The sequence below is a fragment of the Bradyrhizobium sp. S69 genome (genome assembly GCF_009766005.1).
GTDB lineage: Bacteria > Pseudomonadota > Alphaproteobacteria > Rhizobiales > Xanthobacteraceae > Bradyrhizobium.
In genome coordinates, this window is sequence record NZ_LMUK01000046.1 from 241,677 (window position 1) to 298,392 (window position 56,716).

Consider the following 56,716-nt stretch of genomic DNA (forward strand, 5'->3'; position numbering starts at 1 on the left):
CGGTCAAGCTGGTTACGCCTGTAACAGCGGGGCTTTCTGGCGCCGGCGTCTATGCGGTCACGACCGATTCGGGTGAGTTTTTCCTGCGGATTCCTGCCGCCGGTGTCGACGATCTTTCCTGGATGATTGCGGCACAGCGGCTCGCCGCCGACAGAGGTGTCGCGCCGCAGATCATATCGGTCGATCAGGAGACCGGTGCGGTGGTGTCGGCGAAGGCCGAAGGCGAGCAGCTTGGAATAGCCCTGCGGCAGCCGGATGTTCGCGCGCGCGCGCTTCGGGCGGTCGCCGAAGCGCTGGCGGGCCTGCATGGGATTTCCGCGCCGGATTTCCGTCCGCTCGATACGTCTCTCGGCCAGGCCGTCTGGGAGGAGCAATCGGCAAGAGCGGGATTTCCGGATTGGGCGAGACCGCTGGGGAAGTTCGTTTCGCTTGGATTGGCCGCGCTGGCCAGCGATCCGCGCCGCGTGCTCAGCCACAACGACGCAAACCCCGCGAATCTTCTTTGGGATGGTTCGCAAATCCGTCTGGTTGATTGGGAGCGCGCCGCGCTCGCGCATCCCTATATCGACCTCGCGACACTCTCCAATTTTGTCAATCTGTCGGACGACGATGCGGTCGATCTGCTTGCCATCCAGGAGAACGCCGAGATCACGGCCCAGCAACGCGCCATTTTCGTTGTGCTGCGTAATTTTCTGCGCGTCGTCTACGGCGCGATATTCCTGCGCCTGGCCCCGGATCTGGCGGCAATCGGTTTTCAGGGCCGCGACGAAACGCCGACCCTCAGTGAATGCTTTGTCCTGATGGGAAAGGGCGAACTCAATCCAGCGACGCCGCTCGGCCAGGCCCGGCTTGGCGCGGGGCTTTTCCGTCAGGTTCCGGTTTGAACGCTTGCGATGAGGCCCGCTTCTTCTCCCCTCTCCCTTGCGGGGAGGGGTGGGGGGTCTCCAAGCACGGAGCTTGTGGCCACCCCCCACCCCGACCCTCCCCCGCAAGGGGGGAGGGAGCGCGCTTCCGTTGGCGCGATCGCTCAATCCAGTCTCAGATGTTCCGACGATACTTCGTCACAACCCCGGCAGCGCCGTCACGAATACACTGAGCGAGCCCTCGGCTTCCGCGATCACGCGCAGCGTTTTGGAATCGAAGGCGATGTAGGCGAGCTCGACACGGGTGATCTCGGCCGCGATCCGCACGCCGTCCTCGTTCTTCTGAAAGTCCGATATCGCGGCGGCGACCTTTTTCTGGGCGTTGGCCGCGAACGGCTTCAGATCGAGCACCGCCTTGTCGGCCAGCGTCTGTTGCAGACGCGGCATCACCTCGCGCGCCGCGGCTCCCAATAGCCCGAGGGCTGCTTCGGATTCGACGGCGAGCTGTACGTCGGTCAGCCGCAGCGTCTGCTCCGTCGGATTGAGCACCGGCCGGCCCCAGATCTGTACGGTGGCGTCGGCGCCGAACCCGAACCAGCTCTTTTTTTCCTTGGCGTGCACCAACAGCGAGATCAGCAGCCGGTCGCCGGACGCCGCCACCGTCGCCTGCTTCACGGTGACGTCGACCGCGCCCGAGCCGTCCTCGGGAAAGGTCTTGCCCGCGAATTGCGTTTCCAGGATCTTGTTGATGTCGGTGAACGGCAGATCGATCGGCACGCCGATGTTCACCCCCGCCGGGGTCGGCGGGATGATCGAGATCTTGTCGGGGAACGGGCAGTCGGGCTTGGTCTGCTCGGACGTGATGCGGGTCTCTGCTTCGATGCCGATCGTGGCCGTGACCGCGGATGCATCGACGCGCGGCTGCACCGCGATGGCGCGGGTCGGCCGCAATTCGAGCCAGAGCGGCGGCAGGGTCGAAGAGGCGCCGGTGCCTTGCAGCGGGATCGAGCGGCAAGCCTTGGCCCACTGCACCCGCGCGCTCTGCTCGAAGGTCCGGTCGTTGCGGATCCGCGTCGAGACCGCCTCCATTTGATCGGCGACGTTCTTGTCGATCACCGGCTTGACCTGCGCCGGAACGCTGACGCGCGCGCCGGCGACCGACAGGCTCGAATCGCCGAGGTTGACCTGGGCCTGCAAGTTCGGCTCGAAGTGCCAGGCCGCGGCGAGTTTCGGCCGCGAGGTGATGCTGATGGTGCCCTTGATGTCGGCGTGGGCGTTCAGCTCCTTGATGTTGATGCTGCCGATCTGCTTGGCGGCCTTGTCGCCGAGCAGGCTGCCGAGCGCGTTGCTGACCGCGCCGGTCGCCTTCGACGACAGCGAGCCCGTGACATTCAGGGTTCCGGTCAATGGCGTCGCCAGGGTCAGCACATCCGAAGCGCCACTGGCCGCGATCGGGCCGCGCGAGGCGGTCCAGCCGATATCGGCGTTCTGCAGAATCTGCGGTGCCGGGTTGTCGGCCTTGCCGGTGAAGGTGCGCGGCGCGGCGCGGTCGGCGGCGTCGCGGATCGCGGCAATCGAAATCGAGACCGGCGCCAGCACCGTGGAGCTGCGCGCGGCCGGCGGCAGCGGCGGCAAGGCTGTGATCGGCGCCGCGTTGATCGGCGCGCGCGGCGACAGCCAGTCGAACGCCTTCAGGCTGGCGAAAAAAGACAGCGCGACGACCACGCTGGCAAGCAGGATCGTCCTTAGACGTAACGGCAGACGCATCGTCCCCCCGGACTGATTGAGGGGCGAGTTTACAGGCTGGATTCTATCGGCGCCAGCGCGACTTAGTGGCGATTTAGGTAACACCTGAGGCGGCTTGGCGAAAATTTGCGGCGCGGTCCGGGCCACCGCCACGGTTCTGACACGCCGCGGGCACGATCCCGGATTTAGCCCGGGAGTTTGTTGCTGGTCAGAAACAGCAATGGCGCGGAAGACCCGCGCCATTTACCTCTTGGGCACCTCGACTACTGAGAGCCCTGTGACGCTATTTCGGCCGTCATCCTGAGGTGCGAGCTCTTGCGAGCCTCGAAGGATGGTGTTCAGCGTCGTGCTTGCGGCCCATCCTTCGAGGCTCGCCGAAGGCGGCGAGCACCTCAGGATGACGATCGAGCCTGTCTGCGCGGCCCCGGCGGCAAGTTCCTCAGGATGAGGTTCGTAGCCTCCGTCATCCTGGGACGTTCGTCAGCTTCGCTTGTCGCCGGCATTGTCCGCGCGCCGGTCCGTCATCGGCATCACAATCACCCTGGTGCCGACATTGACTCGCGAATAGAGATCCGAAACGTCGGCGTTGGTGAGGCGGATGCAGCCAGACGATACATGCGTTCCGATGGTCGCCGGCGCGTTGGTGCCATGGATGCGATACACGGTGCCGCCGAGATACATCGCGCGGGCGCCGAGCGGATTGCCGGGGCCACCGGCCATGTAACGCGGCAGATAGGGTTGGCGCGCGATCATTTCCGGGGGCGGGGTCCAGTCCGGCCACTCGGCTTTCTTGGTCACCGACTGCACGCCCGACCAGGTAAAGCCTTCGCGGCCGACGCCAATGCCGTAGCGGATCGCCTGACCGCCACCGAGCACATAATAGAGATAGGTGTTGGGCGTATCGATGACGACGGTGCCGGGCGCCTCGCGGGTCGGGTAGCTCACGATCTGGCGCCTGAGCCGCGCCGGCAGTTCCGCCGCGCTACCCTGATCGTCTTCCGGCGCGGCCTGCACCATCGGCGCCGGCTGCGTCGTGATCAATGGAAACAAAGGCGTCGCCGAAGCGGGCGCGGTAAACGCCAGCGCGCCGATCGCCAATGCGCCGAGCGCCAATAGATGAGAGGTGGCACGGCGGCAATTCAGCTTCGAAATATCCAGCCTGAACATGTGTCGTCCCCTGTTTTGTTTCACGCCTCGATCCGGCGCGTTGTTGGGACGATCGATAGCGGACAGGCGTTTCCAGAGCTTTGCTTCAAAAGCGAAAAACGGCTTCGTCGCGGCAACGAATTGTTTCATGACAGTTTCATGAGGCGACGAGCCCCGAAGGTTAACAAAAATTGGCCTAACACTTCGATGACGTCATACGCCTGAAATATCCATGGCCGAACGTCGGGAGATTAAGAATCAGCTAGCTCGTCAACTATCTCTTAGGCCTCCTCGATGCGGATTTTGATCGCGACCGATGCTTGGCACCCGCAGGTGAACGGCGTGGTGCGCACGTTAACCTCGCTGGCGCGAAGCGCTGCCGGGCTCGGGGTCGACATCGACTTTCTGACCCCGGACGGCTTCCCGTCGATGGGGTTGCCGACCTATCCCGGCCTTCGAGTAGCGCTGCCGAACCGGCGCGAGATCGCCAAACGGATCGAGGCGGCTTCGCCGGACGCCATTCATATCGCGACTGAAGGCCCGATCGGTTGGGCGGTGCGCAGCTATTGCCGTCGCAACAAGCTGGCCTTCACCACCTCCTATACGACGCGCTTTCCGGAATATGTCGAGGTCCGCACCGGCATTCCCGCCAGCGTCGGCTATGCCGTGCTGCGGCACTTTCACGCGGCCGCCGCCATGATCATGGTCGCAACCGACTCGCTCAAGGCCGAACTCGGCGCGCGCGGATTCAAGAAACTCGGCTTCTGGACCCGCGGCGTCGACACCGATCTGTTCAATCCGGATCAGCCGGCCCCGCTCGATTTGCCGAGGCCGATCTTCATGACGATGGGCCGCGTCGCGGTCGAAAAGAACATCGAGGCGTTTCTCTCGCTGGAGCTGCCGGGCACCAAGGTCGTGATCGGCGACGGACCACAGCGCGCGGAACTCGAGCGCAAATATCCGTTAGTCAAATTCCTCGGCGAGAAAAAAGGCCAGGACCTGACCTCGCATCTGGCCGCGGCCGACGTCTTCGTGTTTCCGAGCAAGACCGACACCTTCGGTGTCGTTCAACTCGAAGCGCTCGCCTGCGGCACGCCGGTTGCGGCGTTTCCGGTCACCGGTCCACTCGATGTGATCGCCGACCATCCGATCGGCGCGCTCGACGAGAATTTGCAGAGCGCCTGCCTGCGCGCGCTTCAGATGTCGCGTGAGACGTGTCGTAATTTTGCGATCGAGCGTTCCTGGGAAAACAGTGCGCGTCAGTTCATCGGCAATTTGACCGCGTTGCAGCCAAGCCGTTCGCTGCGGCCCTCCCGCCTGGTCGCGGGCAGAACCGCGGTACGCGGCTAATCATCATCATCACAGCAAGTTGGAACCATCATGGCGGAAACCTTGAAACTGGACGGCACCGATCAACTGGACTTCGACCGCGAGACGGTCGAGCGCGCCTATGATCGCTGGGCTCCCATCTATGACCTCGTGTTCGGCGGCGTGTTCGGCAAGGGCCGGCAGGCGGCCATCGTCGCCACCAACAGCCTTGGCGGCCGCGTGCTCGAGGTCGGCGTCGGCACCGGGATCTCGTTGCCGCAATATGCCGCCAACACCCGCGTGTTCGGCACCGATATTTCGGAAGCGATGTTGCGCAAGGCGCATCAACGGGTGAAAGAGCTCGGGCTGAAAAATGTCGAAGGTCTCGCGGTGATGGACGCCGAGAAGCTCGAATTCCCGGACAATTCGTTCGACGTCGTGATGGCGCAATATGTCGTCACCGCGGTACCGAATCCGGAAGTAGCCCTTGATGAATTCGCCCGGGTGTTGCGGCCCGGTGGCGAGATGATCCTGCTGAGCCGGGTCAGCGCCGACGCCGGCGTGCGCCGCTTCATCGAACAGCGGCTGCAGCCGGTGGTACGTCCGCTCGGCTTCCGCACCGCCGAGTTCGCCTGGTCGCGCTTTGCGAAATGGCAGGCTGGTGCTGCTGGTATCGAACTGGTCGAGCGCCGCCTGGTGCCGCCGCTCGGACACTTCTCGCTGATTCGGTTTCGCAAGGTCGAGATCGCCGCGGCCGCCTGAGGCGGTCGCGAACTTACCAACAGTCCGGCTGCGTCTAGTTATATGTCATTATGATGATGTCACATGCCGGACATCGAATCCCTGTATCGATATCCCGGAAGATGGAGACGAATGATGCTCGATAATTTCAGAGAGGCTCTGCACACGCAGCGCTGGGATGACCACCGCTTTTATCACCACAGCCGCATCAACCAGAGTTTGCACTTTGTCAGCGCCTCGAGCTTTCTCGTTGGTTACGTGATGATGTTCTTCGATCCGGTCGCCGCCGCGCTGCTGGGCTGGTGCGTCTCGATGACCACGCGTCAGGCCGGTCATTTCTTCTTCGAGCCGAAGGGCTACGACCACGTCAACCAGGCTACTCACGAGCACAAGGAAGAGATCAAGGTCGGCTACAATCTGCAGCGCAAGATCGTGCTGATGACGATCTGGGCGCTCTCGCCGCTGGTGCTGTATCTCGACCCGACCATGTTCGGCCTGTTCAAGCCCTGGGTGTCATCGGCCGATTTCATGCGGCAGGTCGCCAAGATCTGGCTCGCGGTCGGCGTCGGCGGGCTGTTGTTCCGCACCATCCATTTGTTCTTCATCCGCGACGTCGAGACCGGCCTGGTCTGGATGACCAAAATCCTGACCGACCCGTTCAGCGATTTCAAACTCTACCACAAGGCGCCGCTGGCGCTGCTGCGGGGCGAGCTGATCGATCCCGGTCTTGAGAAGCACGTCAAGCACGCGTGATTCGCGATCCCGAATACTCGCAACATTCGTCATGCCCGGGCCTGTCCCGGGCATTCCCGTTCTTGACCTCCGGGAGGACGTCATCCCCGGGATGAACGCAATTGCGTTCACCCGTGAGGTGCGAGCTCTTGCGAGCCATCGAAGGATGGCTGCAAGCACGGAGCTGAACATCATCCTTCGAGACGCGGCGAAGACGCCGCTCCTCAGGATGACGCCGAGAAGCGCGAAGACGTGCTTCTCGTTTTCAGTCTGGCCACGACGAAAAGTGACTCAATGTCGATGAATGAAGGCGCGCGCTCAGCGCTTGAACTTCCGGGCGATGATCTCTTTGAGAATCCGCCGCTTGATGGCCTTGTTGGTCAGCGACGCATCGCGCCACCACCAACCGTCTTGCTTCATCCTGGTTGCAGCCGCGGCGAACCGCTTGGTCACCTCGGCGAAATCGGCATCGGTGTAGTTCAGGCTGAAGATCAGGCGCCCGGTTCCGACCCAGCTCAGCGCCAGCCCTTCGGCCCGCAGATAATACTGGAACATCCAATTATAGCGGGACGGCTCGGTGTAATGGACCATCCAGATCGACGACAGATTGCTGAGACGCACCGGCAGATCCTGCGCGGCCAGCATGTCGTTCAATTGCCGCGCCCGTTCGTTCCAGAGCTCATCGAGTCCATTATAGACGGCATTGAAATTGGGGCTGTCGAGCCGGCTCAGGAATTCATCCATCGCCGTCATCACATAGGGATGCGAATTGAAGGTGCCGCGGGCAAAGCAGATATCGGCGGGACGGTCGTCGCGGAAGCGCCGCATCAGATCCTTGCGTCCGCAGACCACGCCGATCGGCAAGCCTCCGGCGAGGCTCTTGCCGTAGGTCACCATGTCGGCCTGAACGCCGAAATATTCCTGGGCGCCGCGGGCGGCGAGCCGGAAGCCGACGAAAACCTCATCGAAAATCAGCACGATGTTGCGCTCGGTGCAGACCTCGCGCAGTTGCTTCAGCCATTGGCCATAGGCGGCGCGATCGAAGCGCGAGCCACGCGAGCTGTCGACCAACGCGGAATCGCCGGGCGCGTTGGCGTTGGGATGCAGCGCCTGCAGCGGATTGACCAGCACGCAGGCGATGTCGTTGCGCGTCCTCAGCACATGGAGCGTACGCTCCGACATGTCGGCCAAGGTATAGGTCTCGTGCGGCGACACCGGATTGCCGATGCCGGGCTGCACGTCGCCCCACCAGCCGTGATAGGCGCCGGCGAAGCGAACCAGATGCGAGCGGCGGGTGTGGTAGCGCGCCAGCCGCACCGCCTGCATCACCGCTTCGGTCCCCGACATGTGGAACGAGACTTCGTCGAGCCCGGAAATCTCGCACAGCCGTTTGACGTTGTCGGTGATGACGGGGTGGTAGGAGCCGAGCACCGGGCCGAGCGCATGCGCCCGCTTTTCGCCCGCGGTGATGCACTCCTTGTAGAAGTCATTGCCGAAGATGTTGACGCCGTAGGAGCCGGTCAGGTCGTAAAAGACATTGCCGTCGAGATCGGTGACGGTGACGCCGGCCGAGGACTCCATGAAGGCGCTGGTGGCAAGATTTTCCCGCACCAGCCGGCTGTACTGGAACGGCACCCGGTAGGTTTCGGTGAATTGCAGGTCGGAAATGCGGCTCGACACTTCAGCGGTCGCCGCGCGGCCCCGGGCGTAGTGCGTGGCGTAGAAGCCGGCGAGCCGGAAGAAGGCGTCCTCGCGCTGCGTGGCGATGTCGCGCGGCGCGCCGTCGGAGCGGAAGAAATCGTTGATATCGAATTCGTAAAGGGGCACCAGGCGGGCCACCATCTTGGACATCTTGGAATGCCCGGTCAGCGAGCGGTGCTTGGCCCGCGACAGCGCCAGCCGCGCCTGCACTTTGGGGAAGGCTGCGGTGACGCCGGCAATCGCGGCGGCGGACAGCGACAGAATCGGAAGGGACGAATCCATGCCGCCAGCGCTAGCGAATCCTGCTGACAGATTCATGACAATCAAGAACCTGATCGCAGGCCTGACCCAGCAGGAAGACCTCAATTTCCTGCTCACCAACCGGATTCCACGGGCGGCGGTGACCCGTTTCATCGGCTGGTTCAGCAAGATCGAGCAGCCTTTGGTCCGCGATCTCTCGATCGCCTGCTGGCGGATGTTTTCCGACCTCGATCTGTCCGAGGCCAAAAAAACCAGCTTCAAGAGCCTGCACGATTGCTTCACCCGCGAATTGCGCCCCGGCCTGCGGCCGGCCGACCCGGACCCTACGATTGTGGCCAGTCCGTCGGATGCCATCGTGGGCGCCCATGGCGCGATCGCCGACACTGAATTGTTTCAGATCAAGGGCGCGCCTTACGCGCTGCTGGATCTGCTGGGCGATCCCGCTCTGGTCGAGGCGCACCGCAACGGGCGCTTCATCACGCTGCGGCTGACCTCGAGCATGTATCATCGCTTCCACGCGCCCTATGACTGCCGGATCGAGCGGGTCACGTTCATCCATGGCGATACCTGGAACGTCAATCCGATCGCGCTCAAACGGGTCGAGCGGTTGTTCTGCAAGAACGAGCGGGCGGTGCTGCAAACCCGGCTCTCGACCGGCGAAGCGCTCACTTTGGTGCCGGTGGCGGCTATCCTGGTCGCCAGCATCCGGCTGCATTTCCTCGATGTGATGCTCAATGCGCAAACCAAAGGGCCGACCGAGTTCCCATGCGATGTCAGCGTCCGCAAGGGAGACGAGCTCGGATGGTTCGAACATGGCTCGACCATCATCGTGCTGGCGCCGGATCATTTTGAATTTTGTGACAACATCGTGGAAGGCGCGCCGATCCGCGCCGGTCAACCGCTGATGCGAAAATCACCGACATAACTGGTGTCGGCGTCACACGTGTTTATATAATCGTGCTCAAATTCGATTCGAAATCGCACATGTGAGACGAGATAATGGCGCGAACGCCTGTTATGGCGGCCGGAGGTATTGTGCTGCGGCGGGAAAAAAATCCCCGCATCGCGGTGGTGCGGCTGCGCAAGCGCAATGAATGGGTGCTTCCGAAGGGCAAGCTCGACGATGGCGAGACGCCGCGCGCGGCGGCCGAACGTGAAGTGCTGGAAGAAACCGGGCACGATGTGTCGGTGCACGAATTCCTGGGCACGCTGGTCTACGAGTCCGGCGGTGGTTTCAAGGTCGTGCATTACTGGCGCATGCAGGCCGATGGCGAACCGGCCCACGAATTGATGCATGACATCAAGGAAGTCGATTGGCTGCCGCTGGACGCCGCGCTGGAACGGCTGTCGCGCGGATCCGAGCGCGCGTTTCTGGCCAATGTGGGCCCGATCGCGTTGCAGGCTGCGGCCACGGCGGAGACCGCACGGCGATCGCGCGCCAAGGCGCCCGCGCCCGAGAAGCGCCGCAGCCGCCGCGCGGCACCGGCGCCAACGCCGGTGATTTCTCCTCCGCCCGAGCTGCCCGCTACAGCTTCGATCGCTCATGAGGTGCTGGGTGCCGCGCCGCCTGATCTCGTCGAAGCCGCACCGGAAGTAGCACAGCTCGTGCAAGATCAAGGCGCGCCCGTCGATAGCACGACGGTGGAAACCGGCGTGCCGGAAATCGAGCCGGCGGAAATCGCGCTTTGGGAATCCGAGGCGTCGGAAGCAGACGCGGCTGCCAATTCGGAGGATTTCCGGATGGTTCCGCAATCGACCGAACAACAGCCGGACATAGCGGCGAACCTGCCGACCGAACCTGAGCAACCGGATTCCGCGAACAGCGGTGTAGCGCGTACCGATCAAGGCGCGCGCGTCAGCCTGGTGCGAAAAGTCCGCGATTGGCTGACCCGCGCGGCGTAATTTGGTTGCGTATTTTCCTGGAAGCGCGCGCGATCTAAAATTCCGACCACGCGTCCGTCATTGCGAGCGAAGCGAAGCAATCCAGTGCCACGCAAAAACTGGATTGCTTCGTCGCTACGCTCCTCGCAATGACGGCGAAACTCAGTTCAAGCTCCCCGGCCTCAGCGCTTCTTCTGCGGTTTCGGCGGCGGTGGCCGTCGCACGGCCGGGCGGTTCGGCGCTGCGGGCCGCTGCAATGCGGGCTGCGGCGCACCTGCTTGTCGCACGGCGGGAGCATTCGGCGGCTGCACGCCCGGTGCGGGCCGTGCGCCCGGCTGTAGCTGTCCCTGACGGTTTTGTCCGTTCGGGGCCTGCGGCGAACCGGGGCGCTGTTGCAGGTTGTTTTGCCGCTGCAATCCTGGTCGAGCCGCCGGATTATTGCGCTGGTTCGGCGCCTGATTGTTGCGCAAATTGTTGCGGGCCGGATTGTTCCTGTTCGGATTGGCCTGCCGCAACGCGCGCTGCTGGGTCACGATCTGGCGGCCGACGCTTTGCGCGGCATGAACCTGGCGCACGATGCCCTGGTCGCGCTGCGCCTGCTGCGGCGAAATCAACAGCGGTGCCGCGCTAAAGCGCCCGCCGGCGCCCGGCCGAATGGTAAAGCCTGACGAGCCCTGGGTCAGGGCGCCCAGCCGGGCGCCGCTGCGGTCGTTGACTTCGATCCGCCCGACCCGGCCGTCGGCGTCGGGATAAAGCTTGATCGCGACATTGTTCGGATTGTTGGCGGCCGCGCCCTCCGGCACTTCGACGAGGCCGGTGGTGCCGCGAATACCGAGCGAGGCGGTCGGCGTCGATATCTTCATATCGCCGGTATGGGCGACCGAGGCCGCGACAAAGGCCACGGTGCCCTTGGCGATATCGAACAAAGCCGCGTTCTGCTTGCCGCCGTCCTCATACAGATAATTATCGACGGTGATGGTGGCGTTGGCGGTGAGGTTGAACGTGGTGGCATCGTTGAAGGTGACGCCAAGCGTGGAATTCGCCGAGGTTTGCAGCACGTCGTTCTGGAAAATGTCGTCCTTCAGCTTGAGCGGCGTCGCGGCGTTGTTGCGGGTGACGGTCGCGCTGCCGGTCAAGGTCGCGACGTTTCCGATCGGCTCGGCGTCAGCCGGTTGTGCCGTCGCGGCCGTTGGCGCGGGGGCCGGTGACGGCGGCTGGGTCGGCGGCAGCGGCGTCGGCGTCTGAACTTGCGCTTGCGCCAGCCGCATCAACCCGTGCGCCGCTTCGGGCATGTCCGGCATCTGCCCGGCTTGCGTCAGGGAAGGCATGGCGTGCGCGTTTGCCGTGCCGGCCAGCAACAGCAACGCGAGCCAGCCTGCGACCGAGAGCCGATGCCTCATTACGATGTCACCTTGAATTTCCGGACGGCATAAAAGCGCAGTCCCGCGATTGAGGACCTCATTGGCTGAATGACAGATGAATGCAGGCGGCGGCGTTATGCAAGCACAAGTCGCGCAAAAGCCATACTTGTTGGATTGGCGTCAAACGGTGCGGCGACGAGATCTCTGCCGGCCCACGTAATAAGCCACCGCAACGACCGGCACAAACAGGCAAAACCACCACCTGCCGACGAAGACCCAGCGTTTCTCGATTTCGTCGGCAGGCTGGCGCGTGCAGGATCCAGGGGCTGATCCTCTGCGCGGGTATCCCGCTCCGGCTTAGCTCACGCGCTTCCATGTCTGGCCGCCGCAGAACATGCCGCCGAAGGCGCAGCCCTGGACCTTCAGGGCGTTGGGGCCCTTCATCGCGATGGTGGAGTCGTAATCGCTGCCGCTGTCCGGATCGTGAATCTGGCCGGTCCATTTCGAGCCCTGTGGCTTCATGCTGATCAGGATCTTCTCGCCGGTCTTCACGGCATAACCGCAGAGGTTCTGACCGCATTCCTCGATGCGAACGTTGCCCTTGTTTTCTTCAGTGGCCCAGATACCGAGCGGCGTGGTCGGGGCCGGCGCGGGGGCCGCGGCAACCGGAGCTGGCGACGGGGCGACGGCTGCGACCGCGATGGGAGCAGCGACCGGCGCGGCAATCGTGTTGGCGACGGCGGCCGGCGCAACTGGAGCGGTGGACGCGATGGCGACCGGCGCGGCCGGCGCGCTGCTCGCCACCGGTGCGACGGGCTGCGGCGCGGGCGCCTTCACCGCCGTTGCGGGCGCGGTGTTCTGCACGGGCGCGGATGTATTCGAATTGTCGGCGACATTATCGTCGTCATCGGCGTGCTTGGACTTGAAGCCGAAATCGGCGCCGGAAAGGCCGGGCGCCGATATCTTGAGGCACGACAGCGAGTCGCAATTCCGCGGCAACTCGACGTGAACATGCTTGCCATTGACGTCGAAGGAAATCGAATTGCCGGCATGGGCGGCGGTGCTCGCCATCAGCAGCGCCGCGAGAACGATGAGCTTCTTCATGTGAGCCTCCAGGCGGTTGGGGCGGCCTGTGAATTGGCAGCCCGTGAATTGGCCTCGACCCTACGGCCGCGCGATGCCGCGTTCCGTGATCCACGTCACAGGGGGAGGGGGTGACTCACATCACATCGCCGATGCCGGATTCGGGCCTAGTTTTCGGAAAATGCCCGGAGACTTCTGATGAGACTGTTTTTCTCTTTCGCCGCCTTGATGATGATCGGTTCGCCGGTTTACGCAGGCGATTCGATTTCCTTCGTGATCGGCGGACATCGCGTTCACATCGAAGCGCCCCGGCATTGCAATTCGGCGTCGTGCGTCTCGGTTTCGATTCCGGGAATCTATGAAAAGCGCGGCCGCGATCGATCTGACGATGACGATCGTAACCTGCCGCCTGCGCCGGTGCAGGCCTCCGTGATTCCGCCGGCCGGCAAGGCAACGCAACCCGTCGTCTGCGCGCCGCCGCCAGCGCCGGTGCGGCCGATCGCTTCCGCGGCACCGATGTCCGCATCGCCGCCGGCATCGCCAAATCCGCCACCGCGGCTTGCGCAACAGGCCGCGATGACGCCGCCACCGCCGCCGGCATTGCCGCCGCCCCCGCCGTCACCGTCACCCTCGCCATCGGAATCCATCGTACACCCGGCCGATGTCGCGCGGCCCGTAGCGGACAGCACCCTGCGAATCTCCAAGGTCTCGCATGAAGTCGACGAGCAGCCCGACGACACGCCGATCGGCGACTGGGAGACTCAGGGACGAAAGGGAATGGTTCGCATCGAGCCATGCGGTCAGGCGTTGTGCGGCTATGTGCTCGATCCGTCGTTGAAGACCAAGGGCGAGACGGTGCTGGTCGACATGAAGTCGAAATCGACATCCGAATGGTCCGGCAGCGTCTATAGCCGTGACAGCGGCAACATTTATTACGGGACGATCGCGATGAAGGGGCCGAATTCGCTGTGGGTCGAAGCGTGCGCGCTGGGCCGCTTCTTCTGTTCCGGCAACATCTGGAGCCGGGCCGACATCAAGCCGCAGCGGCTGATTTCCGATCGGGGGATTTCGTCAGAGCCGCGATCCTAAGGTCGGCGATCGTAAGATAAGCGCGGCCAAAAAAAGCCCGGCGGCTGGAATGACCAGGCCGCCGAGCGTTGTAAACTCGGGATGTGCGAAGCGTCAGATCACGCCCAGCACGATGGCGCCGACAAACGCGAATGCGAGATAGGCGGCAGCTACGCTCAGCTTGCTGGCGAAAGTCACGGCAAACCTCCCTTGGTTCACGTCGCTGGCGGCATCAACGCGTAAACTATCAAGCTGTTCCCGCACAAAAAAAGTCAGCCTTGCTGCTCTATCGCCGCCATGCACCGCACGCGACGATTGGCAACGTGGTTAAAAACTCATGAAATCAACGCGTTGAAGAGTCGTTAAATAAATTGGTTGATGTTGCGCGGATGACGCGCGGAGTTTGTTTGTATCTCGTCGGCTCCTTCGTCCTCGTCTCCCTCGCGGGTTGCGGTCGCGGACTTTATCAGTCCGAGGAGCGCGAACCGTGGCGGGCCGAGGCCGAGATCGCGTGCCTGAAGTCCGGCGCCGTCAAGGAGAGCGCCGATGTGGTCCGGATCGACCCGATTTCGGGCCCCGGCATGTGCGGCGCGGAATTCCCGCTCAAGGTCGCAGCGCTTGGCGAGAACAGCAGCAGCTTCGGTTTTGCTGATGACGATCTGCGGCCGCCCGGCAGCATCGGCAATCAGCCGCGCTGGCCGGTCTCGCAGCCGCCTCCGCCGCAGAGCGCGCCCTATCCGGGCAATACGCCCTATCCTGGCAACACGATGAGCCAGCCCGGCTACCGGACCCCGTCTAACGGCCCGGTTTCATTGACTGCGCCCGGCGTGGCGCGGCAGGACGGTGAAATCGAATTGCCGGAAGAGGGCACGCCAGCACAATCAGGAGGTCAGCCATACGGCCGGCCCTATCCGGACGCGCAGGCCACGCCGCCGCGCGACAATTATCCGGCGCCGTATTCGCAGCGTCCGTATGCGTCACCGCAAACCGAAAGCCAGCCGCGGCTCGGCCCCGGTCCGGTGCAGGGCAGCCCCGTCACGTCGTTCGGACCGGTCGTAGTGAAGCCGACCGCGACCTTGGCCTGTCCGATCGTCTCGGTGCTCGATCATTGGCTGGCCGAAGCCGTGCAGCCGGCCGCAATGCGCTGGTTCGGCGCGCGCGTCGTCGAGATCAAGCAGATCTCCGCCTATTCCTGCCGTGGCATGAACGGCAATTCGAACGCCCATATCTCCGAACACGCGTTCGGCAACGCACTGGATATCGCGGCGTTCACGCTGGCCGACGGCCGGCGCATTTCGGTGGAGACCGGCTGGAAAGGGATGCCGGAAGAGCAGGGCTTTCTGCATGACGTGCAGGCGTCCGCCTGCCGTGAGTTCACCACCGTGCTGGCGCCAGGCTCCAACGTCTATCACTACAACCACATTCACGTCGATCTGATGCGTCGCGCCCGCCGGCCGATCATCTGCCAGCCGGCCGCGATGTCCGGCGAGGAAGTCGCGGCGCGCGCCTCGGGCCGCAATCCCTATGCGTCGTATGGATCTACGGCGCGCGAGCCGTCCGTCACCGGATCGATCGGCAAGGCATCGTCGCCGCGGCACAAGGCGACCGACGAGGACGACGATGATTGAGAAGGGCGAATAGCGAGTAGCGAATAGCCAATAGGGAATGGCGCCTTTCTATTCGCTATTCGCTATTCGCTTCTGTCCCCGATACGCCGCGAGAAACATTCGCGTCGCGCTTTCGACCACTTCCGTCATGCGCTCGACCGAGGGCGGCGGCGCGGCCTGGAAAATCAGCGGCAGAAATAACGACGCCTGACACATCATCATGAATTGCGACGCCGCAAGCTGGGTGTCGTCGATCGCAAGTTCCCTGGTCTTGACATGGACCTGGAGATAGCTGGCGAAGCTGTCGATGTTCTTCTCCAGCACATCCTCGTAAAAGCGCCGGCCGACTTCCGGCATCCGCTCGGCAATCGCCATCACGGTGCGGATGGCCGATCCGCCGCCGGGCCGGCACAGCAACTGGATATAGGCCAGGCCGAATTCCCGCAGCGTCGCCGGGACGTCGCGTTTGATGTCGAAATTGAAGGCGAGTTTGCTCTGCTCCGTGGTTTCTTCTTCGACGATCGCCTCGAACAAGCGGCTCTTGTCGGCAAAATACACATAGAGCGTGCCCTTGGAGACGCCGGCGGCGCGGGCAATTTCGCCCATGCTGGCGCCGTCGAAGCCGAGGTCCATGAACACCTTGCTGGCGCCGTCGAGAATTTGCCGGCGCTTTGAGCTATCCTCGTCGCCGGCCAGGCGTAATGTCCCGGGAGGGGCTGCAACCATTGGTTTAGCTTCTCCGAAAAAAATCCGGTCGCGACAAGGCGGCGGTAGCTAAGGATGTTCTAGGGTCGATCTTAACAAGATATACCTTGACCGAACCGTTCGGTCAATGCTAATTCAATGGCAGTTTTCATGGGGAGGCCGGGCATGGCCGGAGCGCGAGACCAGGCCGCACGCTTCATTCGTGTCGAGCCGGATACGACGGGAGATGACGCGGTGCGCGACAGTTCCGTTGTGGTCGCCGATCAGCCTCGCACCCCTCTTGCCGAAGACGTCGTCGTGCGCCGCCCGGCGGAGACGCCGGACACACCTGCCACCGCGCAACCGGCTGTAGCAGGCGCCCCGCCCGCCGATGCCGCCGCGACCAAACCTCGCAAGCGCAAGCTGGTCTTGCCGGGGATCCTCGCGGTGCTGGCGCTGGCGGGCGCAGCCTATGGCGTGCATTATTTCCTGGTGGGACGTTTCTTCGTCGGCACCGACGACGCCTATGTCCGCGCCAACAGCACCACGCTCGGCGCCCGGGTATCGGGTCACATCGCGGCCATCCTGCCCGGCGACAACAAGGTGGTGCATAGCGGCGATGTCATCTTCAAGATCGATGATGGCGACTATCGCATCGCGGTGGACGCGGCGCGCACCAAGATCGCGACGCAGGCCGCCACCATCGATCGCATCGGCCGCCAGATCACCGCGCTGGAAGGTGCGGCCGAGCAGGCCAAGGCGCAGTTGGCGTCGGCGGTGGCGGGCCTCAAGCGCGCCGGCCTCGATTTCGATCGCCAGCAGGATCTGAACAACAAGGGATATGCCTCGCGGGCGACCTTCGAGGTGTCGGAAGCCAGCCGCGATCAGGGCGCGGCGGCGGTGAAATCGGCGCAGGCCGCCGTTGACACGGCGCTCAGCAACGTCGAGGTCACCAAGGCACAGCAGGCCGAGGCCCGTGCCCAGCTGGCCGAACTGCAGACAACGCTGGCCAAGGCCGAGCGCGACCTCGACTTCACCTCGGTGCGCGCGCCGGTGGAGGGTGCGTTCTCCAATCGCATGGTCAACGTCGGCGACTTCATCGTGGTCGGGCAGCGGCTCGGCAATGTGGTGCCGCTCGATGACGTCTATATCGACGCCAACTACAAGGAGACGCAGCTCAAGCGTATCCGTCCCGGCCAGCCGGTGGAGATCTCGGTGGATGCCTATGGGCATCGTAAATTCGAAGGCGTGGTCGACAGCATTTCACCCGCGGCGGGCTCGGTGTTCACGCTGCTGCCGCCGGACAATGCCACCGGTAACTTCACCAAGATCGTGCAGCGGCTTCCGGTCCGCGTTCGCGTGCCGAAGGATGTGGCGCGGCAGAACCTGCTGCGCGCCGGCATGTCGGTCTATACCACGGTCGATACCCGCGAGGGCGCCAAGGATGCCGACAGCGATACCGATCTGGATTCGCCGACCGCGACCCATCCGCAATGATTTTTCGATAGCATGATCCGGAAAAGTGGATACCGGTTTTCCGAAAAGATCATGCTTAAAATAAATAGATAGAGCGGGATGACGATTCGAAGATAAGTCATCCCGCGCGGGCGTGCTCGGTTGCGCGCCGTGCTGACGGGAATGGATCATGGCTGACGCCACCACCGCTTCGCCGACGATGATGAACGAAGCGGCCGTGTCGTCCGAGCGCATCGCGCCGCGGCGGCTGATCGCGTTCCTGATCATGGTGTTCGGGATGTTCATGTCGATCCTGGACATCCAGATCGTCTCGGCATCGCTGACCGAGATCCAGGCCGGCCTGTCGGCGAGTTCGACCGAAGTGTCGTGGGTCCAAACCGCCTATCTGATCGCGGAAGTGATCGCGATCCCGTTGTCGGGCTTCCTGTCGCGCGCGCTCGGCACCAGGCTGTTGTTCACGATTTCGGCGGCCGGCTTCACCATTTCGAGCTTCATATGCGGATTTGCCTCTTCGATCGAGCAGATGATCCTGTGGCGCGCGCTGCAAGGATTTTTGGGCGCCGGCATGATCCCGACCGTGTTCGCTTCGGCCTACACGGTGTTTCCGCGCAGCAAGATCTACATCGTCGGCCCGATCATCGGCCTGGTCGCGACGCTGGCGCCGACCATCGGCCCGACGGTGGGCGGCTACATCACCGACGCGATGTCATGGCACTGGCTGTTCTTCATCAACGTCGTGCCGGGCATCGGCATCATCATCGGGGTGTGGATGCTGGTCGATTTCGACCAGCCGAATTTCGAGCTGCTCGATCGTTTCGACTGGTTCGGCCTGATCGCGATGGCGGGATTTCTCGGATCGCTGGAATATGTGCTGGAAGAGGGCCCGCAATATGAATGGCTGCAGGACACCTCGGTCGCGGTCTGCGCCGCCATTTGCCTGGTCTCCGCGATCGGCTTTTTCTATCGCGTGCTGACCGCGGACGAGCCAATCGTCGATATCTCGGCCTTCGCCAACCGCAATTTCGGCGTCGGCTGTCTGCTCTCGTTTTGCGTCGGCATCGGTCTCTACGGCCTGACCTACGTCTATCCGCGTTATCTCGCGGAAGTGCGCGGCTACAGCGCGCTGATGATCGGCGAGACCATGTTCGTCTCCGGCGCCACCATGTTCCTGATGGCGCCGATCGTGGGCCGGCTGATGCTCAAGGTCGACATGCGCTACATCATCGCCTTCGGCCTCATCACCTTCGGGCTCGGCTCCTACCAGATGACGTGGATCACGCGCGACTATGATTTCTACGAACTGCTGGTGCCGCAGATCCTGCGCGGCATCGGCATGATGTGCGCGATGGTGCCGACCAACAACATCGCGCTCGGCACCCTGACGCCGGACCGCGTCAAGAACGCTTCCGGGTTGTTCAACCTGACGCGCAACCTCGGTGGCGCGGTCGGGCTTGCCGTCATCAATGAAATCCTCAACGATCGCACCGACCTGCATATCTCGCGGTTGCAGGACCGCGTGCACTGGGGCAATGCCACCGCGACCGAGATGCTGGACATGCTGACCCAGCGCATGCAGGGCCTCGGCGATGCATCGCTGATGGCGATGAAGGAGTTGTCGATGATCGTTCACCGCCAGGCGGTGGTGATGGGCTATAGCGACGCCTTCCTGATCCTGACGATATTCTATTTCGGCCTCAGCCTGTTGGTCATGCTGTTGAAGAAGCCCGCGCTGCTGTCGTCCGGCGGCGGGCATTAGCGCGGGGATGGTTGATTGAATCGACCGCGACTTCCCTTCACCTCTCCCGTTGGGAGAGGTCGGCGCCAACGGGTCGCGCGAATGCGCGCCCGATGACCGGCTCCGCGACGGGTGAGGGGTTAGGGCCTCTCGTTTGGTATAAGAGCCCTGACCCGATTTGCACCGGACGATGCTTCGCATCGCCGGGAGCAAATCGACCTCTCCCCGTCGGGGAGAGGTGAAGGGCAGCGCGCCGTCGTTTTTAGATTTCGAAGGGCGCCGACCCATCAATTGGTCGGTCGGGCGAAGCTTGGATATTTCAGCTTGCCGTCGGCGATCTTGGCCGGCCACACCGTGACCTGCTTGCCGTCCTGCCACTGGAAGATCATGCCGCTGATATTGTCCGGGCCGAATTTGAGGCCGTGGGTGAATTGGTCGCCTCGGCCGTAGAACTCGACACGGCCGATGGTGCCGACGTAATCGGTCTTCTCCAGTTCGGTCACCATCTTGTCCGCATCGGTCGAGCCGGCGCGCTTGATGGCGTCGGCAATGATGTAGACCTCGTCATAGGCGGTGTAGCCGGTGTAGGCGGGGTCCGTTCCGAACCTGGCCTTGAACGCGGCGGCGAAAGGTTTGGTCTTCGGCGTCACCGCGGTGCCGGCCGTTGCGAAGGCCAGCGACGGAATGCCTTCCGCCGCGCCGTTGGTATCCGACCAGAAGGTCGGGCTGAGCGCCTGCGCGCTGATGCCGAAGATCGGGATCGGGACCTGCTGGTTCTTCCATTGCACGGTCGGCTGCACGCCGACGTGGGAGATGCCGGTGATGATCACATCCGGCTTCTTGGCTTCGAGGTTATTGAAGATCGGCGTGAAGTCGGTGGTGTCGGGCGAGAAGCGGATGTGATCGAGCACTTTCAGTCCCACCTTCGGCAGGCACTCTTCATAGCCGGCGTCGAGCGGCTTGGTCCATGCCGCGTCCTCGCTGACGATGACGGCGGTTTTCATCTTCATGCCGTCGACCAGAAGATCCTTGGCCGCGTCGCACACCGCCTGGGCCTGCTCGCTCGAGGTCAGGTAGCCATGGAAGGTATATTTGTTCTTGTCATAGTCGTCGTGAATCGGGCGCGTGATTTCGTTGCTCGCGGCTCCCGGCGTGATCAACGGGGTGTGCAGCCGCGCCGCCCATGGCTCGAGCGCCAGCACGACCTCGCTGATGTAGCTGGCAATCACCGCGGCGACCTTGTCGTCGGATACCGCGCGCTGGAACGCCCGAACCGAGTCGGCCGACGAGCTCTTGTTGTCGTAGGAGACGATCTCGATCTTGCGCCCGAGCACGCCGCCCTTGGCGTTGATCTCGTCCGCGGCGATCTGGGCGCCGCCCGGTGTCGCCGCACCGGCGATCGACTGCACTTCGGCGATGACGCCGATCTTGATCGGCTCGCTCGATTGCGCGAATGCCGGCGACGCCGCGCCGCCCGCCAACGCGACCAGCGCCGTCGTTGCCTTTAGAAAATATCCAAATTCAAATCTGGCGTGAGCCATGAACATCTCTCCCTTTTCGATCCGCCTTGTTGACGGCTTGGCGCGAAGTCCAACACAGGCCTTGCCGCAAATCAAACGAATCCGCGCTCGACTTTGGGAGCAAGGGATCTTGGGGCGTAAGGCATCTCGGCGCCTGAGGCGCAAAAGTGCGTTGCAAAAATGATCCATGAAGCGCGCGCAGCGCTGCTCGCGCGCCGCGCATATTGCAAACCGACCGTGATGGTTTTATAAGCAGCGCATCGTCACTCGAACTCTGTCACTCGAGCTCTGCACTCGAACCTGGGAGGATTTGCATGATTTCGATCTATTCGCAGTCCGCGCCCTCGCGTTCGGTGCTTATGCTGGACGCCGGCTTCGCCCGCTAAGGGCCATTTCGCCAGCATCGATCGGGCCTGACGTCCCGATGACCAAAGCTTCCAAGATATTCCAGACTTTCAAATCTCCCAAGCTTCCCAAGTAGTTAGCTTGGTTTTCAACGGCGTTTGCGCTCGCTTTTTGTCGGGTTGCGGCGTCAACCAACGGAGCCGGTTTGCGCGCAAAGCGCCGCCGGATAACGCCATGACCGTTCAACGTGAGACGACGCAACAGAACCAGCGGCCCGCCGCCATTCGCGTGGTGCTGCCCTTTGTGTTCCGGCACTGGCTCAAGCAGCCGGCGCTCGCCGCGGCCACCGCCGGCGGCTTTATTGGCGCGACCATAGCCGACCTGTTCATGCCGGTTTTCTCCGGCCGCCTGGTCGATGCGATGACGTTGGGCGCGGCCGACCCCGCCGCGCGCCGTGCCGCGCTGGCGGCGTTCGCCGCGATCGTCCTGCTCGGCCTGGTGTCGATGATCGTGCGCCTGCTCGGATTCCGGACGATCGTGCCGTTCACGCTGCGGATGATGTCCGACGTGGCGCGCGAGGCGTTCGTGCGCGTGCAGCGGTTCTCCACCGACTGGCATGGCAACAGCTTTGCCGGCTCGACGGTGCGCAAGATCACCCGCGGCATGTGGGCGCTCGACCTGATGAACGACACCATCTTCATGGCGTTGCTGCCGTCGCTATTGGTGCTGCTGGGATCGATCATCCTGCTCGGATTGCGTTGGCCGTCGCTCGGCCTGGTGGTCGCGGTCGGTGCTGCGATCTACCTGCCGATGATCGTGTGGTTTTCGACGCGTTACGTCGCGCCGGCCGCGCGGATATCCAATGCCTGGGACACCAAGGTCGGCGGCACGCTGGCGGATGCCTTGACCTGCAACGCGGTCGTCAAATCGTTCGGCGCCGAAGCGCGCGAGGACGCGCGGCTGGTGCGTGTCATCAGCCGGTGGCGGGTGCGGGTGCGGCGAACCTGGCTGCGCTACAACAACACCGCTCTGGCGCAGTTGTCGTTGCTGCTGTGCCTGCGCGGCGCCGTGATCGGCGGTGCGGTGCTGCTGTGGATCGCCGGTCGCGCGTCGCCCGGCGACGTCACCTATGTGCTGACCAGCTACTACATCATCCACGCTTATTTGCGGGATGTCGGCATGCACGTCAACAATCTGCAGCGCTCGGTCAACGACATGGAGGAACTGGTCGCGATCCACGACGAAGCCATCGGCATCGCGGACACCGCCGATGCCGGGCCGATCGACATCCAGGGCGGACGCATCGTGTTCGACGACGTGACGTTTCATTATGGCGGCCATCGGGCGCCGCTGTATGACGGCCTGTCGGTGGATATCCGCGCCGGTGAACGCGTCGGCCTGGTCGGGCGCTCCGGCTCCGGCAAGACCACCTTCGTCAAGCTGGTGCAGCGGCTGTACGATGTCAGCGGCGGCAGGATCCTGATCGACGGTCAGGATATCGCGCAGGCGACGCAGCAATCGCTGCGCAGCCAGATCGCGATCGTGCAGCAGGACCCGATCCTGTTTCACCGCTCGCTGGCCGAGAACATCGCCTATGGCCGGCCCGGCGCCAGCATGGCGGCAATCGAGCAGGCGGCGCGGCTCGCCAATGCGCATGAGTTCATCCTGCGGCTGCCGAAAGGCTACGGTACGCTGGTGGGTGAGCGCGGCGTCAAGCTGTCCGGTGGCGAGCGGCAGCGGGTGGCGCTGGCGCGGGCGTTTCTCGCCGATGCGCCGGTCTTGATCCTGGACGAGGCGACCTCGAGCCTCGATTCGGAATCGGAGGCCCTGATTCAGCAGGCTATGGAGCGGCTGATGAAGGGACGCACCTCGATCGTGGTCGCGCATCGGCTGTCGACGGTACGCAGCCTCGACCGCATCCTGGTGTTCGATCGCGGCGAGATCGTCGAGCAGGGCACCCATGCCACGCTCGCCAACCGCACAGGCGGACTCTATCGCGGGCTGTTCGAGCGGCAGGTGCTCGAATTCGCCGCGGTCACCGCGGCGGAGTAAGCAGGCTTGACGGAGAGCAAGGATAATCTGATCGAGCCAGACAAGCCGAAGCGACATCGTCTCAACGCCGATCAAAAACGCGCGCTGAAAGTGGCAACCGTGAGCGTTTTTGTGCAGCAATACGGTCGGAAGGCTCAGCGCGGCGTTGAGCCAAACGATCGGCGATATAACCGGGACATTGAAAAGGCCCTGAAGCAGCTAAGTCCGGAAGAACTGGACTCGCTCATGCGCGATGATGAGGCCTGACGACGCTCTGCAAGCGTTTACGACTTCGATCTCGGGTCACAGCGCGTTGTTGCTAATCCTTTCGGAGCCGGAATATATTTCCGGCTCCGAAACGGGGGTGCGCGATGCGCTGGTTTCAGAAGACGCGGCAGCCGGATGCCTGGGAGGTCGCGGACGTCCAGCCCCTTGGCGATATCGAAGCCGCCCACAGGATCCGCGAGATTTGCGCCAGCGCTGAAACCATCGCTGAAAAGATGACGGCGGCCGGCGGGCGCGATGCCGGGAAAAACAAGGCGGCCGAGACCGAGCGTTACCAGGCCGCGATCAAGCGCGCTCTCGAAATCGCGATGAAAATCTCCGACGATCCGATGCGTGACGTCTCGGTCGGCCAGATCATCGGGCTTTGTGTGACGGTGGATCACATGAAAACCGCGCGGATATTGGTTCGCGCGATCAAATCCGAAAGCACCCGGGCCGAGTTGATCGCCGGCAATCCGGCACTGCGCGAACAGGCGATGGCCAGATAGGCCTTGGGCTTATTGTTGTTGCGGCTGCGGTTGTTGTGGCGGCGCTTTTGGTTTTTTCGGCACGCGTTTTTTTGCTTTGGGCGCGCCTCCGCCTGCCGCCTCGGCGTCGTCGCACGGCCAGGCATCTCGGAGTGCTTCGAGCGCAACGGTAATCCCGGCGTCCTCGAGCCGACCCGGATTATTGTCGAGGTACCGCAACAGCACCTTGGCGCTTTCCAGCACGCTGCCTTGCTGCGGCGGGCATCCACGCACCTCGGCCGGCATATTGGGCGCAAAGACCATCGCGGTTTCGATCATCCCCTCGCAGGCGCCGGCAGACCGCGCGTCATCGTCACTGTGAAACGTGCCGTCGACAAGCGCTCGGCAGGCTTTCTGCGCATCCTTTCCCGCGTCGATGACCGTGCCGCTGGCAGTTCCGATGACCGCAAGCACCAGGCCGACGGCAACAATATGAGCCCGCATCGTGTTTCCCCGAATAACAGTTCGATAATATCCGATTTCCGGGGTCTCGCTGGCAAGACTTTGGCGCGCAACCGGACTTGTTTTTTATCGCCGGGTGACGGCGCCGCTCGATCGAGCCGCTTTTAGCGGCTTCCGCTGGCTTCCCGAGCAGGTTCCCGGCCCGATTTGGCCGTAGATATCCGCTCAGCGCTCCTAATCGGGCGCGATCGGTGCATCGCGCCGCCGGGTGCGGCTCGAGATCGCGACGGTGGCGACCACGGCCGAGGCGAACAGCACGATCTGCGGGGTGATGGTCTCGCCATTGAACAAGGCGGCCAGCGCGAATGTGATGAAAGGTTGCAGCAATTGCACCTGCGACACCCGCGCGATGCCGCCGATCGCCATGCCGGCGTTCCAGGCGAAGAATCCGATCCATTGCGAGAACAGCGCGACATAGAGCAGCGCCAGCCACGGCTTCAGCGGGATCTCGGCAAGATCCGCCGGCAGGGTGAACACCGCCGCGGGCAGCGAGATCGGCAGCGCCATCACCAGCACCCAGCTGATCACTTCCCATCCCGGCATGTCGGCGGTGAGCCGCCCGGACAGCGCATAGCCGATCGCCGATACCGCGACCGCTCCGAGCAGCAGCAGATCGCCGGCCGAGAGCGTGCCGCCACCCTGCCGCAGCGCAAAGCCAATCACCAGCGCGGCGCCGACGATCGATGCGATCCAGAACAGCGGCTTCGGCCGTTCGTGGGTGATGAGGACTGCGACGAACGCGGTCGCGATCGGAAGGATTCCGAGCACCACGCCGCCATGCGAGGCATCGACGGTCTGCACCGCCAGCGCCATCAGCAAGGGGAACATCACGCTGATGCACAGCATTGCGACCGCCAGCGGAAACCACAGCCGGCGTGGCGGCGGCGGCCGGCGCAGCACGATCAACAGCGCCAGCGAACACAGCCCGGCAATCGCGGTGCGCGCCGCGGTCAGCGCGATCGGGTCGATCGCCGATACCGCGATCCGCGTCGCCGGCAGCGTGCCGCCGAAGATCGCCATGCCGATAAAACCCAGCAAAAGACCGAGCCGTTCACGCGACCATGCGGCGGAAGATGGATGCGATAATGAAGGGGAAGACATGACGGGAGAACTAACCCCTTCACGCGCGCAGGTACAGCTTGGGCGCGGCCTCGCATGGCGGCTATGCAGCCCTTGTCGTTTTCGAGTTCGCGCTTGTGCGTGATGCAGGCATCAGCGTGCTGGTGCTAATGTCCGATGCTGCTCCATACCAGCGTGACGCCGGAGAAAAACAACAGGACGAGCACCACATCGCGGAAATTCCGGTCGTTCAGCGCGTGATAGACCCGCGTTCCCAGCCATGTGCCCAGCAGCGTTCCCGGGAAAGCCACCACGGCGAGCCAGATCACTTCCTGTTTGACCAGGCCGGCGCCGACCTGCACGCACAACGCGGTCAGCAGGATGGTCCAGTTGAAGACCTGGAAGATGCCGCGCCGTTCCTCCTTGCTCCAGCCACGTACGGTGGCCCACAGGATCGGAATAGGCCCCGACAGGCCGGCGAAGGCGCCAAGCACACCGCCGGCAAACCCGATCGCGGCGTCCGCCGGTCTGCCGCCGATGCGCAGCGCCATCGACGCCGGCTGGAGATACAGCACGACCGAAAACACCAGCAGCAGCGCGCCGAAAGTTAATTTGAACATATGCGGATCGGCGTGTGCGATCAGCAGCGTCCCGACGGGAACGCCGAGCAGGCCGCCGACGATGAACGGCCAGATCAGCCTGAAATCGAAACTGCGCCACATCGAGGGCAGCGTCGCGGTTTGCGCCACCACCGAGCAGATCAGCACCAGCGGTACCGCGAGCGAGGGCGGCAACACGTAGAGCCAGATCCCCAGCGCCATCAGCGCGGTGCCAAAACCGGCCAGACCTGAGACAAAACCGCCGGCGAGCGCGCCAAAGAACAGAAGGGCGTAGGTGAGGGTGTCCAATTTTTTTCCTCTCGTCATTCCGGGGCGTCCGAAGGACGAGCCCGGAATCCATAACCCCCGTATTGGAGTTTGGTATCAAACTCGCCACGGGGAGTATGGATTCCGGGCTCGCGCAAGAGCGCGCCCCGGAATGACGACTGTGTTGCAGGCGAGGTTTACACGACGCGACGGCCCGATACTATCGTCGTCAACATCATCAACAACAACCTCATGGAAGCGCCCGATGCCGCAGCCCTCCGCGAAGATATTCCTGGTCTGCCACGGCGCCTGGTCGGCCGGCTGGGCCTGGAAAAAGATGCATCCCTTGATGGGCGCGGCCGGGCATCGCCTGCTGACGCCGACCTACACGGGTCTCGGCGAGCGGGCGCATCTGGCCAACCCGTCGATCGATCTCGAAACCCACATCGCCGATGTGCTGAACGTCATCCGATATGAGGATTTGCACGACATCGTGCTGCTCGGCCACAGCTATGGCGGGATGGTTGCGACCGGGGTCGCTGATCGCGCCGGCGATCGCATCGAGCAATTGATTTATCTCGACGCCTTCGTGCCGCGCAATGGCCAATCGCTGCTCGATCTCAATGAACCGGCGCGGCAGTCGATGCGGGATCGCGCAACATCCGGCGACGGCTGGCGCGTGCCGCCCAATCCGACCCCGCCGGATACGCCGCCGGACGATCTCGCATGGCTCACCGAGCGCCGCGTCGATATGCCGATCAAATGCTTTGAGCAACGGCTCAAGCTTGGGCGCGAACCGACGATGCCGCGCAGCTATATCTACGCCACCCGCATCACGCCCGCCGACACCTTCGGCCCGTTCGCGGCGCGTGCGAAAACCGAGCCGGGCTGGAGATATCACGAGATCGACGCCAGCCATTCGCCCAACGTCACCGCGCCGGAAGCGTTGATGGGGTTGTTGGAAAAGATCGTCGCGGGAGAGCGCTGAGTTGTCATGCGTGCCTGCTGCCGGCCGAATTCCGCGCAAGCTCCGCCTGCGTTTTTCCGGCAAATGGTGCTGGTTTCGCATGGTCCGCCGTCCTTGCCTGATATAGCCTGATGGTGGGGAGTAGCCGCCAGGCTTTGTCAGCGTGCGGGGGCGTGATGAATTTGAAGCAGGCCTGTTTGGCCGGTTCGGCGCTGTTGTGCGCGACGCAGTTGGCCGCGGCGCAGAACTTCAATCAGGTGATCGGCTTTGGCGACAGCACCGTCGACACCGGCTGGTACAATGGTGCGAGCAGCGGCCCGCATTCGACCGGCGTTGCCAGCGTCGATGCGTCGATCGCAGCTTCGCTGGCGGCCGGCGGAAACGCCCACCCGACCGGTCCGGGGCTCGGCAACGCGCAAATCCTGGCCGGCTTCTTCGGCCTTCCGGTAAATTCCGCAAGCACACCGGGCGGCACGAATTTCGCCATCGGCAACGCGGTCGATTATCTGGTGCCGCCCGGCTACGTCCCGCACACGTCGACCGGCAATCAATATCCCAACCCGCTGCTCCCGGGTACCGCGACCCAGATCGGCAATTACCTGGCGTCGGTGAACGGCCGCGCCGATCCCAACGCGATCTATCTTTTGACCAGCGGCGCCAACGACAGCGCCGCGGCGCTGTCGACATTCGGTCCGAATTCTTCCGCCGCGATCGCCTATTTGCTCGGCGAGGCGCAAGCCCTGAGCACTAGCGTGGCTGGCCTCCAGGCCGCCGGCGCGCGCACCATCATCATCAGCAATTATTATCCGGGCCCTTCCGACAATCCGGCCATTTCGGCCTATGAAAAGACCATCCAGTCCGCGACCTGGAGCGGCCTCGCCGCCGCCGGCGTCAGATTCATTCCGGCCGACACCGTCTCGGCCTTTGCCGCGGTGGAGCGCGACCCTGCCGCGTTCGGCATCACCCATGATCCGCACGCCACCGGCCCCGGCGCCTATGCCTGCCTGCCGGCCATCGGTTCCGGGCTAACGTCCGGCTACGGCGTTACCTGCGCGCCATCGACGACGCCGAGCACGACGCATGGCTATCTGCAATCGGCCGATGCGACGCAGACGTATTTGTTCATGGATGGCGCCCATCTCACCGAAGCCGGCCAGCAGATCGAGGCCGACTATTTTTACAACCTCTTGGTCGCGCCGAGCGAGATATCGTATCTCGCGGAGACCGCGATCCAGACCACCTTCCAGACCATCACCGGCATCCAGCAGCAGATCGATCTCGCGCAGCGCCTGCGCCAGTCCGGCTGGAACGTCTGGGTCAATGGCGGGCTTTCGTACCTCAAGCTGGACAACAGCTCCGCGGGATTTCCCGGCGATCCCGGATTTCCGCTCTCGGGCAGCCTCGGGGTCGACTACAAATGGCGCAACGGCTGGCTCGCCGGCGCTGCGTTGACGGCGGGCTATGTCAATCCGACTTTTTCGCTCGGCGGCGGCTACAAGCAGGACAGCGTCGCGCTCAGCCTCTACACGGCGTATCGCAACGCCAATTGGTGGGGCGATCTCACCGGCACCGCCGCCTGGCTCGGCTACGACACCAACCGCACGGTTCCGATCGGCATCACCACGCAGGTCAACACCGGATCGACCAATGGCGATGACCTCTCGCTCGCCTGGGAATTCGGTTACGATTTCCACGCTGGCGCCGCGACGCTCGGCCCGGTCGCCGGCTTGATCCTGCAGCAAGCCCGAATCGGCGGCTTTACCGAGAGTGGCAGCTTCACCAGTCTCGCGTTCGGCAGCCAGGTCCGCAATTCCGAGGTCGGTGTGCTCGGCTACCAGGCGAGGCTCGATTGGGAGCGCTGGCACCCGTTCATGCAGATGGCGTGGGATCACGAGTTCGATCCGCTCGATCGGATGGTGACGGCGTCGCTGACCACCATCGCCGCACCCAGCTATTCGCTGCCCGCGGTGGTGCTGGGGCGGGACTGGGCCACCGCGACCGTCGGCACGCAGCTGACGTTGACGTCGGCCTGGAGCGGACTGGCCTCCTGTACCGCGCAACTCGGCCAGGATCACGCCACCGTTTTCGGCGGCCTGATCGGATTGAACTACGCGCTCGGCGAGATAGCAGCGCCGCGCGTCTCCAGGAATTGACGGGTGCCGGCGCGGCCGGTCGTTTAAATGGCGAAAATCGTGTTGATCGTCATGGCGAGCGTCGGGTTACGCCCGTTGTCGCTTCACGGGCGCCTTGGCAAAACCGGCCTTCATTTCACTGACGGTATCGAGAAAGGCTTTGATGATCGGAGAGTGGGCGCGGTCCCTGTGATAGGCGACGCTGTATTGTGTTCTGATGGCGCGGCCCTGGATTTCCAGCGTGCGCAAATTCGGGTGCGGGACGAATTCGAAATCGGCTACCACGCTGATGCCGAGTCCGCGCTCCACGGCCTTCCAAACCCCCTCGCGGCTTTCGATTTCGAAGACCGGGTTGATCTTCAGTCCTGCGTCCTGCATCGCCGCCTCAAACGCACGGCGCGTCGTTGAACCGCGCTCGCGCAGGACGAACCGCTGATCCGCAAGCTCCTGCAGTTTTACCGATTTTCGATTGAACCAGGGGTGATCGCCGTTGACGAAGACGACCACGCGATGCGTCCGATAGGGGATCATGATCACGCGCGGGTCATCCGGAACCTCAGCGAGGATCGCGACCTCGGCTTCGAAGTCGATGATGTGGCGCAGCGTGCGTTCGGAATTTCCGAGTAGCGTCGAGATTTGTACGCCCGGATGGTCGCGGTTGAATGCGGCCAGGATCTCCGTCGCGTGAAACGGACCGACGGTTGCGAGGCGCAGTTGTCCGATTGTCGACTGGCCGTGCGCGGCCAAAAGCTCGTGGGCCTCATCGCAGAACGTCATGATGCCGCGTGTAATTTCGAATAGCGCCGCACCGGTCTCCGTCAGCGCGACCATTCTCGATTTGCGGATCAGAAGTTCGACCCCATAGCTTTCCTCGAGTTCCTTGACCTGAACGGTCAGCGTCGGCTGGCCGACGTTCAACACACGCGCCGCAGCCGTAAAGCCGCCGTGCGCGGCAACGGCGTGGAAGGCGCGAATGCGGCTGAATACTATTGACATAATCAATAGTTACTTTTGAAAATATGAATTTGTCAATAGTTGCCCGCGGCCGCACCATCGCTTGAAAGGGAGAAGCGCGATGGTGTGGAAATACGGAAATCCGGTTCAGATCGAATTCGGCGTCGACAGTTTCGCCAAACTGGCTGAACTGATCGGAAACCGGCGATATGCGCTGGTGACCTACGGCGAGCCGTTCTTTGACGCGCTTGCGAGCCGATTGAAAAACACCGCGGGCGCGCCTGCTCTTGTTATCAGCGATGTGGCGCCCAATCCCGACTATCGATTGCTGGCCGAACAAACCGGCCGCTTCGCCGAACTGGCGCGGCAGCCTGAAGTGATCGTCGCTCTCGGCGGCGGCTCCGTGATCGACTCCGCGAAAGTGTTCGCGGCGGCCGGCGGCGACTTCGGAAAGATCAAGACGTTCCTGGAAAGCCAGAAGGGCGCCGAACAACTCTCGGCAATCCCCATCATCGCCGTTCCCACGACGGCGGGTACCGGCAGTGAAGTTACCTGCTGGGGCACGGTCTGGGACGAGGCCAACGGCAAGAAATATTCGCTGGCCCGGCCAAATCTCTATCCGACGCACGCGGTCGTCGACCCGCGCCTGATGCTGGGCAAGCCGCTGTTGCTGACCATCAGCACCGGCCTGGATGCGCTGTCGCATGCGCTGGAGAGCCTGTGGAACGTCAATAATAATCCGGTGTCCGCCAATCACGCCGTTTTCGCCGCGCGCGGCGTCCTCGATGTCCTTCCGAAGCTGGTGAAGGATCTCGGCAATATCGAACTCCGCGAGCGGATGGCGATGGCCGCCTTGTTCGCGGGCCTCGCATTCTCGAACACCAAGACCGCGATCGCTCATTCCTTGTCCTACCCGATCACGCTGCGGCATGGCGTGCAGCACGGGATCGCATGTTCGTTTTCGTTGCCAATGGTGCTGCGCAGCGTCCACGGCGTCGGGGGCATCTGTGAAGACAGCCTGAAGCAAATCTTCGGCTCCGATCTGGCTCGTGGCGCCGACGATCTGGAGGATTTTCTCGGGCTGCTCGGAATATCCAGCAATCCGGCGGCCTACAAGATCGATCGCAGGGAATGGCGGCTTCTGATCGAGGATTCGCTGCAGGGCGAGCGCGGACGGAATTTTCTCGGTTCGGGAGACCGTTTGATCGAAGCGTCGCAGATCGTGCGCCTGCCCAGGGCCCGAATAGCTTGAACCAGCACAATGTGTCCGGTCGCGCGATGTTTCGCGCCATCGCGGCTTGAAGGAGAACGATCATGAAAACCAATGGCAAGCCCATCGTCGTCAACGGCCGCAATTACAATCCGCCGGTGCGGCCGACCGTCGTTATCTGCCTCGATGGATCCGAGCCCGGCTATATCGAGCAGGCCATCGAAGCCGGCGTCGCGCCGACCTTTGCGCGGTTTATGAAGGACGGCGCGCACGTTCACGCCAACAGCGTGATCCCGAGTTTTACCAATCCGAACAATCTGTCGATCATCACCGGCCGGCCGCCATCGGTGCACGGCATCGCTGGAAATTATTTCTACGACGCCGCCAATGGCGTCGAGGTGATGATGAACGATCCGAAATTCCTGCGCGCGCCGACAATTCTCTCGGGCGTTCATGACGCGGGATTCAAGGTCGCGGCGGTCACCGCCAAGGACAAGCTGCGTACCCTGCTGTCGCACGGGCTGGACTACGGCACCGGCCGCGCCTTTGCGTTTTCGGCGGAGAAAGCCGACCAGGCCACGATGAAGGACAACGGGATCGACAACCTGCTCGATTTCGTCGGTTTGCCGCTGCCGGAAGTCTACTCCGCCGACCTATCGGAGTTCGTGTTCGCCGCCGGCGTCAAGCTGGTCGAGCGCCATCGGCCGGACCTGATGTACCTGTCGACGACAGATTACATCCAGCACAAAGTTGGCCCGGGAACCAAGATCGCCAACAGCTTCTACGGAATGATCGATGGCTATCTGGCGCAGCTGGACGCGCTGGGTTGCAACATCGTCGCTACCGCCGATCATGGGATGAACGACAAGTTCGTTCCCGGCGGTCAGCCCGATGTGCTGTTTTTGCAGGATCTGTTCGACGAGTGGATCGGCAAAGGACAGGCGCGGGTGATTTTGCCGATCACCGATCCCTACGTGGCGCACCATGGGTCGCTGGGTTCGTTTGCGACGATCTATACGCCGGCCGGACACGACATCGAGACGTTGATCGCCAGACTGAAGAGCACTCCCGGCATCGAGCTGGCGATGACCCGCAAAGCCGCCTGCGAGCGGTTTGAGCTGCCCACAGACCGCGTCGGCGACATCGTCGTTATTTCGTCGCGGCACAAGGTGCTGGGAACCAGCCGCGACCGTCACGATCTGTCGGGGCTGACGGAGCCGCTGAGGTCGCATGGCGGAATTACCGAAGAACGCGTTCCGCTGATCGCGAACGGCAAGATCGTCATTCCGCCCGGTCACGTGTTGCGGAACTTCGACGTCTTCGACGTGGCCCTCAACCGTATTCAGTGATCCGGCGCCAGTCCGACAGGAGCGTTTCATGAACATTCAGGCTCAAGCCGTCCGTCACGAACAGATGCGTATCGCCGGCGTGCGCGTCGACACCGAAGAGCGTGTGAACGTCGTCAATCCCTACACCAACAAGGTGATAGGCACGGTACCGGCTGCGCGCCCCGAGCATGTGCGGGACGCTTTCGCAAAGGCCAAGGCCTTCAAATCCAAACTGACACGCTATGAGCGTCAGCAGATCCTGCTCAGGACGGCCGACATTCTGGCGAGCCGCAAGGAGCAATTCGCGCGGCTGATTACCGCGGAATCCGGCCTGTGCTGGAAGGATTCGCTCTACGAAGCCGGTCGCGCTTACGACGTGTATTCGTTTGCCGGCCAGTTGACCATCAAGGACGACAGCGAGGTGTTCTCGTGCGACATCAGCCCGCAGGGCAAGTCGCGCAAGATATTCACTATGCGCACGCCATTGCTGGGGACCATCTCGGCGATCACGCCGTTCAATCATCCGCTGAACATGGTGAGCCACAAGATTGCGCCCGCGATCGCCACCAACAACCGGATCGTGTTGAAGCCGACCGAACTGACGCCAATGACCGCTTTGGCGCTGGCCGACGTACTGTATGAAGCCGGATTGCCGCCGGAAATGCTTTCGATCGTCACCGGCAATCCCCATTCGATGGGGGATGCCATGATCACCGATCCGGATGCCGATCTGATCACCTTCACCGGTTCGGTCCGCGTCGGCAAGCACATCGCCGCGCATGCCGGCTACAAGCGCCTGGTGCTCGAGCTTGGCGGCAACGATCCGTTGATCGTGATGGAAGATGCCGACCTCGAGAAAGCCTCGGAGCTCGCCGTGCTGGGCGCCACCAAGAATTCCGGCCAGCGCTGCACCGCCGTCAAACGCATCCTGTGCGTGGAAGCCGTCGCCGACGCGTTCGCCGAACTGGTGCTCAAGAAAGCCAGGAAATTGAAGTGCGGCGACCCGATGGATCCGTCGGTGGATGTCGGGACGGTGATTCATGAAGGCGCGGCAAAGGAGTTCGAGCGCCGGGTCAACCAGGCCGTGAAAGACGGCGCCCATCTGCTCCACGGCAACGATCGCAACGGGGCGCTTTATCCGCCCACGGTCGTCGACCATGTCCCCTACACATCCGAGCTGGTGATGCAGGAAACGTTCGGCCCGGTGATACCGATCATCCGGGTGCCCAACGACATCGAAAGCGTCATCAGGATTTCAAACTCGACCGCGTTCGGTCTCTCGTCGGGCGTCTGCACCAACCGTCTCGATTACATCACGCGTTTTGTCAACGAACTCGATGTCGGCACCGTGAACGTTTGGGAAGTCCCCGGATACCGTATCGAGATGTCGCCGTTCGGCGGGATCAAGGATTCCGGGCTTGGATACAAGGAGGGCGTGCAGGAAGCGATGAAGAGTTTCACGAACGTGAAAACCTACTCGCTACCCTGGACCCCCTAGGCAACCCCGGCGAGGGCAGTCGCACCCATCAATCGCATCCGTCGAGATCGGCTTCACAGAAAGGCCGGCCGGCATCCGACGTCAAACAGGGAGGATCAGCAGAATGACCGTGATGGAAAGTCCAGCAAGTATCGGCGCGAGCATAGGCTCCGCCGGCACGACAAATCCGGAATTGGCGACGAGCTTTCGGCGCGCGCAGTGGCGCATGCTGTTCGCCGCGATGTTTTGTTATCTGTTCTTTTACACCGGGCGGCAAACCTTCGGCTTTGCGATCCCCGGAATCCAGGCCGAATTTGGCGTGAGCAAGGAGGCGCTGGGTTGGGCCAGCGCCGCGCTTTTGTGGTGTTACGCCATCGGTCAGGCCATCAACGGCAATCTTGGTGACAAATTCGGCGGTCGTCGCGTGATGAGCGCCGGCGCTATTCTGTCATTCATCATGAACTGGGCGACAAGCCTCTCGACCGGCATTGTCAGCCTGTCGGTGTTCTGGGGCATCAACGGATATTTTCAGGCGATGGGTTGGGCGCCGGGCAGCCGCCTGTTGTCCAACTGGTGGGGACGTCATGAGCGCGGCACGGTGTACGGTATGTACACGTTCGCAGCAGGGCTCGCCTCGGTGCTCTCGTTCGCGACGTCGCTGATCGTTGTCGGTTACTTCCATCTCGATTGGCGCTGGATCTTCAGGCTTCCCGTGCTGCTTCTGTTGATCGGTGGCATCGCGTTTTATCTGATCGCGCGCGAGAAGCCCGAAGATATGGGTTTCGCATCGCCGCATGACGATGCGGTCGACGACGCGACGGCGCCGACAGTCGCGGATTCGGAAGGTTCACTCGCCAGGTACAAGGCGGTTCTGTCGAACTGGCGGCTGTTGGTCGCGGGTCTTGCGATCGGATTTCAGAATGCCGCGAGGTATGGACTTCTGGTGTGGGTGCCCGTGCACTTTCTTGGTGCGAACTGGACCAAGGCCGATGCCGCCGCGATCGACCCCCGCTGGATCAGCATTGCGCTGCCGGTCGGCATGGCGTTCGGGGCTTTTTCCAACGGATGGGTTTCGGACAAGCTCTTCAATTCACGCCGCTCGTCCGCGATCGTGCTCTACATGGTGCTGGCTGCGATCACAGCACTTTATATGTACACCATTCCCACCACGGCCGTGTATCAGGGATTGGCGGTTCTGTTTCTGTGCGGGTTCTTCGTTTATGGCCCGCAGTCATCGTTCTGGGCGTTGTGCCCCGATCTGGTGGGACACAAGCGCGCCGGCACCGCCACCGGCATCATGAACTTCTTCGCGTATCTGTTCGCCGGCTTGGGTGAACCGACCATCGGCCATTTCATGGACACCGGCGGCAACACGTCAGTGGTATTTCTCATCGTCTCGCTGTGTGCGATTGCCAGCGCGACGGTCGCGAGCTTCATTCGCAGATAGGTTCCTGCGGAAGCCCTGCCCACAACTGGCGAGGGGTCCGGCGCGTTACGCCGAACCCCTCATTCAGAAGCATCAGCCGGCCTGTAAGCCGGGTTTTGTAGGGCACCGGCCCGCTTGCGCGAGACGATACGTGACGGCCATTCCTCTGGGACCATGTTCGCACATGGCCTCGAGCAACCTACCCGGACGGCGAGCCTGACATAGCCCTGCGGTGTTTTCGCTTGCGCGAACAGCCCGCGTTGCCGTCCCTATTCGGTTTTGCTCCCGGTGTGGTTTGCCATGCCGTTTCCGTTGCCGGACCCGCGGTGCGCTCTTACCGCACCTTTTCACCCTTACTGCCCCCTCCCTTTATCCCTCTCCCGCAAGCGGGGGAGGGTAGGGTGGGGGGAAGCGGTTCGTTCTCTGTGGCACTGTCCCTGGGGTCGCCCCCGCCGGGTGTTATCCGGCACCGTATGTCGATGGAGCCCGGACTTTCCTCCCCCGCAGCCTTTCGGCCCTAGCGGGAGCGGCCGTCCGGCCGACTGACGGCCAAGGCATGAGGGTTGAGGGCGGCCACGTCAAGCCGATAACAACCCGCCGCCGGGGCTAAAAATAAATTATCCTGAAGATGTCGTTTTGCGGTTGGCCGGTTCGACTGGGTGTCGGCGAGACACGCCGATCAAAAGGGAGCGCATGTGATGCAGTATTTGCTGATGATCTACCAGAACGAAGCCGAGTTCGGAAAATTGGACGCGGCGGGGCGCAAGAACGTGACCGCGGAATACGGCGCGTTCACGCAAGGCATCATCCAGAGCGGCCATTTCAAGGCCGGCGATGGACTGCAGCCGACCTCGACCGCGACCACGGTGCGGGTTCGCGACGGCAAGACCTTGACCACGGATGGTCCGTTCGCGGAAACCCGCGAGCAGCTCGCCGGATACTATCTGGTCGAGGCCAAGGATCTCGACACGGCGTTGGCGATCGGCGCGCGCATTCCCGGCGCCAGGACGGGTTCGGTCGAGGTCAGGCCGGTGATGGTCTATGATTGATGGTTGAATGTCGTTCCGGGGCGCGCGTTGGCGTGACCCCGGAAGGACGACCATTGAGCTTGGTGCGATGACCCCCACCGAGATCGAACACATCTTTCGCGACGAAGCGGGCCGGGCGCTGGCGACGCTGATCCGGCTGCTCGGCGATTTCGATCGCGCCGAGGAAGCCTTGCAGGATGCGTTTGCCACGGCGCTGGAGCGCTGGCCCGCGATGGCGGCGCCGGCCAATCCGCGGGCGTGGCTGGTCAGTGTCGGGCGCAACAAGGCGATCGACCGGGTGCGCCGGCACATCGCGTTTCGCGGCAAGCAGCAACAACTCGCGCATGAACTCGAACTCAACGCGGCAGTCGACGGTCCTTGCGCCGATGAAGCGCCGGACCCGGCGCTCGATGACGACATGCTGCGGCTGATCTTCATCTGCTGCCATCCGGCGTTTGCCGCTGAGGTTCAGGTCGCGCTGACCTTGCGCACGGTGTGCGGGCTGACCACCGCGCAGGTCGCGCGCGCCTTTCTCGCCTCCGAAGAAGCGATGGCGCAGCGGCTGGTCCGCGCCAAGCAAAAAATAAGACTGGCCGGCATTCCCTATGAGGTGCCGGATCGCGACGCGCTAGCACCGCGGCTGCGCGGGGTGCTCGCGGTGATCTACCTCGTGTTCACCGAGGGCTATGCCGCGACCTCGGGCGAGGATTTGATGCGCCCGGATCTGGCGCGCGAAGCGATCCGGCTCGGCCGCCTGCTCGATGCGCTGATGCCGCGGCGCGGCGAGATCAGGGGATTGTTGGCCTTGATGCTGCTGCACGATGCGCGGCGTGCCGGGCGCGCCACCGCCGGCGGCGATATCGTGCTGCTGGAAGAACAGGACCGCGCGCTGTGGGATCATGCCCAGATCGCCGAAGGCCTGCGGCTGGTCGAAGACGCGCTGTCGATCCCGGGGCGTCCGGAATCCTACGCGGTGCAGGCGGCGATCGCGGCGTTGCATGCGCGGGCGCCGAGCTATCGCGACACCGACTGGCCGCAGATCGCGGGCCTCTATGAAGTGCTGCTGCGCATCAGCCCGTCGCCGGTGGTCGAGCTCAACCATGCCGCCGTGGTTTCGATGGTGGACGGTCCGGCGCGCGCGCTGGCGCTGGTCGATGCGCTGGCCGCGCGCGGCGGGCTCGACGGCTACGAATTGCTGCCCGCGGTCCGCGCCGATCTGCTGCGCCGGCTCGGCCGCCATCAGGATGCGCGCGAAGCCTACCGCGAAGCCACCGCCGCGACGCAACTGGAGCCGCTGCGAAGGCTCTATGCGCGAAGGCTGGCGGAGATGGAAGGTGCGGCAGATTTGAAAACGTAATGCGCAGCGGGCTGTCGTCCCTTCTCCCCTTGTGGGAGAAGGTGGCTCGAATGAGCGCAGCGAGTTCGAGACGGATGAGGGGTCGTGCGTGTGGCAACCCCTCATCCGGCACGGACTTCGTCCGCGCCACCTTCTCCCACAAGGGGAGAAGGGAAGCGCACCGCTCGCGCTAAAATAACGTCTCTACCCCGCCGCGAGCTTGGCGTCGGCGGGCAGGCTGCCGAGCAACGCTTGCAGCGTCACCAGGGTCGAATGATCGGCGACGCCATCGACGCGGGCGGGGCGGAAGTGGCGCTGGAACGCGGTGACCACCTCCATGGTGGCGCCGTCATATTTGCCCGAGACCGGCACGGCGTAGCCGTAGCGGGCGAGCGCCTGCTGCAGGCTCTCGACTTCCTGGCTGATGGTGCCGAGCTTCAGGGTTTCGCCGCGCACGATCGGCGCCGGCTGCACCCAATGGCCGACGCCGGAATTGGCCAGCGAATGCCACGGGAATTTCTCGCCGGGGTCCTTCTTGCGCGCGGGCGCGATATCGGAATGCGCCAGCACGCGGTGGGTCGGCACCTTGCGGCGGAGCATGATGCCGCGGCACAATGCGATCACCGCGGCGATCTGGCGCAGCGGAAAGTCCGGATAGCCCCAGTCATGGCCGCGATTGATGATCTCGACGCCGATCGAGCAGGAATTGAGGTCGTCCTCGCCGGCCCACAACGACACGCCGGCATGCCAGGCGCGCTTGGCTTCCGGCACGCACTGCACGATGCGGCCGTCTTCCAGCACGATGTAATGCGCGGAAACGTCGGTGCCGGCGCTGCAGAGCTGGGCGATCGCGCCTTCCACATCGGGCATGCCGGTGTAGTGCAGCACGATCATGTCGGGCAGCCGGCCCTTGTTGCGGTCGCCGTAATTGGCCGAGGGGATGACGTCGGAAGCGATCGAGGAATCGGGAGTGAATGTCTTCATATTCGCGTTGGCCCTGGGAATCGGGAGGGCACGTTGACGCTTCGAATCAGCTCCGGCAGACGCGAACGAACCAATCGGCATAGGACCACTCAAACCGGGCAAGAGAACGGCAACGGAACGGCAGCGGACAGATTTCACGACTAAGTCGTTTACTATTCCTTTACGATGTCGTCCGCGCAATGCGCCGATGGCCGGCCAATGCGCATTTTGGCCGAGTGTGTGCGGGACGCATCACCGCCTTTCCGGCCGCTGTTTGGCGGATAATACCCCCTAAAAGTCGCTGCAATCCGGCACGCCACCGTCAACGCTTTCTTAACGCTAACTGCCGTTACTAAGTGGTGAAGTGCCGAACCGGCTTTTGGGACGGCCGAGACCTGTCTGACGCCCGAAATCCCAGCTCGAATGCCATGGCAGCCCATCACATTCCATGCGGAAACCAGGGTTTGCGCGGCGGGGCAGGCGGAAGTCGAAACTCGGCCTCGCGACCGCCCTTCGCGCCGGCAGGGTTTCCCGACGGGAGAAGGCTTCTCGATCGGGCAAGACTTCTCGATGCGGGAAGATCACGCAAACGGAGATATTCGAGGCGCAATGGACCGGTTGGCGTCCCATCTCTGGCTCCAGATACCGGCCGCGCGTGCGGCCAAGGGCTGGATTACCGGCTGGATTACGGCATGAGCGCCTCGACCAGTCGACATATCCCGGTTCTCGGCGTCGAGGCGGTGGAACTGCTGTCGCCCCGCGACGGCGGCATCTATGTCGACGCGACCTTCGGCGCCGGCGGCTACAGCCGGATGATTCTGGCGGTTCCCGGCACCCATGTGATCGGCATCGACCGCGATCGCACCGCGATATCGGGCGGCTTCGACCTCGTGGACGGCTCGGCCGGCCGGCTGACCCTGGTCGAGGACCGGTTTTCCAATCTGACTGAGGTGTGTGCGGCCCAAGGCGTCTTGGCGGTCGACGGCGTCGTGATGGATGTCGGGGTGTCCTCGATGCAACTCGACCAGGCCGAGCGCGGCTTCTCGTTCCGTCTCGGCGGCCCGCTCGACATGCGGATGGGGCATGACGGGCCGACCGCGGCCGATGTCGTCGCCAAGGCGTCCGAGGCCGATCTCGCCAACGTCATCTATATCTTCGGCGAAGAGCGTCATTCCCGCGCCGTCGCCCGCGCCATCGTCGCCGCGCGCAAGGAAGCGCCGATCACGACGACACGAGCGCTGGCCGATATCGTCTCCAAGGTGGTGCGCTCGAAGCCGAACGAAATTCATCCGGCGACACGAACGTTTCAGGCGTTGCGGATCTTCGTCAACGAAGAACTCGACGAACTGCATCTGGCGCTGGCCGCGGCCGAGCGCATGCTGAAACCCGGCGGGCGCCTTGCGGTGGTCTCGTTCCATTCGCTCGAAGACCGCATCGTCAAGAACTTCCTGGTCGAGCGCGGCAAAGCCGGTGGCGGATCGCGGCATCTGCCCGAACTGGCGCAGGCCGCGCCGAGCTTTCATGTGTTGACCAAGCGCCCCGTCACGCCCGGCGATGCAGAGGTCGCAGCCAATCCGCGCGCACGCTCGGCAAAACTGCGCGGCGCCGAACGCACCGAAGCACCGGCGCACGCCGCCGCCGCATTGCCGGCCTGGCCGCAGCTTGCCGACGTCCTGAGGGGAGGCTGAGCATGCGGATCCTCCACCTTCTCGTGATCGGCATCCTGGTGTTCGCGGCGGCCTATGTTTACCGGATCAAGATGGAATCCACCGTGCGCACCGAGCGGGTATTGCGGCTGCACGCGGATATTCGCGAGCAACGTGACGCCATCGCAGCGCTGCGCGCCGAATGGACGCGGCTCGATGCGCCGCTGCGGCTGCAGGGCCTGGTCGAACGGCATCTGCCGCTAAAGCCGGTCGTCGCCACGCAGTATGATTCTCTGAAAAACCTGCCCGAGCGGCCGGCGCGTCTGGTGCAGCCCGGCGATCCCGATCCGATCGGCTCGATGATCTCGGCCGTCGAGGCGGTGGCCGCCGGCGCGCCCGCCACCGGTGCGCCGTCGAATAGCGCCGCGGCAAGCAATGCGGCGTCGACGGGGCCTGACACCACCGGTTCGGTGACAACACCTGACCAGACGCCTGCGGCCACATCCGCTTCCACGCCTGACGCGGCATCCGACCCGGAGGATGCGCAATGACCGACCGCGCGCTCGTGCCCGTCAAGCCAAAATCTGCCGAACCAAAATCTACCGAACCTTGGCGGCAGCGGCTGATCCGCAGCCTGCTCTACGGGCGCAACGTCGATCGCGCCGCGAAAGCGCGCGCCCGCGTCGGCTTCGCGATCCTGGCGTTCGCCGCGGTCTACGCCATCATCGGCGGCCGGCTCGTGATGTATGCCACCATCGGCGACAGCCATGGCACCCGCCGCACTGCCTCGCAGGACGCGATCGCGACCGCGCGGCCCGACATCGTCGATCGCAACGGCGAGGTGCTCGCCACCGACGTCAAGGCGCCGAGCCTGTTCGCCGAGCCGCGCCGCATCATCGACAAGGACGAGGCGATCGAACTGTTGACCGCGACCTTGCCGGATCTCGACACCGGCGAAGTCCGCGACCGGGTGTCAGGCAAAAAAGGTTTTGTCTGGCTGAAGCGCGAAATCACCCCGTCGCAGCAGCAGGAGATTCACCGCCTCGGCATTCCCGGCATCGGCTTCCTGCGCGAGAACAAGCGCGTTTATCCCACCGGCTCCGAAGTCGCGCATGTGATCGGCCTGGTCAATATCGACAACCAGGGTATCGCCGGGATGGAGAAGTGGGTCGACAACAACGGCCTTGCCGACCTGCACCGCGCCGGCTTCGCCACCGACCGGCAGCAGCAGCCGGTCGAATTGTCGGTCGATTTGCGCGTCGAGCACGCGCTGCGTGACGAACTGCTCAAGGCCAAGGAAAAGTTCCACGCCAAGGCGGCCTCCGGCCTCGTCTCCAATGTCAGGACCGGCGAGATCGTGGCGATGGTGTCGTTGCCGGATTTCGATCCCAACAACCCGAAAGAAGCGCACGATCCCGATCGCATCAACCGGCTGACCACCGGCGTCTACGAGTTGGGCTCGACCTTCAAGGCCTTCACGTTGGCGATGGCGCTCGATGCCGGCAAGGATCTCAACTCGATGTGGGATGCGCGCGGGCCGCTGCACTACGGCAAGTTCACGATCCACGATGACGAGCCGAAAGGCCGCTTCATCAGCATGAAAGAAGTTTTCACCTTCTCCTCCAATGTCGGCGCGGCGCGCATCGCGCTCGGCCAGGGCGTCGAGGCGCACAAGGCGTTCCTGCGCAAGATGGGACAGATGGACCGGCTGCGCACCGAACTGCCCGAAAGCGCAGCTCCGCTGGTGCCGAAGCACTGGGGCGAGTTGAACACCGTGACCATCGCCTTCGGGCACGGCATCGCTGTGGCGCCGCTACAGGCGGTGATGGGCATCGATGCGCTGGTCAATGGCGGCTTGCTGATTCCGCCGACCTTCCTCAAGCGCAGCGAGCAGGAAGCGAGGGCGATCGCCAAGCAGGTGATCAAGCCCGAGACCTCTGAAAAGATGCGCTTCCTGATGCGCCTCAACGCCGAGGTCGGCACCGCGCGCAAGGCCGATGTCAAAGGCTATTATATCGGCGGCAAAACCGGCACCGCCGAAAAAGTCATCAATGGCCGCTACGCCAAGAAGAAAGTGCTGACCGCCTTCACCGCGATCCTGCCGGCCGATAACCCCAAATACCAGCTCCTGATCATGCTGGACGAGCCGCAGTCGCTGAAGGAGACCTACGGTTTCATCACCTCGGGCTGGAACGCGGTGCCGACCGGTGGCGCCGTGATCGCCCGCATTGCGCCGCTTTTGGGCATCGAGCCGCGGTTCGATTTGCCGCCGTCTGACCGCCTTATTCTTGCGGCATCCAAAACAACCCAGTAAGCCGTGCGTATATTGTTTTAGCCTTGCAGCCGCCCGCGCGCCGCGGCAACGGACGATCATGAAACTTCGCGAACTCATCAGCGACGACGTGACGATCGAGCCGCAGGCGGGTGCAATTGAAATCAGCGGCCTCGCGTTCGACAGCCGCGTGGTCAAGCCGGGCGATCTGTTCTTCGCGCTCTCAGGCTCGAAGACCGACGGCGCGCGCTTCATCGATGCTGCGATCGCACAAGGCGCGGTCGCGATCGCGGGCGATCAGGCGCCGTCGAATTCTGGCGCCGTGCCGTTCGTCCCCACCTCGAATCCGCGCCGCGCGCTGGCGCTGGCCGCCGCGCGATTTTATCCGCGGCAGCCCGCAACCATCGCGGCCGTCACCGGCACCAGCGGCAAGACGTCGGTCGCAGCCTTCGCGCGACAGATATGGCTCTCGCTCGGTCACGCCGCCGCCAGCATCGGCACCATCGGGCTGGTCTCGCCTGATCGTACCATCTACGGATCGCTGACGACGCCGGATCCGATCGCGCTGCATCGCCAGCTCGACGAGATCGCGCAGGATGGCGTCACGCATCTGGCGTTCGAGGCCTCCTCGCACGGCCTCGATCAGTTCCGGCTCGACGGCGTGCGGATCGCCGCCGGCGGCTTTACCAATCTGTCGCGCGATCACATGGATTATCATCCGGATATCGCGCATTACCTCGCCGCCAAGCTGCGGCTGTTTCGCGATCTGGTCTCAGCCGACGGCGCCGCGGTGATCTCGGCCGATCATGATGTCTCGCAAGCCGTGATCGATGCGGCGGCCGCGCGCAAACTGCGCATCATCACCGTCGGTCGCAACGGCGATGGCGCAGGCGAGGGGATTTGTCTGTTGGCTGCCGAGATCGATGGCCTCGCGCAACAGCTTAACCTCGAACATCGCGGCCGCCAACACGCGTTGCGGCTGCCGCTGGTCGGCGAATTCCAGGTCGAGAACGCGCTGGTCGCAGCGGGTCTCGCGATCGGCACCGGCAGCGAACCTGAGGCGGTGTTCGCCGCCCTCGAACATCTCGAGGGCGCCAAAGGCCGGCTCGAGCGGGTCGGCGAGCACAATGGCGCTGCGATCTTTGTCGATTACGCCCACAAGCCTGATGCGTTGGCGAAAGCGCTGCAGGCGCTGCGGCCCTATGCCAAACGCCGCCTGGTGGTGGTGTTCGGCGCCGGCGGCGACCGCGATGCCGGCAAGCGTCCGTTGATGGGCGCGATCGCGGCCGAACATGCCGACAGCGTCATCGTCACCGACGACAATCCGCGCAGCGAAACGCCGCAAGCCATCCGCGCCGCGATCCTGGCCACCGCCACCGGCGCCAGGGAAATCGGCGACCGCGCCGAGGCGATCCGGACCGCGATTGGCGGCCTTCAGCCGGGCGATGCGCTCTTGATTGCCGGCAAGGGCCATGAGACCGGACAGATCGTCGGCGACAAGACGCTGCCTTTCAGCGATCACGATGCGGTGATCGCAGCACTCGCGCCGAGGGTTGCATGAGCATCTCGTTATGGACCTCAGCGGCGATGGCGGAGGCGATGCGCGCCGAGGTTCAGGGCGTGCTGCCGCAGGCGATATCGGGGCTTTCGATCGACAGCCGCACCCTCGCGCCGGGCGAGGCTTATTTCGCGATCAAGGGCGACGTCCATGACGGGCATGATTTCGTCGACGCAGCCTTGAAGGCGGGGGCGGCGCTGGCCGTGGTCGAACGCGCCCAGCGGGACAAATTCGCCGCCGATGCGCCGCTTCTGGTGGTGGACGACGTGTTGGCCGGTCTGGTCGATCTCGCGCACGCCGCGCGCGCGCGTCTGGGCGGCCAAGTGATCGCGGTCACCGGTTCGGTCGGCAAGACCTCGACCAAGGAGGCGCTGCGGCGCGTGCTGGGCGCGCAAGGCGAGACCCACGCCTCGGCCGCATCGTTCAACAATCATTGGGGTGTGCCGCTATCGCTGGCGCGATGTCCGGCCAGCGTGCGGTTTGCGATCTTCGAGATCGGGATGAATCACGCCGGCGAAATCGAACCGCTGGTCAAGATGGTGCGGCCGCACATTGCGATCATCACCACCGTCGAACCGGTGCATCTGGAGTTCTTTGCCGGCATCGAGGCGATCGCCGACGCCAAGGCGGAGATTTTCGCAGGACTCGAGCCCGGCGGCACCGCGATCCTCAACCGCGACAATTCGCAATTTGCCCGGCTGTCGCGGCGCGCCAAGAAGCTCGGCGTCTCGCGCCTCGTCGCGTTCGGCGCGCACAAGAAATCCGACGCGCGGCTGCTCGATGTGTCGCTGCACGCGACCTGTTCCGCGGTGCATGCCGATATTCTCGGGCAGGACGTGACCTATAAGCTCGGCATGCCCGGCCGGCACATGGCGATGAACTCGCTGGCGGTGCTGGCGGCAGCGGCCTTGGCCGGCGCCGATCTCGCGCTCGCCGCGCTGGCGCTGTCGCAGGTCGAGCCGGCGGCGGGCCGCGGCGTCCGGCGCGTGCTGGAAGTTGCCGGCGGCGAGGCCCTCCTGATCGATGAAAGCTATAACGCCAATCCGGCGTCGATGGCGGCGGCGCTGAACGTGCTCGGCCAGGCCCCGGTCGGCCCGCACGGCCGGCGCATCGCGCTGCTCGGCGATATGCTCGAATTGGGCCCGACCAGCGCCGCGCTGCATGGCGGCCTGCTCGAGGCGGTCAGGGCCAACCACATCGATCTGGTGTATTGCTGTGGTCCGTTGATGCGCAATCTGTGGGACGCCCTTTCCACCGGCAAGCGGGGCGGCTATGCCGAGAGCGCGGCGGCCCTCGAGGCACAGGCGGTGGCCGCGATTCGGGCGGGCGACGCGATCATGGTCAAGGGATCGCTCGGCTCGAAGATGAAAACGATCGTGAACGCGCTCGAAAAGCGCTTTCCCGGCAAGACCGCGCTCGATGAAGCCGCGGTATAGGGCGGTTTGAATGTTTTACTGGCTGATCGACCTTTCCAACACCGTTCCCGGCCTGGGCATGTTTCGCTCGGCCCTCAATGTCTTTCGCTACATCACCTTCCGCACCGGCGGGGCGATGGTGACCGGCGCCTTGTTCGTGTTCATGTTCGGTCCCTGGATCATCGATCATTTGCGGGTGCGACAGGGCAAGGGCCAGCCGATCCGCACCGACGGTCCGCAATCGCACCTCGCCAAAAAGGGCACGCCAACCATGGGCGGCCTGATGATCCTGTCGGGACTATTGGTCTCGACGGTGTTGTGGGCCAATCCGCTCAACCCCTATGTCTGGATCGTGCTCGCGGTGACGCTCGGCTTCGGCTTCGTCGGTTTTTACGACGACTACCTGAAGGTGACCAAACAGACCCACAGTGGATTCGCTGGCCGGATTCGCCTGGCGATCGAAGCGGTGATCGCGTTGGCGGCATGCTACGCGCTGGTGCGGCTCGGGCGCGATCCGTTCTCGACCGCTTTGGTGATTCCGTTCTTCAAGGACATCGTGCTGAATCTCGGCTGGTTCTTCGTGCTGTTCGGCGCCTTCATCATGGTCGGCGCCGGCAATGCGGTTAATCTCACGGATGGACTCGACGGCCTTGCCATTGTTCCCGTGATGATCGCGGCCGCGAGCTTCGGCATGATCGCCTATCTCGCCGGCAACGCGGTATTCTCCGACTATCTGCAAATCAACTACGTCGCCGGCACCGGCGAACTCGCGGTTCTCTGCGGCGCGGTGCTGGGCGCGGGGTTGGGCTTCCTGTGGTTCAACGCGCCGCCGGCCTCCATCTTCATGGGCGATACCGGTTCCCTGGCGCTCGGCGGCATGCTCGGCTCGATCGCGGTCGCGGTAAAGCACGAGATCGTGCTGGCGGTGATCGGCGGCTTGTTCGTGCTGGAAGCGGTGTCGGTGATCGTGCAGGTCGCCTCGTTCAAACTGACCGGAAAGCGCGTCTTCCGGATGGCGCCGCTGCATCATCATTTCGAGCAGAAGGGCTGGACCGAGCCGCAGATCGTGATCCGGTTCTGGATCATCTCCGTGATGCTGGCCCTGGCCGGCCTCTCCACGCTGAAGCTGCGGTGAGAGAATGTTGACGCGACGCGCCGATATTTCCTCCCCTCTCCCCTTGTGGGAGAGGGTGGCTCGCATCGTCAGATGCGAGACGGGTGAGGGGTCGCCGCACAACGAGAGGCCGCGACCCCTCACCCGTCTCGCCGCCGCTTCGCGTCGCCGATCCACCCTCTCCCACAAGGGGAGAGGGGAAGGTCGGCGCTCATGATCCCCGTCACCTCATTCGCCGGAAAGACCGTCGCGGTGTTCGGCCTCGGCGGCTCGGGGCTCGCGAGTTGTCACGCCCTGAAGGCCGGCGGCGCCGAGGTGATCGCCGCCGACGACAACGCCGACAACATCGTCAAGGCGGCGCAGGCCGGCTTCATCACCGCCGACCTCCGCGGGGTATCCTGGGCCAACTTCGCCGCGCTGATCCTGACGCCGGGCGCGCCGCTGACGCATCCGGCGCCGCACTGGAGCGTGCTGATGGCGCGCCAGGCCGGCGTCGAGGTGATCGGCGACATCGAGCTGTTCTGCCGCGAGCGCCGCAATCATGCACCCGACGCGCCGTTCGTCGCCATCACCGGCACCAACGGCAAATCCACCACCACCGCATTGATCGCGCATCTGATGAAGGTCGCCGGCTACGATACCCAGATGGGCGGCAATATCGGCACCGCGATCCTGTCGCTGCAGCCGGCGCGGATGGGGCGGGTGCATGTGATCGAGATGTCGTCCTACCAGATTGATCTGGCGCCCTCGCTCGATCCGTCGGTCGGCATTCTCCTCAATATCAGCGAAGACCACATCGATCGTCACGGCACGCTGGAACATTATGCCGCCGTCAAGGAGCGCCTGGTGGCCGGCGTGCAGCCGCAAGGCAGCTCGATCGTCGGCGTCGATGACGGCTGGTGCCGCAACATCGCCGACCGGCTCGATCAGGCCGGCAAGCGCGTGATCCGGGTATCGGTGAAAAATCCGCTGGCCGACGGCGTTTATGTCGAGCGCGAAACCATCCTGCGCGCCGCCGGCGGCGCGCGCAGCGAGATCGCCAAGATCGGCGGCATCGGCTCGCTGCGCGGCCTGCACAACGCGCAGAACGCGGCGTGTGCCGCCGCCTGCGCATTGGCGCTCGGCGTTTCCGCTGACGTTCTGCAAAACGCGTTGCGCAGCTTTCCGGGGCTGGCGCACCGCATGGAGCAGGTCGGCCGCCTCGGCCACGTGCTGTTCGTCAACGACTCCAAGGGCACCAACGCCGACGCCGCGGCGCATGCGCTGTCGTCGTTCGCCGATATCTTCTGGATCGCCGGTGGCAAGCCGAAACTCGGCGGCATCACGGGTCTGGCCGATTATTTCCCGCGCATCCGAAAAGCCTATTTGATCGGCGAAGCCGCGCCGGAATTTTCCGGCACGCTTCGTGACCGCGTGCCGCACGAGATCAGCGAGACATTGGATGTCGCCGTCGCCAACGCCGCCCGCGACGCCGAGGCCTCTGGGCTTGCCGACGCCGTGGTGCTGCTGTCGCCGGCCTGCGCCTCGTTCGACCAGTACCGCAACTTCGAAATCCGCGGCGCGAAGTTTCGCGATCTCGTCACCGCGTTGCCGGGTGTCAAGCCGGTGGTGTGAGGAGTGCTCGTGGCACAAATAAACGTTTTGATATCCGGCGGATTCAATGGCGCGTACGATCAGCTCGTGCCGGAATTCGAGCAGGCGAACGGCATCACGGTCACGACCGGATCGGGTGCCTCGCAGGGAACCGGGCCACAGACGATCGCCGCGCAGCTCGCCCGCGGCGTGCCGGCCGATGTGGTGATCCTGTCCAGGGAGGGCCTCAGCGAACTCATCGTCACGAAGCTGATCGTCGCGGGAACGGACATCGATCTTGCGCGGGTATCGGTCGGCATCGCGGTGCGGGCCGGAACTCCGAAGCCCGACGTGAGCACCGTCGAGGGCTTCAAACAAGTGCTGCTCAAGGCCAAGACCGTAGTGGTGCCGGGAAGCACCAGCGGTATCTGGCTTATGACCGAGCTTTTTCCGAGGCTCGGCGTCGCGGGCAAGATCAACATCGAAGTCACCCCCCGCGGCACCGGCGCGACCGCGATGGTCGCGGCGGGAGACGCGGATATTGGAGTGCTGCCGACCAGTGAAATTGTGTACGCTCCGGGTGTCGACTTCGCAGGCAACATCGCGGCGGAGATTCAGTTTGTTCAGACGTTTTCAGCCGCGATCGTCGCCGGCTCGGGTGAGCTCGAAGGTTCCAAGCGCCTGATCCAGTTTCTGACCTCCGCGCGCGCTTCCGAGGTGATCAGGAAAAGCGGAATGGAACCGCTCGCGGCCTAGCTCAAGGCGCCCAAACGGTTTTACCACTCGTCGTCCCTACTTTGCATGGGGTTGTTTTCGCGATTTTGTGTCTGACCCCTCCAGAGCACCCGGATGTGCCGTGCTGGCGCTGACGGCGAGTCGGTTCAACTCCAGCCCATCATGCTTTAGCCGCACCCCCGCAAAAGATAACCATTCCGTTAACCTCTTGGAAACCATCCTCGGCCACCAATGGACGCAGCTCTGCCTTAAGGGAACACCCATGCTCTCCCGTGAACAACGCACGCCCCTAAGCGAATGGTGGTGGACGGTCGACCGGCTGCAACTGGCCGCGATCATCGCGCTGATGCTGGCGGGCATTATCCTGTCGCTCGCGGCGAGCCCGCCGGTGGCGACGCGAATTGGGCTTGATCCGTTCCACTTCTTCAACCGACACGTGCTGTTCCTGGTGCCTTCCTTGATCGTGATGATCGGGGTGTCGTTCCTTTCGCCGCGATCGATCCGGCGCAGCGCACTGATCATCTTCGCGATCTCGATCGTGCTGATCGTGGTGACGCTGCTGGTCGGCCCCGAAGTGAAGGGCGCGCGACGCTGGATCACCATCGTCGGCGTCAACATCCAGGCCTCCGAGATCGCCAAGCCGTCGTTCGTGGTGCTGGCGGCGTGGCTGTTCGCGGAATCGACCGGGCGGCCGGAAATGCCGGCGACCTCGATTGCGATCGTGCTGCTGCTGATGCTGGTGTCGCTGTTGGTGATGGAACCCGATTTCGGCCAGACCATGCTGATCCTGATGGTGTGGGGGTCGCTGTTCTTCATCGCGGGCATGCGGATGATTTGGGTCGCGGGGCTCGCGGGCGCCGCCAGCGCCGGGCTGTTCGGCGCTTATCTGTTGGTGCCGCACGTCGCCGCGCGCATCAAGCACTTCATGAATCCGGCATCGGGCGACACGTTTCAGGTCGATACCGCGATGGAGGCTTTCTATAATGGCGGCTGGTTCGGGCTCGGGCCGGGCGAAGGCATCGCCAAGCGCAGCCTGCCGGACAGCCACACCGATTTCGTGTTCGCGGTCGGCGCCGAGGAGTTCGGTATCGTGCTCTGCCTGGTGCTGCTGGCGCTGTTCGCCTTCATCGTGATCCGGGCGCTGTCACGCGCCTATGCCAGCGAGGACATGTTCGCCCGCTTCGCCGCCTCCGGCCTTGCGGTGCTGTTCGGGGTGCAGGCCGCGATCAACATGTCGGTCAATCTGCAACTGATCCCGGCCAAGGGCATGACCTTGCCGTTCATCTCCTATGGCGGCTCGTCGATGGTGTCGCTGGCCTATGGCGTCGGCATGATGCTGGCGCTGACCCGCATTCGCCCGCGCACCGAGATGCAATCGATCGGCGACGCCGCCACCGCCAACGCCGCGCATAAGTATGCGTGATTTGACGATGAAGGCTTTGCGTTCGTCATTGCGAGCGACGCGAAGCAATCCATCTTGCCAAGCGAAGAAAGAATGGATTGCTTCGTCGCTTCGCTCCTCGCAATGACGGCCAATTTTCTATAAAGACTGTCTTCATGGACGCAGCACCTCTCATTTTGCTGGCCGCGGGCGGCACCGGCGGTCATCTGTTTCCCGCCGAGGCGCTCGGCGTCGAACTGATGCGGCGCGGCTATCGCGTGCGCCTCGTCACCGATTCCCGAGCGCTGCGCTACACCGGATTGTTCTCCAAGGACACCATCGACGTGGTGCCGAGCGCGACCGTGCGCAGCCGCATGCCGTGGTCGCTGGCCTATACCGGGCTGATGCTCGGCTATGGCGTGGTCGCGGCGCTCAATCTGGTGCGGCGGTTGAAGCCCGCCGCGGTGGTCGGTTTCGGCGGCTATCCGACCGTGCCGCCGCTGATCGCGGCGAAGCTGCGCGGCGTGCCCGGCATCATCCACGACGCCAATGCGGTGCTCGGCCGCGCCAACCGATTTCTATCGAGCCGCGTCAGCGCGATCGCGACCTCGCTGCCGGGCGTGCTGGATCGCGATCCGGCGCTGGCGTCGAAAACAACCACCGTCGGCACGCCGATGCGTCCTGCCATTCTGGCCGCCGCCGCGGTGCAGTTCGCAGCCCCCGAACCGGACGGCGCGCTGCGTTTGCTGGTGGTCGGCGGCAGCCAGGGCGCGCGCGTGATGGCCGATATCGTGCCCGGCGCGATCGAGCGGCTCGATCCGTCGCTGTGGAGCAGGCTGGTGCTGACCCAGCAGGTCCGCGAGGAAGACATGGCGCGGGTGCGCGCGGTCTATGACCGGATCAAACTATCGGCCGAACTGGCGCCATTCTTCAGCGACCTGCCGGCGCGGCTGGCATCGAGCCATCTCGTGGTGACGCGCTCCGGTGCGGGCACCGTGGCCGAGCTTGGCGCGATCGGCCGCCCCTCGATCCTGGTGCCGCTGCCGGGTGCGATCGACCAGGATCAGTTCGCCAATGCCGGCGTGCTGGCGCAGGCCGACGGCGGCATCCGCATCGTGCAGAAGGATTTCACCTCGGAGCGGCTGGCGGCCGAAATCACCACGCTCGCCGCCGCGCCCGCGCGCCTCGCCGCGATGGCGACCAATGCCCGCAAGGTCGGCCGGCTCGACGCGGCCGAGCGGCTGGCCGACCTGGTGGCGAAAGTTGCGGGAATCTCGTGAGCCGCGGTCAAAATTTCCCCTTGTCATGCCCCGCGAAGGCGGGGCATCCAGTATTCGGCGGGGCTGATTTGAACCTGGGCTTCGCGAAATACCGGATCGTCCGCCCCTATGCGCAATCGCGCACAAGGGGGACGATGACGCCGAGAGGGTAATCCATGAGACTGCCGCGCGAGATCGGACCCATCCACTTCGTCGGGATCGGCGGCATCGGCATGAGCGGCATCGCCGAGGTGCTGAGCAATCTCGGCTATACCGTCCAGGGCTCGGACGCCTCCGAAGGCGCCAACGTCAACCGGCTGCGCGAAAAGGGCATCACCGTCACCGTCGGCCACCGGGCGGAGAATGTCGCGGGCGCCGACGTGCTTGTGGTGTCGACCGCGATCAAGCGCGACAATCCCGAATTGATGGCGGCGCGCGCCCAGCGCATCCCGGTGGTGCGGCGCGCCGAGATGCTGGCCGAACTGATGCGGCTGAAAAGCTGCGTCGCGATCGCCGGCACCCACGGCAAGACCACCACGACCTCGATGGTCGCAGCGTTGCTCGATGCCGGCGATCTCGATCCGACCGTGATCAATGGCGGCATCATCAATGCTTACGGCACCAATGCCCGGTTGGGCGCCGGCGACTGGATGGTGGTGGAAGCCGACGAGAGCGACGGCACCTTCCTGAAATTGCCGGCGGACGTCGCGATCGTCACCAATGTCGATCCTGAACATCTCGATCACTTCAAGACCTTCGAGGCGGTGCAGGATGCGTTCCGCAATTTTGTCGAGAACGTGCCGTTCTATGGTTTCGCGGTGATGTGCATCGACCATCCGGTGGTGCAGACCATCGTCGGCAAGATCGAGGACCGCCGCATCATCACCTACGGCGAAAATCCGCAGGCCGATGCGCGGCTGGTAGACCTCGCACCGGGCGGCGGCGGTTCGAATTTCAAGGTCGTGTTCCGCAACCGCAAGACCGATGCCACGCACGAGATCGCGAACATCAAATTGCCGATGCCGGGCCGGCACAACGCGCTCAACGCCACGGCGGCGATCGCGGTGGCGCATGAGCTTGGCCTGTCCGACGACACCATCCGCAAGGCGATCGCGGGGTTTGGTGGCGTCAAGCGACGTTTCACCAAGACCGGCGAATATAACGGCATCACCGTGATCGACGACTACGGCCACCACCCGGTCGAGATCGCGGCCGTGCTCCGGGCCGCGCGCGAATCCACCAACGGCAAGATCATCGCCGTGGTGCAGCCGCATCGCTTCACCCGGTTGCAATCGCTGTTCGAGGAATTTTGCACTTGCTTCAACGATGCCGACGCGGTGGTGGTGGCGGAAGTCTATCCAGCCGGTGAGGCGCCGATCGCCGGCATCGACCGCGATCATTTTGTGCTCGGCCTGCGTGCCCACGGCCATCGCGACGTGATCCCGTTGCCGAATGCCGCCGAGCTGGCGCGGGTCATCAAAGGCCTCGCCGGCAGCGGCGACTTCGTGGTCTGCCTCGGCGCCGGCAACATCACCCAATGGGCCTACGCACTGCCCGGCGAATTGAAGGCGCTGGGGTGATGGTGGCGATGGTGAGCACCGCGATGGCGAGCCGCCTCTTTCTGCTCTCTCCCCCCTTGTGGGGGAGAGCCGGAGAGGGGGGTGGCCGCGAGCACAGCGCGTGTTGCCCGCCCCCCTCCCTAACCCTCCCCCACAAGGGGGGAGGGAACAGAGAGGACAAGCCCGGCCATGACGAACTTGAATGCTGCGGCGCATGACCTTCCCCGACATCACGCCCGATCTTAAAGCCGCGATGCCTGCGTTGCGCGGGCGGTTGCTGGCGAACCAGTCGCTGGCCGAATTGACGTGGTTTCGGGTCGGCGGTCCGGCGCAGGTGCTGTTCACGCCGTCGGATGAAGACGATCTGGCTTATTTCCTCAAAGCGCTACCGAAGCAGATCGCGGTCTATGTGGTCGGCGTCGGCTCCAACCTGATCGTGCGTGATGGCGGCCTGTCGGGCGTGGTGATCAGGCTCAGCCCGCGCGGCTTCGGTGAAACCAGCGCAGACGGCGACGTTGTCAGCGCCGGGTCCGCCGCGCTCGACAAGCGCGTGGCAGAGACGGCGGCATCCGCCAATATCGGTGGGCTCGAGTTCTTCTTCGGCATTCCCGGCTCGATCGGCGGCGCGCTGCGCATGAATGCCGGCGCCAACGGCGCTGAGACCAAGGACGTGCTGATCGAGGCCACAGGCATTGGCCGCGACGGCACGAAACATCACTTCACCAACGAAGATATGAAATTCGTCTATCGCAACAGCGCTGTCGATCCCTCGATCATTTTCACCGCCGCGCGCTTTCGCGGGATCATCGCCGCACCGGACGCGATCCGGGCGCGGATGAACGAGGTGCAGACCCACCGCGAGACCGCGCAGCCGATCCGGGAAAAAACCGGCGGTTCGACCTTCAAGAATCCACCCGGCAGCAGCGCCTGGAAACTGATCGATGCCGCCGGCTGCCGCGGCCTGCGGGTCGGCGGCGCGCAGGTGTCGGAAATGCACTGCAATTTCCTGATCAACACCGGCGATGCCACTGCCTGCGATATCGAAACGCTCGGCGAAACCGTGCGCGCCCGGGTCAGGCAAAATTCCGGAATTGAGCTACACTGGGAAATCAAGCGGCTTGGAATCGAATCAGGAATCGAACCCGGGATGGTGCCATCGTGAAGCGCATTACCATTCTGTTCGGCGGCACCAATAAAGAGCGGCTGGTTTCGGTGGCGAGCGCGCAGGCGCTGCATCGGGCGTTGCCGGACGCCGAGCTCTGGTTCTGGGACGTCGCGGACACCGTCCACGAGGTCACCTCACCGACGCTGCTCGGTCATTCGCGGCCCTTCGAGGATGACTTCAAACCCGGCAGTCGCGGTATTGCGCTTGAAGCCGCACTCGACAAGGCCAAAGCCGAAGACCGCGTGCTGGTGCTCGGCCTGCATGGCGGCCGCGCGGAGAACGGCGAATTGCAGGCGATGTGCGAGATGCGCGGGATTCCGTTCACGGGTTCCGGCTCGGCGTCGTCGCATCTGGCCTTCGACAAGGTCGCGGCCAAGCGCTTTGCCGCCATCGCCGGCGTCAAGGCGCCGGCCGGCATTGCGCTGGAGCACATCGATGCGGCGTTGGCCGAACACGGCCGGCTGATTGCAAAACCGGCGCGCGATGGCTCGAGCTACGGGCTGATTTTCGTCAATGTCAGGCAGGACCTGGTCGCCGTGCGCAACGCGGCCAGGACCGAGGACTATCTGATCGAGCCGTTTATTGCGGGCGTCGAAGCCACCTGCGGCGTGCTGGAGCAGTCGGACGGTGCGGTATTTTCATTGCCGCCGATCGAGATCGTGCCGGGCGAAGGTGCGTTCGACTACACCGCGAAATATCTGCTCAAATCGACGCAAGAGATCTGCCCCGGGCGCTTTTCGCCGGAAATCACCGCGGAGATCATGGCGCAGGCTGCCAAGGCCCATCGCGCGCTGTCGTGCTCGGGCTATTCCCGCACCGATTTCATCGTCTCGGCGAAGGGGCCGGTCTATCTCGAAACCAACACCCTGCCGGGGCTGACCGCGGCCTCGCTCTATCCCAAGGCGCTCAAGGAGCAGGGCATCGGCTTCGCCGATTTCCTGCGGGACCAGATCACACTGGCGATCCGGCGCACGTCCAGCTAGCGCGCGCCGGGCGAGTTCCACGGGAACCCGGCGCCCTTAATCGATAAAATTTCGCGGAACTGAGGCAAACTATTCACACGGCGGCGCAAAACGCATTCGGTGCCCCGCGATTTTACCTTTTGTTTACCAGTAAGTCCGAAGGTTAACGCTGGCGGAGCATGTGGCGCTTGGCTGCCGGGGCGTGAGCTGTTGCGGATTTCCGCTTCGACGACCGCATCGAGGGGAATGGGGGCCTGTCTTGAGGTCGACACCCAACCCGGCACGACCAGGACGTCATTTGCGCCGGAACTCGCAAAGCTTTTGCGGGCACAACATTTGACGAGCTCGTGCAATGGATGGTGCAGGACGCCTCGCCCGATCGATGAGATCGCTGGGGCCCCAAGCTGATCTGAAAGCCGCCGCCATTGGCGCGGGCGTGCTGCTGCGCGAGTGGCTGGAGCTGCGGCTGGCGCAGGCCGAAGCCGCATCCGCCAAGCGCAAGGCGGCCAAACTGCGTCCCCAGCGCGAACCCAATCCGAACCGGCTGATCGCGCTGGTCGAGCGCTATCTGCCAAACCGCGCCGGCGTCGCCGCCACCGTCCTGATCCTGCTCGGCAGCGCGGGCTTCGGCATCGTCAAGGGCGGACATGTCGAGGAACTGACCCAGGCGCTGAGCGATACCCGCAACGCGCTGGCCAATTCCGCCGGATTTCGTATCACCACCGTCGGCATCAACGGCCGCAAGCAGCTGAGCCAGGACGAGGTGCTTGCGATCGGCGGGGTCAATGGC

48 protein-coding genes, 1 other RNA gene and 1 pseudogene (2 of these 50 only partly in view) are annotated in these 56,716 nt (G+C 63.9%); 36 read left to right on the forward strand and 14 right to left on the reverse strand.

What is annotated here, in order from left to right; translation table 11 throughout:
- A protein-coding gene (locus tag GSQ88_RS25915) for a phosphotransferase (protein ID WP_210253894.1) crosses the window boundary here: on the forward strand, positions 1–884 show its 3' portion. 358 nt of this gene lie to the left of the window's left edge; only the last 884 of its 1,242 coding nucleotides appear in the window; the start codon falls outside the window, past its left edge; the stop codon is at positions 882–884.
- 177 nt (positions 885–1,061) lie between these two features.
- Here GSQ88_RS25915 and GSQ88_RS25920 read toward each other — a convergent pair whose 3' ends face one another.
- Complete coding sequence (locus GSQ88_RS25920; protein WP_159010609.1) at positions 1,062–2,630, reverse strand: DUF4403 family protein; 1,569 nt, start codon at positions 2,628–2,630, stop codon at positions 1,062–1,064.
- 459 nt (positions 2,631–3,089) lie between these two features.
- Positions 3,090–3,776: a L,D-transpeptidase gene (locus GSQ88_RS25925; RefSeq protein ID WP_159010965.1), complete on the reverse strand. Its 687-nt coding sequence runs from the start codon at positions 3,774–3,776 to the stop codon at positions 3,090–3,092.
- 273 nt (positions 3,777–4,049) lie between these two features.
- Here GSQ88_RS25925 and GSQ88_RS25930 point away from each other — a divergent pair, with 273 nt between their 5' ends.
- The 3 genes from GSQ88_RS25930 to GSQ88_RS25940 all read left to right on the forward strand — a co-directional run bounded on the left by GSQ88_RS25930 (position 4,050) and on the right by GSQ88_RS25940 (position 6,557).
- The gene (locus tag GSQ88_RS25930) at positions 4,050–5,105 is read left to right on the forward strand and encodes a glycosyltransferase family 4 protein (RefSeq protein WP_159010610.1); all 1,056 of its coding nucleotides are present in this window, start codon (positions 4,050–4,052) and stop codon (positions 5,103–5,105) included.
- A 30-nt stretch (positions 5,106–5,135) separates the two neighbouring features.
- Positions 5,136–5,825 carry a class I SAM-dependent methyltransferase gene (locus tag GSQ88_RS25935; RefSeq protein ID WP_159010611.1) on the forward strand — a complete coding sequence of 230 codons (690 nt, stop codon included), beginning with the start codon at positions 5,136–5,138 and terminating at the stop codon, positions 5,823–5,825.
- Between the two features lie 114 nt (positions 5,826–5,939).
- A complete protein-coding gene (locus GSQ88_RS25940; protein ID WP_159010612.1) occupies positions 5,940–6,557 on the forward strand; it encodes a hypothetical protein in 618 nt (205 codons plus the stop codon).
- 297 nt (positions 6,558–6,854) lie between these two features.
- Here GSQ88_RS25940 and GSQ88_RS25945 read toward each other — a convergent pair whose 3' ends face one another.
- The gene (locus GSQ88_RS25945; RefSeq protein ID WP_159010613.1) at positions 6,855–8,519 is read right to left on the reverse strand and encodes an aminotransferase class III-fold pyridoxal phosphate-dependent enzyme; all 1,665 of its coding nucleotides are present in this window, start codon (positions 8,517–8,519) and stop codon (positions 6,855–6,857) included.
- Positions 8,520–8,553: 34 nt separating this feature from the next.
- Between GSQ88_RS25945 and asd the strand changes: the two genes are divergently transcribed.
- Together asd and GSQ88_RS25955 are read left to right on the forward strand one after the other, a co-directional pair.
- Positions 8,554–9,423 (forward strand): archaetidylserine decarboxylase, encoded by an 870-nt coding sequence (asd, locus tag GSQ88_RS25950; protein ID WP_159010614.1) that lies wholly within the window; start codon positions 8,554–8,556, stop codon positions 9,421–9,423.
- A gap of 74 nt (positions 9,424–9,497) precedes the next feature.
- The gene (locus GSQ88_RS25955; protein ID WP_159010615.1) at positions 9,498–10,400 is read left to right on the forward strand and encodes an NUDIX hydrolase; all 903 of its coding nucleotides are present in this window, start codon (positions 9,498–9,500) and stop codon (positions 10,398–10,400) included.
- A gap of 161 nt (positions 10,401–10,561) precedes the next feature.
- Here the strand turns inward: GSQ88_RS25955 and GSQ88_RS25960 are convergent, their stop codons facing one another.
- A complete protein-coding gene (locus GSQ88_RS25960) occupies positions 10,562–11,779 on the reverse strand; it encodes a FecR domain-containing protein (protein WP_246785009.1) in 1,218 nt (405 codons plus the stop codon).
- A gap of 318 nt (positions 11,780–12,097) precedes the next feature.
- Complete coding sequence (locus tag GSQ88_RS25965; RefSeq protein ID WP_159010616.1) at positions 12,098–12,844, reverse strand: DUF2147 domain-containing protein; 747 nt, start codon at positions 12,842–12,844, stop codon at positions 12,098–12,100.
- 177 nt (positions 12,845–13,021) lie between these two features.
- Between GSQ88_RS25965 and GSQ88_RS25970 the strand changes: the two genes are divergently transcribed.
- The gene (locus GSQ88_RS25970; RefSeq protein WP_159010617.1) at positions 13,022–13,912 is read left to right on the forward strand and encodes a DUF2147 domain-containing protein; all 891 of its coding nucleotides are present in this window, start codon (positions 13,022–13,024) and stop codon (positions 13,910–13,912) included.
- 93 nt (positions 13,913–14,005) lie between these two features.
- On the opposite strand, the gene GSQ88_RS35345 is transcribed toward GSQ88_RS25970, so the two are convergent.
- Positions 14,006–14,155, reverse strand: a complete 150-nt coding sequence (locus GSQ88_RS35345; protein ID WP_210253895.1) for a hypothetical protein — start codon at positions 14,153–14,155, stop codon at positions 14,006–14,008.
- 125 nt (positions 14,156–14,280) lie between these two features.
- Between GSQ88_RS35345 and GSQ88_RS25975 the strand changes: the two genes are divergently transcribed.
- Positions 14,281–15,519 carry an extensin-like domain-containing protein gene (locus GSQ88_RS25975; protein ID WP_159010618.1) on the forward strand — a complete coding sequence of 413 codons (1,239 nt, stop codon included), beginning with the start codon at positions 14,281–14,283 and terminating at the stop codon, positions 15,517–15,519.
- 48 nt (positions 15,520–15,567) lie between these two features.
- Here the strand turns inward: GSQ88_RS25975 and GSQ88_RS25980 are convergent, their stop codons facing one another.
- Positions 15,568–16,224, reverse strand: a complete 657-nt coding sequence (locus GSQ88_RS25980) for a TetR/AcrR family transcriptional regulator (protein WP_159010619.1) — start codon at positions 16,222–16,224, stop codon at positions 15,568–15,570.
- Positions 16,225–16,368: 144 nt separating this feature from the next.
- On the opposite strand from GSQ88_RS25980, the gene GSQ88_RS25985 reads away from it, so the two are divergent.
- Both GSQ88_RS25985 and GSQ88_RS25990 read left to right on the forward strand, forming a co-directional pair.
- Positions 16,369–17,679, forward strand: coding sequence for an HlyD family secretion protein (locus GSQ88_RS25985; protein ID WP_159010620.1), 1,311 nt, complete (start codon positions 16,369–16,371; stop codon positions 17,677–17,679).
- A gap of 148 nt (positions 17,680–17,827) precedes the next feature.
- Entirely contained in the window at positions 17,828–19,414 is a 1,587-nt protein-coding gene (locus GSQ88_RS25990; RefSeq protein WP_159010621.1) for a DHA2 family efflux MFS transporter permease subunit, read from the forward strand.
- Between the two features lie 266 nt (positions 19,415–19,680).
- Here GSQ88_RS25990 and GSQ88_RS25995 read toward each other — a convergent pair whose 3' ends face one another.
- On the reverse strand, positions 19,681–20,934 hold the full coding sequence (locus GSQ88_RS25995) for an ABC transporter substrate-binding protein (RefSeq protein ID WP_159010622.1): 1,254 nt from the start codon (positions 20,932–20,934) through the stop codon (positions 19,681–19,683).
- 558 nt (positions 20,935–21,492) lie between these two features.
- On the opposite strand from GSQ88_RS25995, the gene GSQ88_RS26000 reads away from it, so the two are divergent.
- The 3 genes from GSQ88_RS26000 (at position 21,493) to GSQ88_RS26010 (ending at position 24,062) form a co-directional block, all read left to right on the forward strand.
- Positions 21,493–23,310: an ABC transporter ATP-binding protein gene (locus tag GSQ88_RS26000; RefSeq protein ID WP_159010623.1), complete on the forward strand. Its 1,818-nt coding sequence runs from the start codon at positions 21,493–21,495 to the stop codon at positions 23,308–23,310.
- Between the two features lie 6 nt (positions 23,311–23,316).
- Complete coding sequence (locus GSQ88_RS26005) at positions 23,317–23,556, forward strand: hypothetical protein (RefSeq protein WP_159010624.1); 240 nt, start codon at positions 23,317–23,319, stop codon at positions 23,554–23,556.
- A gap of 104 nt (positions 23,557–23,660) precedes the next feature.
- The gene (locus GSQ88_RS26010; RefSeq protein WP_210253896.1) at positions 23,661–24,062 is read left to right on the forward strand and encodes a hypothetical protein; all 402 of its coding nucleotides are present in this window, start codon (positions 23,661–23,663) and stop codon (positions 24,060–24,062) included.
- Between the two features lie 9 nt (positions 24,063–24,071).
- Here GSQ88_RS26010 and GSQ88_RS26015 read toward each other — a convergent pair whose 3' ends face one another.
- The 3 genes from GSQ88_RS26015 to GSQ88_RS26025 all read right to left on the reverse strand — a co-directional run bounded on the left by GSQ88_RS26015 (position 24,072) and on the right by GSQ88_RS26025 (position 26,509).
- Positions 24,072–24,524 carry a Rap1a/Tai family immunity protein gene (locus tag GSQ88_RS26015; protein WP_159010625.1) on the reverse strand — a complete coding sequence of 151 codons (453 nt, stop codon included), beginning with the start codon at positions 24,522–24,524 and terminating at the stop codon, positions 24,072–24,074.
- Between the two features lie 192 nt (positions 24,525–24,716).
- Positions 24,717–25,643 (reverse strand): DMT family transporter, encoded by a 927-nt coding sequence (locus GSQ88_RS26020; RefSeq protein ID WP_159010626.1) that lies wholly within the window; start codon positions 25,641–25,643, stop codon positions 24,717–24,719.
- A 125-nt stretch (positions 25,644–25,768) separates the two neighbouring features.
- The gene (locus GSQ88_RS26025) at positions 25,769–26,509 is read right to left on the reverse strand and encodes a sulfite exporter TauE/SafE family protein (protein ID WP_159010627.1); all 741 of its coding nucleotides are present in this window, start codon (positions 26,507–26,509) and stop codon (positions 25,769–25,771) included.
- A 223-nt stretch (positions 26,510–26,732) separates the two neighbouring features.
- Between GSQ88_RS26025 and GSQ88_RS26030 the strand changes: the two genes are divergently transcribed.
- Positions 26,733–27,455 (forward strand): alpha/beta fold hydrolase, encoded by a 723-nt coding sequence (locus GSQ88_RS26030; protein WP_159010628.1) that lies wholly within the window; start codon positions 26,733–26,735, stop codon positions 27,453–27,455.
- A gap of 155 nt (positions 27,456–27,610) precedes the next feature.
- Entirely contained in the window at positions 27,611–29,587 is a 1,977-nt protein-coding gene (locus GSQ88_RS26035; protein ID WP_159010629.1) for an autotransporter outer membrane beta-barrel domain-containing protein, read from the forward strand.
- A 66-nt stretch (positions 29,588–29,653) separates the two neighbouring features.
- Here the strand turns inward: GSQ88_RS26035 and GSQ88_RS26040 are convergent, their stop codons facing one another.
- The gene (locus GSQ88_RS26040; protein ID WP_159010630.1) at positions 29,654–30,562 is read right to left on the reverse strand and encodes a LysR substrate-binding domain-containing protein; all 909 of its coding nucleotides are present in this window, start codon (positions 30,560–30,562) and stop codon (positions 29,654–29,656) included.
- Between the two features lie 79 nt (positions 30,563–30,641).
- Here GSQ88_RS26040 and psrA point away from each other — a divergent pair, with 79 nt between their 5' ends.
- From psrA to GSQ88_RS26060, 4 genes are all read left to right on the forward strand, one after another.
- Positions 30,642–31,772, forward strand: a complete 1,131-nt coding sequence (psrA, locus tag GSQ88_RS26045) for an iron-containing alcohol dehydrogenase PsrA (RefSeq protein ID WP_159010631.1) — start codon at positions 30,642–30,644, stop codon at positions 31,770–31,772.
- 62 nt (positions 31,773–31,834) lie between these two features.
- On the forward strand, positions 31,835–33,079 hold the full coding sequence (phnA, locus tag GSQ88_RS26050; RefSeq protein ID WP_159010632.1) for a phosphonoacetate hydrolase: 1,245 nt from the start codon (positions 31,835–31,837) through the stop codon (positions 33,077–33,079).
- 28 nt (positions 33,080–33,107) lie between these two features.
- The gene (phnY, locus tag GSQ88_RS26055; RefSeq protein WP_159010633.1) at positions 33,108–34,556 is read left to right on the forward strand and encodes a phosphonoacetaldehyde dehydrogenase; all 1,449 of its coding nucleotides are present in this window, start codon (positions 33,108–33,110) and stop codon (positions 34,554–34,556) included.
- A gap of 103 nt (positions 34,557–34,659) precedes the next feature.
- Complete coding sequence (locus GSQ88_RS26060) at positions 34,660–35,982, forward strand: MFS transporter (RefSeq protein WP_159010634.1); 1,323 nt, start codon at positions 34,660–34,662, stop codon at positions 35,980–35,982.
- A gap of 68 nt (positions 35,983–36,050) precedes the next feature.
- Here the strand turns inward: GSQ88_RS26060 and rnpB are convergent.
- An RNA gene (gene rnpB / locus GSQ88_RS26065) (RNase P RNA component class A) lies at positions 36,051–36,507 on the reverse strand.
- 152 nt (positions 36,508–36,659) lie between these two features.
- Here rnpB and GSQ88_RS26070 point away from each other — a divergent pair.
- Together GSQ88_RS26070 and GSQ88_RS26075 are read left to right on the forward strand one after the other, a co-directional pair.
- Entirely contained in the window at positions 36,660–37,010 is a 351-nt protein-coding gene (locus GSQ88_RS26070) for a YciI family protein (RefSeq protein WP_159010635.1), read from the forward strand.
- Positions 37,011–37,077: 67 nt separating this feature from the next.
- Positions 37,078–38,346, forward strand: a complete 1,269-nt coding sequence (locus GSQ88_RS26075; RefSeq protein ID WP_159010636.1) for an RNA polymerase sigma factor — start codon at positions 37,078–37,080, stop codon at positions 38,344–38,346.
- A gap of 183 nt (positions 38,347–38,529) precedes the next feature.
- Here the strand turns inward: GSQ88_RS26075 and GSQ88_RS26080 are convergent, their stop codons facing one another.
- On the reverse strand, positions 38,530–39,309 hold the full coding sequence (locus tag GSQ88_RS26080) for an N-acetylmuramoyl-L-alanine amidase (RefSeq protein WP_159010637.1): 780 nt from the start codon (positions 39,307–39,309) through the stop codon (positions 38,530–38,532).
- 671 nt (positions 39,310–39,980) lie between these two features.
- Between GSQ88_RS26080 and rsmH the strand changes: the two genes are divergently transcribed.
- The 15 genes and pseudogenes from rsmH to GSQ88_RS26150 all read left to right on the forward strand — a co-directional run.
- Positions 39,981–40,976 (forward strand): 16S rRNA (cytosine(1402)-N(4))-methyltransferase RsmH, encoded by a 996-nt coding sequence (gene rsmH, locus GSQ88_RS26085; RefSeq protein WP_159010638.1) that lies wholly within the window; start codon positions 39,981–39,983, stop codon positions 40,974–40,976.
- Positions 40,977–40,978: 2 nt separating this feature from the next.
- A complete protein-coding gene (gene ftsL, locus GSQ88_RS26090) occupies positions 40,979–41,485 on the forward strand; it encodes a cell division protein FtsL (RefSeq protein WP_159010639.1) in 507 nt (168 codons plus the stop codon).
- The gene (locus tag GSQ88_RS26095; RefSeq protein ID WP_159010640.1) at positions 41,482–43,248 is read left to right on the forward strand and encodes a peptidoglycan D,D-transpeptidase FtsI family protein; all 1,767 of its coding nucleotides are present in this window, start codon (positions 41,482–41,484) and stop codon (positions 43,246–43,248) included. The genes ftsL and GSQ88_RS26095 overlap by 4 nt, the downstream gene beginning before the upstream one ends.
- 58 nt (positions 43,249–43,306) lie before the next feature.
- A complete protein-coding gene (locus GSQ88_RS26100) occupies positions 43,307–44,767 on the forward strand; it encodes a UDP-N-acetylmuramoyl-L-alanyl-D-glutamate--2,6-diaminopimelate ligase (protein ID WP_159010641.1) in 1,461 nt (486 codons plus the stop codon).
- Complete coding sequence (locus GSQ88_RS26105; RefSeq protein WP_159010642.1) at positions 44,764–46,200, forward strand: UDP-N-acetylmuramoylalanyl-D-glutamyl-2,6-diaminopimelate--D-alanyl-D-alanine ligase; 1,437 nt, start codon at positions 44,764–44,766, stop codon at positions 46,198–46,200. The genes GSQ88_RS26100 and GSQ88_RS26105 overlap by 4 nt, the downstream gene beginning before the upstream one ends.
- 10 nt (positions 46,201–46,210) lie before the next feature.
- Positions 46,211–47,314: a phospho-N-acetylmuramoyl-pentapeptide-transferase gene (gene mraY / locus GSQ88_RS26110; RefSeq protein WP_159010643.1), complete on the forward strand. Its 1,104-nt coding sequence runs from the start codon at positions 46,211–46,213 to the stop codon at positions 47,312–47,314.
- Positions 47,315–47,506: 192 nt separating this feature from the next.
- On the forward strand, positions 47,507–48,907 hold the full coding sequence (gene murD / locus GSQ88_RS26115; RefSeq protein ID WP_159010644.1) for a UDP-N-acetylmuramoyl-L-alanine--D-glutamate ligase: 1,401 nt from the start codon (positions 47,507–47,509) through the stop codon (positions 48,905–48,907).
- 3 nt (positions 48,908–48,910) lie between these two features.
- A complete protein-coding gene (locus tag GSQ88_RS26120) occupies positions 48,911–49,621 on the forward strand; it encodes a substrate-binding domain-containing protein (RefSeq protein ID WP_159010645.1) in 711 nt (236 codons plus the stop codon).
- A 241-nt stretch (positions 49,622–49,862) separates the two neighbouring features.
- Positions 49,863–51,023 (forward strand): putative lipid II flippase FtsW, encoded by a 1,161-nt coding sequence (ftsW, locus tag GSQ88_RS26125; protein ID WP_159010646.1) that lies wholly within the window; start codon positions 49,863–49,865, stop codon positions 51,021–51,023.
- A 134-nt stretch (positions 51,024–51,157) separates the two neighbouring features.
- Positions 51,158–52,261: an undecaprenyldiphospho-muramoylpentapeptide beta-N-acetylglucosaminyltransferase gene (gene murG, locus GSQ88_RS26130; RefSeq protein WP_159010647.1), complete on the forward strand. Its 1,104-nt coding sequence runs from the start codon at positions 51,158–51,160 to the stop codon at positions 52,259–52,261.
- A gap of 155 nt (positions 52,262–52,416) precedes the next feature.
- A complete protein-coding gene (gene murC, locus GSQ88_RS26135; protein ID WP_159010648.1) occupies positions 52,417–53,820 on the forward strand; it encodes a UDP-N-acetylmuramate--L-alanine ligase in 1,404 nt (467 codons plus the stop codon).
- A gap of 193 nt (positions 53,821–54,013) precedes the next feature.
- A complete protein-coding gene (murB, locus tag GSQ88_RS26140) occupies positions 54,014–54,961 on the forward strand; it encodes a UDP-N-acetylmuramate dehydrogenase (protein WP_159010967.1) in 948 nt (315 codons plus the stop codon).
- Positions 54,958–55,947, forward strand: a complete 990-nt coding sequence (locus GSQ88_RS26145) for a D-alanine--D-alanine ligase family protein (RefSeq protein ID WP_502706769.1) — start codon at positions 54,958–54,960, stop codon at positions 55,945–55,947. Before murB ends, GSQ88_RS26145 begins: the two co-directional genes overlap by 4 nt.
- Positions 55,948–55,990: 43 nt before the next feature.
- A pseudogene (locus GSQ88_RS35805) lies at positions 55,991–56,312 on the forward strand (D-alanine--D-alanine ligase); the annotation flags it as partial.
- Positions 56,279–56,716, forward strand: partial view of a cell division protein FtsQ/DivIB gene (locus GSQ88_RS26150; RefSeq protein WP_159010649.1) — the start only. The gene runs 579 nt beyond the window's last position; the window shows 438 of its 1,017 coding nt (coding positions 1–438); its start codon is at positions 56,279–56,281; the stop codon falls past the right edge of the window. The pseudogene GSQ88_RS35805 and the gene GSQ88_RS26150, both read left to right, overlap by 34 nt.

What these genes read in the sequence shown, in the direction of transcription:
- GSQ88_RS25920 (WP_159010609.1), bottom strand. Translation starts at nt 2,630, where the DNA reads ATGCGTCTGCCGTTACGTCTAAGGACGATCCTGCTTGCCAGCGTGGTC.
- GSQ88_RS25925 (WP_159010965.1), bottom strand. Translation starts at nt 3,776, where the DNA reads ATGTTCAGGCTGGATATTTCGAAGCTGAATTGCCGCCGTGCCACCTCT.
- GSQ88_RS25930 (WP_159010610.1), top strand. Translation starts at nt 4,050, where the DNA reads ATGCGGATTTTGATCGCGACCGATGCTTGGCACCCGCAGGTGAACGGC.
- GSQ88_RS25935 (WP_159010611.1), top strand. Translation starts at nt 5,136, where the DNA reads ATGGCGGAAACCTTGAAACTGGACGGCACCGATCAACTGGACTTCGAC.
- GSQ88_RS25940 (WP_159010612.1), top strand. Translation starts at nt 5,940, where the DNA reads ATGCTCGATAATTTCAGAGAGGCTCTGCACACGCAGCGCTGGGATGAC.
- GSQ88_RS25945 (WP_159010613.1), bottom strand. Translation starts at nt 8,519, where the DNA reads ATGGATTCGTCCCTTCCGATTCTGTCGCTGTCCGCCGCCGCGATTGCC.
- asd (WP_159010614.1), top strand. Translation starts at nt 8,554, where the DNA reads ATGACAATCAAGAACCTGATCGCAGGCCTGACCCAGCAGGAAGACCTC.
- GSQ88_RS25955 (WP_159010615.1), top strand. Translation starts at nt 9,498, where the DNA reads ATGGCGCGAACGCCTGTTATGGCGGCCGGAGGTATTGTGCTGCGGCGG.
- GSQ88_RS25960 (WP_246785009.1), bottom strand. Translation starts at nt 11,779, where the DNA reads ATGAGGCATCGGCTCTCGGTCGCAGGCTGGCTCGCGTTGCTGTTGCTG.
- GSQ88_RS25965 (WP_159010616.1), bottom strand. Translation starts at nt 12,844, where the DNA reads ATGAAGAAGCTCATCGTTCTCGCGGCGCTGCTGATGGCGAGCACCGCC.
- GSQ88_RS25970 (WP_159010617.1), top strand. Translation starts at nt 13,022, where the DNA reads ATGAGACTGTTTTTCTCTTTCGCCGCCTTGATGATGATCGGTTCGCCG.
- GSQ88_RS25975 (WP_159010618.1), top strand. Translation starts at nt 14,281, where the DNA reads ATGACGCGCGGAGTTTGTTTGTATCTCGTCGGCTCCTTCGTCCTCGTC.
- GSQ88_RS25980 (WP_159010619.1), bottom strand. Translation starts at nt 16,224, where the DNA reads ATGGTTGCAGCCCCTCCCGGGACATTACGCCTGGCCGGCGACGAGGAT.
- GSQ88_RS25985 (WP_159010620.1), top strand. Translation starts at nt 16,369, where the DNA reads ATGGCCGGAGCGCGAGACCAGGCCGCACGCTTCATTCGTGTCGAGCCG.
- GSQ88_RS25990 (WP_159010621.1), top strand. Translation starts at nt 17,828, where the DNA reads ATGGCTGACGCCACCACCGCTTCGCCGACGATGATGAACGAAGCGGCC.
- GSQ88_RS25995 (WP_159010622.1), bottom strand. Translation starts at nt 20,934, where the DNA reads ATGGCTCACGCCAGATTTGAATTTGGATATTTTCTAAAGGCAACGACG.
- GSQ88_RS26000 (WP_159010623.1), top strand. Translation starts at nt 21,493, where the DNA reads ATGACCGTTCAACGTGAGACGACGCAACAGAACCAGCGGCCCGCCGCC.
- GSQ88_RS26010 (WP_210253896.1), top strand. Translation starts at nt 23,661, where the DNA reads ATGCGCTGGTTTCAGAAGACGCGGCAGCCGGATGCCTGGGAGGTCGCG.
- GSQ88_RS26015 (WP_159010625.1), bottom strand. Translation starts at nt 24,524, where the DNA reads ATGCGGGCTCATATTGTTGCCGTCGGCCTGGTGCTTGCGGTCATCGGA.
- GSQ88_RS26020 (WP_159010626.1), bottom strand. Translation starts at nt 25,643, where the DNA reads ATGTCTTCCCCTTCATTATCGCATCCATCTTCCGCCGCATGGTCGCGT.
- GSQ88_RS26030 (WP_159010628.1), top strand. Translation starts at nt 26,733, where the DNA reads ATGCCGCAGCCCTCCGCGAAGATATTCCTGGTCTGCCACGGCGCCTGG.
- GSQ88_RS26035 (WP_159010629.1), top strand. Translation starts at nt 27,611, where the DNA reads ATGAATTTGAAGCAGGCCTGTTTGGCCGGTTCGGCGCTGTTGTGCGCG.
- GSQ88_RS26040 (WP_159010630.1), bottom strand. Translation starts at nt 30,562, where the DNA reads ATGTCAATAGTATTCAGCCGCATTCGCGCCTTCCACGCCGTTGCCGCG.
- psrA (WP_159010631.1), top strand. Translation starts at nt 30,642, where the DNA reads ATGGTGTGGAAATACGGAAATCCGGTTCAGATCGAATTCGGCGTCGAC.
- phnA (WP_159010632.1), top strand. Translation starts at nt 31,835, where the DNA reads ATGAAAACCAATGGCAAGCCCATCGTCGTCAACGGCCGCAATTACAAT.
- phnY (WP_159010633.1), top strand. Translation starts at nt 33,108, where the DNA reads ATGAACATTCAGGCTCAAGCCGTCCGTCACGAACAGATGCGTATCGCC.
- GSQ88_RS26060 (WP_159010634.1), top strand. Translation starts at nt 34,660, where the DNA reads ATGACCGTGATGGAAAGTCCAGCAAGTATCGGCGCGAGCATAGGCTCC.
- GSQ88_RS26070 (WP_159010635.1), top strand. Translation starts at nt 36,660, where the DNA reads ATGCAGTATTTGCTGATGATCTACCAGAACGAAGCCGAGTTCGGAAAA.
- GSQ88_RS26075 (WP_159010636.1), top strand. Translation starts at nt 37,078, where the DNA reads ATGACCCCCACCGAGATCGAACACATCTTTCGCGACGAAGCGGGCCGG.
- GSQ88_RS26080 (WP_159010637.1), bottom strand. Translation starts at nt 39,309, where the DNA reads ATGAAGACATTCACTCCCGATTCCTCGATCGCTTCCGACGTCATCCCC.
- rsmH (WP_159010638.1), top strand. Translation starts at nt 39,981, where the DNA reads ATGAGCGCCTCGACCAGTCGACATATCCCGGTTCTCGGCGTCGAGGCG.
- ftsL (WP_159010639.1), top strand. Translation starts at nt 40,979, where the DNA reads ATGCGGATCCTCCACCTTCTCGTGATCGGCATCCTGGTGTTCGCGGCG.
- GSQ88_RS26095 (WP_159010640.1), top strand. Translation starts at nt 41,482, where the DNA reads ATGACCGACCGCGCGCTCGTGCCCGTCAAGCCAAAATCTGCCGAACCA.
- GSQ88_RS26100 (WP_159010641.1), top strand. Translation starts at nt 43,307, where the DNA reads ATGAAACTTCGCGAACTCATCAGCGACGACGTGACGATCGAGCCGCAG.
- GSQ88_RS26105 (WP_159010642.1), top strand. Translation starts at nt 44,764, where the DNA reads ATGAGCATCTCGTTATGGACCTCAGCGGCGATGGCGGAGGCGATGCGC.
- mraY (WP_159010643.1), top strand. Translation starts at nt 46,211, where the DNA reads ATGTTTTACTGGCTGATCGACCTTTCCAACACCGTTCCCGGCCTGGGC.
- murD (WP_159010644.1), top strand. Translation starts at nt 47,507, where the DNA reads ATGATCCCCGTCACCTCATTCGCCGGAAAGACCGTCGCGGTGTTCGGC.
- ftsW (WP_159010646.1), top strand. Translation starts at nt 49,863, where the DNA reads ATGCTCTCCCGTGAACAACGCACGCCCCTAAGCGAATGGTGGTGGACG.
- murG (WP_159010647.1), top strand. Translation starts at nt 51,158, where the DNA reads ATGGACGCAGCACCTCTCATTTTGCTGGCCGCGGGCGGCACCGGCGGT.
- murC (WP_159010648.1), top strand. Translation starts at nt 52,417, where the DNA reads ATGAGACTGCCGCGCGAGATCGGACCCATCCACTTCGTCGGGATCGGC.
- murB (WP_159010967.1), top strand. Translation starts at nt 54,014, where the DNA reads ATGACCTTCCCCGACATCACGCCCGATCTTAAAGCCGCGATGCCTGCG.